Here is a 57,671-nt window from a genome sequence, read left to right on the forward strand (position 1 = left end):
TTTAGTGTCAAATATATCTACTTGCTTTAGCTGAATAACTAATGGCTGCATATACACAGCCAACGGGCTATAATTTTTTAATATTATAGTATCTGCTTTATAATCCGCAGAAGAAAATATCAACTTATCGCCAGGGGAAACATCTATTTTAAACTCGCCTTTAAAATTATTATAAACTGATTTGCCTGTATTAGTGTTCAGAATGTTAACCTTAGCTACCCTGGCCTCACTTTCCTTATTAAATACAATGCCGTCTATCTCTTTTTGCTGTCCAAAAACGGAGAACGAACTAATAAGGAAGAAAACACATAGCCATAATTTCATTATTAAATAAAACTACATTTTTTAAAAGCGGTTTACTTTGGTATTAACAATAATTAACATGCTTATTTTGCTACGATTAGCTTTTGTCCTATCTTAATGATATTATCTTCCATATTATTTAATGCCTTTAATTCATCAACAGTTAAACCAAAACGTTTGGATATATTGTATAGTGTATCGCCTTGGATTACTATGTAAATTTTATCAACAGGTGTATTTTTCACTACCGTGTCTTTATCTTCTTTTCCTATATTCTTATTTATTTCCGATAACACCCTGTCTTCTCTTTTTATTTTTTGTATTTCACCTTCGGCTCTGTCATATTGGGTAAGATCGTATTTATTAATAACACTAATTAACAGCTGTGGATATTTAGGATTAGTTGCATAACCGGCATCTTTTAGTCCGTAAGCCCAGCCTTCGTAGTCATTTTTATCCAACTCAAATAATTTAGCGTATCTTTTTTTCTTTAAAAATTCTGAATGGTCGCGAAAACTGTCTTCCGGATTATTATACACTCTAAAGCAGTCATTAGAATTATCATCATCTTTATAATAGCTTTTGCCGTTCCATCCACTGCCACATTTAATTCCAAAATGATTATTAGCTACTTTAGCTAATTCGCTGTTACCACTACCTGATTCAAACAAACCCTGTGCAAGTGTAATACTTGCAGGAATGCCATACAGGTTCATTTCTTGTATAGCAATATCCTTAAATCGTTCTATATACTGTACAGATGTATAGGAAGTATAATTAGCTATTGCTTTACGATTAGCTTTTTGAATGCTTTTATTATTACGGCGAGCTTTTTTATTACTTATTGTATTTTTATGCGCGGCGCATGAGGAAAAGAAAATAACGGCGATTATTAAAAATAAAAACTTCTGCATTATAATACCTTAATAGCTTGTATCATGATCCAAACTTAAGGTTAAAAAATATAATTTAATTATTTTGAGCTATTTGACTTTCATTAGCAGGGTTTCCGTCTAAATCATGTAGATCGTACTTTTCTATTATACCTAATACCTGAGAAGCCCATTTTTTGCTGCTTGCGTATCCGTTACGCTGTATTCCTAAAGCCCAGGCTTTATAATCATATTGGGTAAATTTATCTGCCAATTTACTGAACTGCTTTCTTTCAGTCATTATACGGGCAAAATCTTCAAATGAATCTAATACAGAATCGTAGCGTTTATATGCTGATCTTACTTTCTTTTTATTTTTATAATAAACTACCGATTTGCTTCCCTTTACTCCAAATTGATTGTTTAAATGTTTAGCAATTGCACTTTTGCCGCTTGCAGACTCATGAATTGCAATGCCTAAAACAATACTTGCCGGTATTCCGGTCTCATGCATTATACGAATGGCATTATCTTTGAACTTATCAATATAGGATTCAGCTGCTGTTTGTCCGAAAGAAGTTTGTGAAGTTGCTGTAAAAGCTATTGCAAGTAGCAAAAACGTAAAGAGTTTCTTCATAATTATTTTTTTCTGATAATCAATAGTCCGTCACGAACGGGTAGAATGAGTTTTTCAACCTGTGTGTCAACAGCTATTTTTTCATTTAGTTTGCGGAAACTTTCAGTATCGGTGTCTTTTTCACTACCGTAAACTTTCCCTTTCCATAAAACATTATCAATTATTATTAACCCTCCGGGTCTTACTTTTTCTAATACTAACTCAAAGTAGGTATAATTATTCTTTTTATCAGCATCAATAAATACTATATCAAAGTTATTTTCCTCAAAATCAGCAATTACAGCCTCAGCAGCACCGAAATGAAGTTTAATTTTATTTTCAACATTTGTTGATTTAAAATGTGAAATAAGCATTTCCTCTAACTCGCGGTTAACTTCTATGGTATGTAATATACCATCATCCGATAAACCTTCAGCTAAACAAATTGCTGAATATCCTGTAAACGTGCCTATTTCCAAAATTAATTTTGGCTGCATCATTTTACTTAGCATACTCAACACCCTACCCTGGTAGTGCCCGGATAACATATTAGGTTTTAAAACCTTCAGATATGTTTCACGATTTATTTTTTGGAGTTGACCAGGTTCAGTATCGCAATGATCATCAAGGTATTTCTGCAAAGCCGGATCAAGAATTTCCATAATGCAAAAATACAAAATAGATATTTAACTCACTTTTTATAAGTACTCAGCTTTTTATCTTATTCATATCCAATCTCTACAGCCCTAATTGAGCAGAAATATCTAACATTCTTTCTATAGGTTTTACAGCTTTTTCTATAACATGAGGTGGAACATAAATTTCAGGCATCTCATTTTTTAAACATAAATATAACTTCTCTAAAGTATTCCTTTTCATGTGGGGGCAATCATTGCAGGCACAAGTATTATTTGGCGGAGCTGGTATAAATTTCTTATCAGGGTTGTCCTTTTCCATTTGATGAATAATACCTGCTTCTGTAGCAACTATGAATTCCTTATCCGGGCTGGAAGTAGCATATTTTAATATCCCTGTAGTTGATCCAATATAATCAGCCATTTTCAATATAACTTCCTCACATTCAGGATGCGCTAATATTTTAGCATCAGGATATCTTTCTTTAAGCTTAGTTATTTTTTCTCTACTAAAAATTTCATGTACCATGCATGCACCATTCCATAAAACCAAATCTCGTCCTGTTTTTTTTGCCACCCAAGCTCCTAAATTTCTATCGGGTCCAAATATTATTTTTTGGTCTTTAGGCAGGCTTTCTACTATTTGTACCGCATTGCTCGATGTACATACAACATCGCTTAATGCCTTTAGTTCCGCTGTACAATTAACATATGTTATAACCAGATGATCGGGATAATTTTCTTTAAATTTTTTAAATAAATGTGGTGGGCAACTATCTGCTAATGAACACCCTGCCTTTAAATCAGGTAATAATACCTTTTTATTCGGTGATAATATTTTAGCTGTTTCTGCCATAAAATGAACGCCGGCAAACACAATAATATCAGCGTCAGTTTTTGCAGCTTGCTGTGAAAGGCCCAAACTATCACCGATATAATCGGCAATATCCTGGATATCTCCTTCCTGATAGTAATGCGCCAATATAACTGCATTCTTTTGCTTCTTTAGTTTTTCAATTTCATCAAAAAGATCAATAGACGGATCTATATATTCGTCTGCAAAACCTTTCACTTTTATTTCTTCGAAGATATCCATTCAACAATTCAATTAATAATAACTTCTTTTTATATATAAATAAAACTATTGTTATTAAGGTGTTAGTTATGTTAAAAAATAGTGTTACGCTTTATATAAAATGTTGTTTTTAATTATTTACTAACAATATATATGGAGTTTTTATTTTTTATTTTATTGATTTTAAGATTAATGTGACAATCAAAATTTATTTTAAAATCCTTTTTGTTAATAAATTGTAGTGTATAAAAATGTTAGTTTCGTCTCCCAATTATCTTATAAATCATTCAAAAGTATTGTTAAAAATCAAGAAATTCGGAGTTCTCCACCTTGTTATTTATTTATAAAAATTTACTTACACAAATTTAACATGTTTTATACCGCTTATTAACATAAAGCATATTTTTACACCATACATATTTAAAACATGTCTAAAACTGTTGATTTCCTGGTTATAGGTTCGGGTATCGCCGGACTAAGTTTTGCATTAAAGGCGGCAAAACATGGTAAGGTGCTGATAGTTACTAAAGCTAATGAGGATGAAAGCAACACTAAGTATGCACAGGGTGGTGTTGCTGTAGTTGTGGATAAAAAAGAAGATTCATTTGAAAAACATATAAATGATACGCTTATTGCCGGAGACGGGCTTTGTGATAAGGAAGTAGTAGAAGCGGTAGTTAAGGAGGGACCGGAACGTATAAGAGAGATTATCGATTACGGAACCAACTTTGACAAAAATAATGAAGGCATTTATGACCTTGCGAAAGAAGGTGGTCATTCAGAATTTAGGGTTTTACATTATAAAGATATAACCGGTTTTGAAATAGAGCGGGCATTACTTGAAGAGATACACAGGGAGAAAAATATTGAAATTTTAACACATTATTTTGCCGTTGATCTGATCACCCAACATCATTTGGGTGAGTTGGTAAAAAAGTCTTCTGATGATATAGCATGTTACGGTATTTATGCACTTAATACCTTAAATAATAAGGTAGAGAAAATACTCTCAAAAATAACAGTAATGGCTTCAGGCGGTGCTGGCCATATTTATTCGGTTACTACTAATCCAACCATTGCGACGGGTGATGGTGTAGCAATGGTTTATCGTGCTAAGGGTAAAGTACGTAACATGGAATTTATACAATTTCATCCTACTGCGCTCTATAATCCGGGAGAATATCCATCATTTTTAATATCAGAGGCCGTAAGGGGTTTTGGTGGCATATTAAAACGGACTAATGGTGAAGAATTTATGCAGGAATACGATGAACGCAGGTCCCTTGCTCCGCGTGATATTGTTGCACGAGCAATTGATGCTGAAATTAAAAAATCAGGTGAGGATTTTGTTTATCTGGATGTCAGGCATAAAAGTAAAAATGATATGCTCGAGCATTTCCCCAATATATATGCTAAGTGTTTAGATATAGGTATAGATATGACCAAGGATATGATACCTGTGGCTCCTGCTTGCCATTATATGTGTGGTGGTGTAATGGTTGATCATTCCGGACGATCTTCTATAACAAGGTTGTACGCTTGCGGTGAATGTTCGTCTACAGGGTTACATGGTGCTAACAGGTTGGCTTCTAACTCGTTGTTAGAAGCACTGGTATTCGCCCATAGAATATATAAAGATGCAATTGTGAACGTGGATAGATTTGTAATTCCTGATCATATACCAGATTGGAATGAACATGGAGTAAAGCTATCAAATGAGGATATTTTAGTTACCCACAATGTGCGTGAAATGCAGAAATTAATGAATGACTATGTGGGTATAGTACGGTCTGATTTTCGTTTAGAAAGGGCTATGCGACGTTTAGGGTTACTTTATGAAGAGACAGAAGAGTTTTATAAAAAAACAAAGTTATCTGTAAAGTTATGTGAACTTAGGAATTTAATACAGGTGTCTTATCTGGTTGTAAAATCGGCTATGAAACGTAAAGAAAGCAGAGGGTTACATTACACCACTGATTATCCTGTACATGCTGATATTTTGGAAGATACTGTTTTTTAGAGAGCGGAAAACGGGATTCGAACCCGCGGCCTTCAGTTTGGGAAACTGATGCTCTACCGGCTGAGCTATTTCCGCTTATATCGTGCTCAAACATAAATAAAATTAAGATAAATTTTTAAAAGCTTTTATCTTTAAGCATTCAACTTTAAGCATCTGCTATGCCTGTTATACTTCCGGTTAAAGATAAAAGCCCGCTATGGGGCGAGGATTGTTTCATTGCTGAAAATGCTACCATTGTGGGCGATGTAGTAATGGGTAATAACTGTTCGGTGTGGTTCAACGCGGTTATACGTGGTGATGTACATTATATTAAAATTGGTGATAATACCAATATTCAGGATAATGCTTGTATACATGCTACTTATTTAAGGTCGCCAACAAATATAGGCAGTAATGTTTCTATAGGTCATAATGCTATTGTACATGGCTGTACACTTCACGATCATGTTTTAATAGGTATGGGTGCTATAGTAATGGATAATGCGGTTGTACAGGCGTACGTTATAATAGGGGCCGGATCTGTAGTTCTGGAGAATACTGTTTGTGAATCAGGTTATCTTTACGCAGGTACACCTGCTAAAAAGATAAAAGCGATAACTATGGAACAAAGGCAGATGCTTGATAAACTTCCGCAAAATTACATAATGTATTCTGGCTGGTTTAAGGATTAGCTTCTTTAGGGATGTCCAAATTTTCTTCGGCATCCCAATTGGGCCTCAAGGAAATAACCTTGTCGCTTATCCAGATATTTTCCGGTTGTGTTTGCGAGGCTACATTTCCACTATCCCAGCGTCCATTTTTATTATCATCATAAATAACTCTTACACGGTATTTATCAGTGAGATAATTACGGTAAATTATATTCCCGCTTTTGGTGATTATATCGCTTCTTAAGGTTTTACCCTGTTCCGTAAGGAACTCAACAATATAGTTTTTTGCAGTATCAGGTACAGTTACTTTTAATGTTAGCACACTATAATTTTCGGGCTTGTCAACAACAAATCTGATACCTGTTTTTTTGTTTTTATCGCCATAAATATCTGTAAATGCTCCTTTATCTAAAACTAATTCATATCGACTATTTGCTCGCCACCGATGTTTTAAAAAGTATCCTCTAACACTACTCGTATCTTTTTGAATATTCAGATCATTTACCGGTACAGAGTCTTGTGTTAAGGAGATTAAGCTGGAATTATAATTTTCAATGGGAATAGTTGCAATTATATTTAGATCCGTATTAGGTTTTAATTTACCATCTCTGCTCAGATTATAGAGAAATTGGAGCGTGCGTTTATATGTTTCATTTTTGCCTTTTAATAAATAGGCGGTATCCAAAGGCTTATTGTTGTCAAAAAAGGCTACACTTAGGGAATCGAAATCCAAGTTTCGCAAATAAACGGAAGCGCTGTCTTTACTTTTAGAGAAATCAACTAATTTATCTTTATCTAAACCTTGGGGATAGAGTATTTTAATAGATGGATTAAAAAGTTGTTTATTAAAAACAAGATTAATTCTTCCTTCCGTATCGAATCTTTTTTCTATTACTCTAAACTTCTCGGGGATCTGTTTAAATAAAGTAAGCCGAATGTTGGATATATCCTTGTCTACAATAATGGTGTCTTTTAAAAATGCTATAAGTTCATTGTCGTTATCAAATATTTTATTTGGACTGGCTTCTTTAAGTGCGTATATTTTATATGATCCCTCATGTAAATTATTTAAAGAGAAATTACCAGAAGTATCCGTTGCTGTATAAATGCTTGGTTTCTTTTTGCCGAATATAGAAGTATCCTGGCTTAATGGCAAAAGCATAACAGTAACATCTTTCTCTTTTTTTTGTGTTAAGGAATTGATAACATTTCCTGATATACTTAAAGAGTCGATATGATTGCCAGTCGAAAAAACATATGTAAAATTTTTTAGTACGTTACTTTCATTTACATCAGCGATAGCTTTTCCAAAGTTGATTACATATGTAGTGTTTTTTGAAAGCGTGTCTGTAAATTTAATATTGAGTGTTTTTTTCTTGATGTTATATTCCGGCAGTTTTTCCTGGGACGGACTGATGCTTATTTCCTGGTAGGCATTAGTTAATTTAAAATATTCGTCAAATTCCAGATTGATCTCTTTTGCCGAGAAATTTCTTGTCATGTTGGGCGGGTCTGCCTTCAATAATTTTGGTGGTGTAAGATCTCTTGGGCCACCTTGCGGTTTTTGCATAGCTGCACAACCAAAAAGCATTAAAGCAATACTAAATAGCAATGTAAAATGAGATAAAAAAGGCGATTTTGAATTTAGCATTGTTTTTATGCGTTCTGAGCTACTTTTGGTTTTTGACGATATGTTTATTGAAAATCGTAAAAAAATCTGTTATAATTAATATTATTATAAACCACTGATTGTTAATACTTTATATGCTATCTTGATACATGAACCATTAAAACGGATACGTCTGACGGAGAAACACCCGAAATTCGAGATGCCTGGCCAAGTGTTCTCGGTTTTATACGCATCAATTTTTCACGAGCCTCTTTTGAAAGGGAAATCAGTTGATGGTAATCAAATTCAGGATTAATTTCTTTATCCTCCATTTTTTTCATGCGCTCAACAATTTCCATTTCTTTTATAAAATAACTCTCATATTTAATTTTTATTTCAGCCTGCTCAATTGTTTCTTTATCATATGCTGCTAATTTATCTTGTAAAGCAGGATCAATTTTTTTAAGATCGTTAAAACCTATTTGAGGTCTGGTTAATAGGTTAAATAATTTAGCACTTTGATTAATAGCACTCGTTCCTAAACCCAGAAGTAGATTATTAACAGCAGATGGGTCTACGCTTTTACTGCGTGTAAAAGCAACTATATGGTCAGAATTTTTAATTTTATTATTTACCTTATCTATACGTTCCTGGCTTATTAAACCCAGCTTATAACCCATTGGGCTTAAACGAATGTCCGCGTTATCCTGTCGTAATAGTAAACGGTGCTCCGCTCTTGAGGTAAACATACGATATGGTTCTTCGGTCCCTTTAGTTACTAAGTCATCTATTAGCACACCTATATATGATTCAGATCGTTTTAAGATCAATTCATGTTTATCATTTATTTTTTGATGCGCATTAATGCCAGCTATAAAACCTTGAGAAGCCGCTTCTTCGTAACCCGTTGTTCCATTTATTTGTCCCGCAAAGTATAAATTGCTTATCCGTTTTGTTTCGAGTGTTAAGCTTAATTGAGTAGGCGGGAAGTAATCATACTCGATAGCATACCCGGGGCGAAACATTTTTGCGCTCTCGAACCCTAGTATTTGGGTAAGGGCTTTGTATTGTACATCTTCAGGCAATGAAGTGGAAAAGCCATTCACATAGATTTCAACAGTATTCCAACCTTCCGGTTCAACAAATATTTGGTGACGATCGCGCTCAGCGAATCTATTGATTTTATCCTCTATGGATGGGCAATACCTTGGACCTAAACCTTTAATTCTTCCGGTGAACATAGGTGATTTCTCAAAACCTTCTTTTAAAGTTTCATGTACGGCGCTATTAGTATAAGTGATCCAACAGCAACGCTGATCTGCAGCTAATTCAACATCTGTATAGGAGAATCGACCTCTTTCTTCGTCGCCCCATTGTTCTTCCATCAGTGCATAGTTCAAGCTGCGTCCATCTACACGTGGAGGGGTGCCGGTTTTCATTCTACCAGAATCAAAACCTAACTCCACTAACTGTTCAGTTAAACCAGTTGCTGCTTTTTCGCCTGTTCTCCCTCCGCCAAATCGTTTCTCGCCTATATGTATGATACCGTTAAGGAATGTCCCATTAGTAAGTACTACTGCATCGGCCTCTATTTCAATCCCTATAGATGTTTTTACTCCAGCTATGGTATTTCCCTTTACCAATAGGGATGTAACTGTATCCTGCCAGAAATCAACATTTGGTGTTTTTTCTAAGGCTATTCGCCATTCTTCAGCGAAGCGCATCCTGTCGCTTTGCGCCCTGGGGCTCCACATGGCAGGCCCCTTTGAGCGGTTAAGCATTCTAAACTGTAAGGATGTTTTATCTGTTATGATGCCTGAATATCCACCAAGCGCATCTATTTCGCGTACTATTTGGCCTTTAGCCACGCCACCCATAGCCGGATTACAGCTCATTTGAGCAATAGTGCCCATATTCATGGTTATTAATAAAACCGATGAGCCTAAATTAGCTGCCGCAGCCGCCGCCTCGCAACCCGCATGGCCGGCGCCAACTACTATTACATTGTATTTTTTAAACATATAATCTCCATGTTCCACGTGGAACATTTCTCTTTGTTATTAAACAGATGTTCCACGTGGAACTTTAAAAAAAGAAAACAGGGCAAATGCTGCCCAAATGCTTTCTAAAACAACAAAAGGGTAAAAACTTATCATAAAGGAAGACAGGCCGCATAAGCCCGCTCCAATAAAATTCATTCCGCTATACCAGCGGCTTTGTGTCGATAATTTCTTATATAAATTCAACAGAAAAGCAATTAGTAGTATAATTACACCAGTTGATGCTATGATGTCTGACAGGCTCATTTATGCTTCTTTTAATTCAATTAATTCTAACCACCGTGTTGATTTAGTATTAATATGGTCGTTTATTTCAGTGATTTTGTTAGTTAAGGAAATTAACAAATCAGGGTTTATATTAACTGTGTCTAGTTTCTTCGTGATGTTTTTTAACTCAGATTCCAGTGCTTCAATTTCTTGTTCAACAGATTCCAACTCCTTTTCTTCTTTATAACTTAAGCCGGCTTTTTTAACTGGTTCTGATACTTTAATTGGAGAGCTTTTCTTTTGCTGTTTACTTTCTTCCAATTCCATACGATAAGATGAATAATTACCATTAAATATTTTAACATGACCGTCCGGCTCCATTATAAATAGTTGATCGGTCATCTTGTCGAGCAGATACCTGTCGTGAGATACCATTATTAATATGCCCGGATAATTTCCTAAAAATTCTTCTAAAACATTTAATGTATCAATATCTAAATCGTTTGTTGGCTCATCCAATATTAAAAAGTTAGGGTTTTTCATCAGGATGCTCATCAAATGAAGTCGCTTTTTTTCGCCACCGCTTAATTTTGAAATCAAACCATATTGCTTATTTGGCGGGAAAAGAAATAATGTAAGCAGGGCTGATGCAGATATAGTTTTTCCGTCCGCCATGGTAATGAATTCCGCCACATTTTTTACGATGTCAATAACGCGCTCGTTTTCCTGAAAGCTGATGCCTGATTGGTTAAAATAACCGATAACGGTTGTTTCTCCTTTTATGATCTCGCCGTTATCTGGCTCTAATTGTCCAGTGATCAGGTTTAAAAGTGTTGATTTTCCGCTTCCGTTTTTGCCGGCTAAGCCAATTCTGTCGCCTTTTTTGAAGATATAACTAAAGTTATTTATATATGTGTTGCCATTAAAGGCTTTACTTATACCGTGCATCTCCATTATTTTATTGCCTTGTCTTGCCGTTTTAACGCTAAGCTCTACATTTTGCTTGGGGCCATTATTTTTGGTCTTGGCTTCCAGATCATAAAAAGCGTCAATGCGCGATTTCGATTTAGTGCCCCTGGCTTTTGGTTGCCTGCGCATCCATTCCAATTCTTTACGCAACAAATTGGTGTTTTTTTGCAATGTTGCTTCTTCAGAAACTTCGCGTTCAGCCTTCTTTTCCAGATAATAGCCATAGTTACCCGCATAAGGGATGATCTTGCCCCGGTCTATTTCTAATATCTCGTTACATACATTGTCAAGAAAATACCTGTCATGGGTAACCATCAATATCGTTTTTGATCCTTCCGTTAAAAGTTTTTCCAACCATTCTATCGTATCAATATCAAGGTGATTGGTTGGTTCATCCAATATATAAAGTTCAGGATCTTCAATTAATAACTTGGCTAATGCTAAGCGTTTTTTTTGTCCTCCGGAGAGTGTGTTAATATTTTGATTAAGGTGATGAATATCCAGACGTCCTAAAATGGTTTTAATTTTATATTCATACTCCCATGCATCAATTTCACTCATCTCCTCCATTATCTGGTTAAGGGCATTCATATTCTCCGGATCGTTTTCCAACAGTTCCTCATAGCGGCGTATTAATTGCTGCTGGATGTTATCGGCATGAAAAATATAATCACTTATAGTAACGGCGTTCTTAAAAAAAGGATCTTGCTCCAGGTATCCTACATTAAGATCACGGCTTTGCGCCACGTTACCTTCCGTTGGCTTTAATGAGCCTGATAAAATTTTTAACAAAGTAGACTTACCCGCTCCGTTTATACCCACCAATGCTACCCTCCTGCCCCGGTTAATACCAATGGACAAGTTTTTAAACAGCCAATTATCATGATACGAATGGCCTAAATTTTCGGCCGATATAAATGTGCTCACTAAATTTTTTTTATTTTATCTGATGTATAAGTAAATATTCCAGGGGTGCTGTCTAATGACTTTTTATACATCGCATTTGCAACTGTAAGTGCAGGAATGCTTCTGTATTTTTTTAAGCCGCCTAAAAGTAAAGGATTAACAAATTTCATAATTGCAGTGGCTATTTTTTCTGTCGCTCTGTATTCTTTCCTGTCTCCTGTTAATAAAGAAGGTTGATATATATGTAAACTTTTAACCCCTGTGGTTTTTATAGCGTTCTCAGTTTCGCCTTTTATTTGGGTATAAAAATTACCCGAGCTTGCATCTGCACCGATGGCAGAAACTAAATGATATTGCTCAACGCCATTTTTTACAGCCAATTTTGCCAACTCCAAAGGGTAAGAATAATCTATCTTTTTGTATTCCTGCAGATTTGGCGTTTTTTTTCGTGTAGTTCCCAGGCAACAAAACAAAGCATGCCCTTTTATTTCTTTCGAGTGTTTAAAAAGATCATTAAAATCCACTACAAGCTGAGTCAATTTTTCATGCTTGATTTCTAACTCACTTCTTACCAAAAGCAATATCTCTACGTATTCTCTACTGGTTAGCAATGTTTCCAGCAAATTGCCACCAATAAGCCCGCTTGCGCCCACTATAATCCCTTTATATGCCATTGATGGTCAGTTTAAAATGCAAAAATACATATAATAAAAAATATAGCTGTAAATAGTATCAGCGTAATGGATAATGTTGCACACAATCAGCTGTAGAGTGTCACTTTTCGTTTATAATATATTGATAATCAACACTATAAAAATAATTGCACTCTCGAACAAAACTAATGAACTAATGTTCATTGTAATATTACAATCAGTTCACAACAGATTAGGCTGATAGTGATAAAATCAATTATATACTGACGCTTATGGCAGAACAGATTGTTACAGGCTATAAAAAATGGCTTGAAAATATTGGTGAACAAGGAGTTTTTTTTACACGCTTTGTAGGGAATGTTTTTAATGGAAGTTTCGAATGGTCAGAGTTTGTGCGACAATGTTACGAAATTGGCTATAGGTCGTTAATGCTCGTGGGTATTACAGCGTTTATTATGGGCATGGTTCTTATTTTGCAACTAAGGCCGTCTTTATTAGAATTAGGTGCAGAAAGCATGCTTCCCCGAACATTGTCTATTTCTCTGATTCGCGAGATAGGACCGGTTATTACAGCAATTATTTGCGCTGGCAAAATAGCTTCAAGCATTGGTGCAGAGTTAGGAAGTATGAAGGTTACCGAACAAATAGATGCTATGGAGGTTTCAGGAGCCAATCCGATACAGTATCTGGTTGTAACCCGTATACTGGCTACCAGCTTTATGGTGCCCCTACTGGCACTTACAGGCGATGCTATAGGCTTATTAGGGGGGTATTTGGCGCTAACTTTTACAGACAGTATTTCATTTTCACTTTACTTCCATAAATGCATAGCTGCGCTCGACTTTACCGATTTTATACCGGCGTTTATTAAGACCATATTTTTTGGATTCGCAATTGGCTTTGTAGGATGTTATAAAGGATATCATTCTGATAAAGGCACCGAAAGCGTAGGGCTTGCCGCAAATTCTGCGGTAGTCACCGCGTCACTATGGATATTTGTTATTGATGCTATTGCCGTTCAGATCACCAGCTTATTATTTTACAGATAGCATGGAAACCTTTATTAATAATAACGGAGAAAATGGCGCAATGGAAGACATTGTAGTTGAGATCAGCCATATTAAAAAAGCGTTCGGAGTTAACGAAGTGCTTAAAGATATTAGTGTTTGTGTTAAAAGAAGTGAGAACGTTGTAGTACTGGGTAAATCAGGACAGGGCAAATCAGTTACTATACAATGTATAGTCGGACTTTTAACGCCAGATGAAGGATCTGTTAAAGTTTTTGGTAAAGAGGTTAGTGAAATGTCTGATGCAGAATTAAAGGATTTGCGTACAAAAGTTGGATTTCTGTTTCAAAGCGGGGCACTATACGACTCCATGACCGTTAGGGAAAACCTGGAATTTCCTTTAACAAGAGTATTAAAAATAAAAGATCAAAAAGAAATAGATAAACGAGTGGAAGAGGTGTTAGACGGAGTTGGCTTGTTAGACGCTGTTGATAAGCTGCCCTGCGATCTCTCGGGCGGAATGCGTAAACGGGTTGGCCTTGCACGCACAATGATCGTAAAGCCTGAAATAATGCTTTATGATGAACCTACCACAGGCCTTGACCCTATTACATCCAGAGAAATTAGTGAACTCATATTGCATATGCAAAAACGATATAAAACCACCTCCATTATCATAACACACGATATGGAGTGCGCAAAAATAACAGCCGACAGGGTGCTCATAATGAATGATGGAATGTATATAGCCGAAGGGTCATTTGATGAGCTAAAAAACTCTGAGGATATTAAAATAAAAGCATTTTTTAACGAAACAACATGAAAACAACATCATCACAGAAAATAAAGATCGGACTTTTTACCTTAGCAGGATTGCTCATCTTACTGTTAGCAATTTTTTTTATAGGTAATCAAAAAAGTCTTTTCAACTCAACCTTTAGGGTATACGGTACATTTAATAATGTAAGTGGTCTTCAAGTTGGCAATAACGTAAGATTTGCAGGAATTAACGTAGGGGTAGTTGATGCCATAAATATTGTTAATGACAGCTCAGTAAGGGTTGATTTGACATTGAATACTTCTGTTCAAAAATTTATTAAGACGGACTCCAAGCTAAGTATAGGCAGCGATGGCCTGATGGGAGATAAACTGGTAATTATTGCACCGGGAGGTATAACCAGTACGCAACAAGTAAAAGAAAATGGAGAGTTGGTAACCATTAATCCGGTTGATGTAGATAAGATAATTGGCAAATTAACCAAGGTAGCAGATAATGCGGAGTCGCTTACTGCGAACCTTTCTGAAATAGTAGCTAAAATAAACAACGGGAAGGGAAGCATTGGCCGTTTACTTAATAACGATAAAATTGCTAAAGATCTGGAAGGGACGGTAAAACAAGCCCAAACAACCATTAAGGGAGTACATAGTACTACGGCTACTTTAAACGAGGACTTAAAGGCAGCTCAACATAATTTTTTACTTCGCGGGTTTTTTAAGAAAAAAGAAAAGGCACGCCGGGATTCGATAAAAAAGGCACACGAAGCCATACAAAAGGCAAAAGCTAAAAATTAAAAAAAGCAGGGATAAGAACGTTATAGTTCCTGTCCCTGCTACATATTATAGATATTATAAATTATCTTTTTTTGTTTCTATAGCGTCCTGAATATTTTGTGGCAGGCTCGAAAGAAAATTATATCCGGTAGCAGTCTCTATATCTCGAACAGTTACCCTGTATTGTTTCCAGTCTGAGTTAATATTATTAACGTTTGGAGTATTTACAGCAATAACCCTTGTTGAAGAAGTTACCCTGTTTAAATCAGCATCTCCTTTATTTTCTATAACAGCTATTTTCCAAACATTGCTTGGTACGGTTACATGGTTATTATTTATTTTATTAGCTGTACCATTAGATCCGGTACCGCCTACACCGTAGCTGCCCATAATAATGTAAACCTCGTTGCCGGCAACAACCTGCTCACGCAAATAGTTCTCCAGATTGGCCCAGGTTTGCTGATTGTTTTGCGGTGCTTGTGGTATCATATTTGTCATCAAAAATGTTGCTGAATTAGCATTAGTTGAGCTTGTTCTGTCAGCAGAAGGGCAATTGTGTCCCCTGTCAAAACCAGAACCAGAATAACTGTTGCTCTGCACTTCGTAAAAACCTGAAGGTAAACCATTAAATCCGGCAAAATTATCAAGTCTTGATGTTGCATTGGTGATGTTGGTTGCATCTAAATGCCAGCTCACCCAGTTCGGGGTTCCTCGGGTACTGCTATATGATTCTACATAATATTTTTGATCAATAAGATAATTATCGCTCATAACAATTGCCGCTTGAGCTCCTGAAGGATTACCCAACAACAAATTGCTATTGTCCCCGGTCTCAGGCGGAGCATCGGCACCTGCAGTAACTCCTCTGTCAGCTGCGGGAGTTCCCGTGGAGCCGCCGGAGTTCCCTGTTGTATCGCTGCCATTATCCGGAGAACCTACAACAATACCAGGATCACCAGTACCCTTAAAGGTTATATCATCAATATTGATACGGGTAGTAGCAGTTTTTTGAATTCGGAAACGAACCTTTTCTGTTGTAGTAACCTTAAATGAATCAATAGTCAGTGTGGTGTTGTTTTCGGTAATGTCCGATCCTATTTGCGTAAAAGTTGTACCACCATCTGTAGACATTAGCAATTGCCAAGTAGAACTGGCGTCATTGCCATATTTAGCGTGTTTAATATTTATTTGTTTTACTCCATTTATATCAAAATTCATGGTAATATCGCCGTTACGTAAGCGAACCGATTTGTTCCCATCCTTAACATCGGCAGCAAGATTACCTAATAAGGCATCGTTAAAACTCCATACGCCTGTATTTAATTGTACATCGGCTTTTGCATAGGCGGTTTTTGAGCCCGACTCAAAATCTTCAGTAATAGCATAGGGTTGCGGTGCAGGAGGCGTAATAACAGTGGTGTCTCCGGTAGGAGGTGTAGGAGTTATAGGATTGTTGTCTTTTTTACAGCTTGCTACAATTAGTACAAGCGACAAATAAATAAGTACTTTTCTTAAATTCATGTATCTGTTTTTTTGAAAGCAAAAATACTGCTTTTGTATTAACTAAATATTAAATAGATATAGTTTAACTAAATTTTTACATCGAATATTAAATAACTTAAATGCTTGCATAACAGAGATATACACAGGCCTATCAAAATACTATGACCTATTTAGTTTTGCTTTCGTATTTTTGCAGGATAATTTAAAAGAATATAATGTTTGAAAACCAGGAGAAAACAGCCATAGAAAAATTAGGAGAGTTTGGTTTAATAAACCACCTTACCAAAAACATTAAACATACCCAAAAAAGCACATTAAAGGGTGTGGGAGATGATGCTGCTGTGCTTGATTATACCAACAAAAAAGTACTGGTATCTACTGATATGCTGTTGGAGGGCATTCATTTTGATTTGGCTTACACCCCTCTTAAACACTTAGGCTATAAAGCGGTACAAGTTAATTTGAGTGATATATATGCCATGAATGGTATTGCCACGCAGGTAACTGTATCGGTAGGTTTGTCGAGCCGTTTTCCTCTGGAGGCTATTGAAGAATTGTATGAAGGAATTTACCTGGCGTGCTCTAATTACAATGTGGATGTTATAGGTGGTGATACCACAGCATCAAAACAAGGGCTTGTTATTAGTGTAACAGCTTTAGGTTATGCTGATGAGCAGGATGTTGTATATCGTAATACAGCCGAAGAAGGGGACTTGATATGTGTATCCGGCGACTTGGGCGGCGCATACACCGGCCTGCAGTTGCTGGAACGTGAGAAACTGGTTTACATGGAAAATCCGAACATTCAACCCGACCTGGAAGGCAAAGATTATATTGTAGAGCGACAATTAAAACCCGAAGCACGTAAAGATATTATTGATTTGCTAAAAGAAATGGATGTAAAGCCCACAGCTATGATAGATGTATCTGATGGGTTGGCATCGGAACTGCTGCACATTTGCAAACAGAGTAACAAAGGCTGTAATTTATACGAAGAGAAAATACCTATTGACCCCATGACGTATGAAACTGCACGTGAGTTTAACCTTGATCCAACGGTTTGCGCGTTAAGCGGTGGAGAAGATTACGAGCTGTTGTTCACTGTTAAACAAGCGGAATATGACAAGATCAAGTTTAAAATGGATTTTACCATTATTGGTTATATTACAGAACCCAATGCCGGGTGTAACCTGATAACTAAATCCGGCAATGTGCATCCGCTTAAAGCACAGGGTTGGAATGCTTTTAAAGCGGAATAAACAGAAATAATAAGTGAGGATTAATATCTTTGGGATTATTCCTCACTTATATACTTATTATCGATCTGTTTATTAGCCTTGGCACCTAATTTCTTTATTTTTTCGGCGGTAATCGTGAGATTCCCTCTGCCATCAGTGAGCTTATTTAGTGCCTTGTCGTAATTATCCTGTGTTTGTTTGATGTTTTTGCCAATGCCTTCCATATCGCCGACAAAACCTACAAACTTATCATACATATCGCCACTTAAACGTGCTATCTCCAATACATTACGATTTTGGCGTTCCTGTTTCCAGATGCTGGCTATAGTGCGTAGCGTAGCTAATAAGGTTGATGGACTTACAATTACCACCCGTTTATCCCAGGCATCACTAAACAGGTCGGCATCAAGTTGTACGGCAAAACTGAATGAGGATTCTATCGGTACAAATAGCAGTACAAAATCAGGGGAATTTATCTCGTGCAGCGCGTGATAATTTTTTGACGATAAACCAAGCACATGGTTACGAATAGATTCAATATGAGCTTTAGAGAATAATTTACGCTCTTCTTCAGTTTCGCAGTTAACCAGCTTTTCGTAAGCTATAAGCGACACCTTTGAATCTATTATCAGGTGTTTATCGTCAGGCAGATCAATAATAACATCAGGCTGTAATCTTCCTCCCTCCAAAGCATTGAAGCTCGCCTGTACCCGGTACTCGCGGTCTCTGATCAAACCCGAGCGTTCTAACACCTTTTCCAGTATCACCTCGCCCCAGTTACCCTGCTTTTTATTGTCGCCCTTAAGTGCTTTAGTCAGGTTTGACGCCTCAGTGCTTATCAGTTTATTCAGGTCCATCAACTGGGTAATTACACCCTTCAGTGTATTTCGTTCGGCTGCTTCCATATTATAAACCTTGTCTACCTTGTCCTCAAAAGCTTTTATATTCTCTTTAAGCGGATTCAGTATCGTATCTATACTCAGTTTATTTACATCGGTAAACTCTCGCGATTTTTCTTTCAGCAATTTCTCTGCAATGTTCTCGAACTCACGCTGGAAATATACGCGGGTTTGTTCGATCTCTGCTTTTTGCTCAATAAGCTTTTCCTGCTGCGCCTTAAAAAATGACCGCGACGATTCTAAGGATTGATTGGCCTGAGCGAGTTGTGAGCGTTCGTAAATTAACTCATCAAGCAGCCGGTTTTTTTCTTGGCTTAAGCTATCGGCCCGTTGCTCTGCTTTGGCCAGGTTTATTTTTAAAGCGTCAGTTTCAATCTTCAATGCTTCAAGTTCGGCCATTGATATGCCTTTTACAGGTTTTTTGAAGATGGTAAATACAAGAGCTAAAACAGCAATAACACCTACAATAACTAAAACAACACTTTCCATAATGATAAAAATATTAGCAAAACTAATATATAAATTATGTTTTGCTCTAATATGAGCTGTGCTTTATAAATGACCGATGGCGCCCATAAAGGAAACATAATGCATGGCACCTATCTGTTTGATAAGAAGTCTTTTAGGAAGTAAAACCGTTTATTTACAAAATTTTTCCAGGTTTTCAGCCGCACTTTGATCTCCTAATTCAGCCCCCTTTTTAAAATCTGCGCAAGATCCGCTATCGTCATGTAGTAAATGTTTGGCAAACCCTCGGTTATTATAAGTATTGCCATCGTTAGGGTCAAGTATTATCGCCTGATCGTAGTCTTTAATAGCACCTACATAATCATCCAATAAACGCTTTGCCACACCTCTGTTATTAAAAGCATTTACATATTTAGCGTCCATATTAATAACGAGCGTATAATCTTCAATGGCATTTTTATAATCCTCTAAACTTAGCTTGGTGTTTCCTCGTTTAAAATAACCATCAGGGTCTTTGGGTTTTAGCTTTATATATTTTTCATAACAATCTAAAGCCTCTATAAAATTATTAAGCTTATCGTATGCCAACCCTTTGTTATAATATGACGGAGTGTATTTCGGATTTATAGCGATATTTTTATTTGCATCTTCAATGGCTCCTTCATAATCCTCAATGTCGTATTTTGCTATTCCCCTGTTATTATAGGCATCCAAAAAATTGGGGTCTAGTTTTATCGCTATGGAATAGTCGGCAATAGCCCCATTATAATCTTGTAAATAACGTTTTGCATCACCACGACTATAATAGCCATCAGCATACGCAGAATCTAAATGAATGGCCTTCGTAAAATCTTCGATAGCTCCTTTATAGTCTTCGATTAAAATTTTAGTAAGCCCTTTATTATAATGAGGCCTGAAATTTTGGGGATTAAGTGCTATGGCTTTGTCATATTCTGCCAATGCTCCGCTGTAATCCATAAGGCGTTTTTTAGTTATTCCTAATTCATTATAAAAATCCTCATCTGTCGGATCAATGGCTACCGCCCTTGTATAATCCTCAATGGCACCCTTATAATCTTCCGTTATGCGTTTTACTAATCCGCGGTTATAGTAAGCCGCAGAACTGTTCGGTTTAAAAACAAGATATTGGGTGTAATCTTTTATGGCTCCGGTATAATCTTCTAATGCCTGTTTAGTGCGGCCTCTTTCTAAATAAGCTCCGTAATATTTGGCATCCAGGATTATTACTTTATTTAAATCTAATAACGCACCCTGGTAATTGTTCAGGCCAAATTTTGCACATGCCCGTTTGTAATAAGCATCTGCATCATTCGGGGTTTTTGCTATTGCCCGGGTATAATACTTAACGGTGCTTACATATTTTACGCTATCAGTATTAAGTTTGTTTGATTGGGCTTTTGCCAGCAATGGCAAAAATAGTGTGATAAGTATTAACTTTTTCATTCCAAGAAAAGAAGTTGGTTTAGAATACCAATATAAATATTTTACCCAAAACAAAAGGGAATGATCTTTTATAAAGATTGATTACTTCATTTTTTCAACCCTTAATCCTATATCGCTCACTTCGTGAAGCGGGTTGTCGCGCATGTTTTGTTCTACCTCGAAATGATAAACCCCTGTAGCTGGAAATTTATGGCCTATAAGTAATGGTAGTTGATAGCTGTATAAGTTACCGCTACCGCTGCCCAACCATTCCCCATCGGGAGATGCAAGCTTAAACTCATGCCGGGTTTTAACGGTAGAGTTATTAACACCCGATTCAAAAAACAACACAAAAATGTTAGAGTATTTATAACCGCCTGTAACTCTCAAGTTAAAATAGATATTATAGGGAATACTCGGATCGTCAATTTTTACATTATACCTAACCCGGTTAACATAAGCCCAGTTATGATTAGGAACAGGTTTGTTTTGGTCAAATACCGATAATGGATCGGTGCAACTTTGTACAAGCACAATTATTACAATGATCCATATAGATTTAAAGCGATACATTATTCCTGGTTATTCTTATTGTTGTTATCGCGATTTTGATTGGTACGGTGAGGCCTGTGACGCCTGTTTCTGTTGTTGCGGGGCTTCGCGTTTTCGTTCTTTACATTCGTATCTGATTCTACTGATGGTTTCGCTTGCTGAGGCTGTGTATGATTATTTGTACCTGAACCTGATTTTTTATTCCGGTTCTTGCTTTTTTTCTTATTACGGTTGCGCTCATCAAGTCGGGTTAAACTATCCTGACCTACTACATTTTCATAATCAAGCACTTTTGCCGGCTTGGTCTCAATTTCCAAAATCTCTCCGAGATCTGGAGGAATAACGCCATCGCGGTTCAATTTTTGAATTTCCTTTACCCTATCAATATGCAGAGGAACCCAGGCATCCTCTCGAGGATAGCTAAACCACATCATTTTCTTGAAGATATCCGTTTTTTGTAAACGCGCGTCACCCTTCTCTGTTCTGAGGGTATTTACATTATCCGGAATATGCTTTAAAGCATCCATATAAGTGTCTAATTCGTAATTAAGACAACATTTTAATTTCCCGCATTGCCCGGCAAGTTTAAGGGTGTTCAATGAAAGGTTTTGATATCGCGCAGCTGAGGTAGAAACGGTTTTAAAATCGGTAAGCCAGGTAGAACAGCAAAGTTCGCGTCCGCAAGAACCAATGCCTCCTAAACGGCTTGCTTCCTGCCGCATCCCTATCTGCCGCATTTCAATGCGGATACGAAATGCTTCAGCCATTTTTTTAATTAGTTCCCTGAAATCCACCCGACCTTCTGCCGTATAATAAAAAGTAGCCTTAGTTTTATCTCCCTGATAATCCACGTCACTTATTTTCATGCTCAGGTTAAGTTCCAGTGCCAGTGTGCGTGATTTGTGCATGGTTTCCCACTCCAGATCTTTTGCCATCTTCCATTTATCTACATCGGCAGGTGTAGCCCGTCGATATATCTTTTTTACAACGTCGGCTTCCTTAACGTGGCGTTTAACCATTTGCATCCTAACTAACTCACCGGTTATAGAAACGTGGCCTATATCATACCCGCCGGTGGTAGTTTCAACCGCTACTAAATCACCTGTTTCTAGATAGATATTATCATTATTATGATAAAACTCCTTACGCGAGCCTTTAAATTTTACCTCTACAATTGAAAAAGGCTTATAATTGTTAGGCATATCCATATGCGATAGCCAATCGTAAACATCTAATTTGCTGCAACCATTTGTAAGGCATGAGCCATTACTTTTGCAGCCTGCGGGCGAACATCCGCCCGTTGAGCAACTTCCGCATCCCATAATTAATTCGGTATATAATGATTCCCCGTGGGGATAGTTTTTAAGTTTAATATTTTAATAATCTGCAAAGATACGTCTAAAAACAAGATTTTAGGGTTAGCATTGCGTTCAATATGATAATGAGCTTTTTCCAACTCTTCAACAATAGCCTGTGCTTTTGGTATATTCATTACCGAGGCCATTTTTTTTGCAGTATCAAGCTCTCGTTCCGGCAGATGTACCATGGTGATTGCGTCGGCAAGTATTAAACAACACTCACGTATAAAATTAGTTCCGTAACGTAAAAAGTTCTTTTGATTCTCACGTCCCATTTTTGCAGTTTGTTCAACAAACGTTAATACATCCAGCCCCTTATTAGCAAAACAAAAACGCAGCCATTGCACAAATAACGCATGGTAGCTTTTGGCATCGTGCTGTAGCATGCGCAATGCATCTGTTAAATTGCCATTGCTTAGATAAGCTATTTCAGCAGCTGCAGTTTCGGTTTGGTGATGGCGGGTTATAAGGTAATCTTTTATATCGTTATAGGCAAGCGTTGGCACTTTTATCAATTGGGTTCGCGATAAGATCGTATTTAATATCTGATCCTGATTTTGAGCTACTAAAATAAAAAGTGTATTAGGCTGGGGTTCCTCAATAACTTTTAAAAGTGCATTCCCCTCTTTATCCAGATATTCCGGCAGCCAAAGAATAAGTACCTTGTATTTTGATTCAAAAGGTTTAAAACTTAGTTTTTTAATAATTTGGTGGCATTCCGCAATGTTTATATTGGCTTGTTTGTTTTCCGCATCCAAATAACCACGCCAAATGTCCAGGTTTATATAAGGGTTGGCTATAAAAGCTTCGCGCCATTGTTCAATAAAAGTTAAGGCGGTATCGTCTTTGTGCTTTGCAAAAAACGGATAAGAGAAATGTAGATCGGGATGCATCAGCTTTTGATATTTACGGCATGATGAACAAACCCCGCAAGAGTCATCGGGTTGCTTATCTTCACAAGATAAATATTGCGCGTAGGCAACAGCAAGCGGCAAACTGCCCGAACCCTCAGGTCCTAACAAAAGCTGGGCATGGCTCACACGATTTTCGTTGACCGCCTTTATCAGCTGGCGCTTTAAGGTATCCTGTCCAATTATTTCCTTAAACTGCATTGGTGCAAAATAAGAAATAGATTTTAGATGTGAGATATTAGATTTGAGCGGTTAATTGGTTTACCTATCTTTGATACATGTTTACATTTATGCCACGGTATTTGATTTTCCTGTTTAAAAACTGCCTGTTATGAGAATAATGGCTTTTGATTATGGTACCAAGCGCATCGGCATTGCGGTAACCGATCCTATGCAAATTATTGCAACCGGACTTGATACGGTACATCCGTTAAAAATCATAGATTATTTAAAAAAATATGTGCTTACAAATCCGGTAGAAAGATTTATAGTAGGCGAACCTAAACAAATGAATAACATGCCATCACAATCTGCAATACATGTAAAAGGGTTTGTAAATTTACTTAAAAAAACTTTTCCGGATATACCAGTCCAAATGTTGGATGAGCGCTTTACCTCTAAAATGGCGTCTGCAACTATTGCGCAAAGCGGTATGAACAGAAAGGCAAGACAAAACAAAGAACTGGTTGATACCATATCTGCCGTTATTTTATTACAAAACTGGATGGAGTATAAATAGGTACATCTTTTTGTAAACATAGATTGATGAAAAATAAAGGCCGCAAGAAATATGACATTTCTTGCGACCTTTATTTTATTATGATACCTTATAAAGCGCTTGTAATACGTGGATCTAAAGGAGTTACCTGTGAACGGTAACGATGTATCAGGTTGCCATTTTCATCTATCAGGAATTTTTCGAAGTTCCATTTAATTTCACCGGTAAAGTCGGGATTTGAAGCTTCGGTAAGATATTTAAATAACGGATCAATATCATCACCTTTAACGCTCACCTTTGAACTTAGCGGGAATGTAACGCCATAGTTTTTTTCGCAAAAAGTTTTAATTTCTGTATTGGCGCCCGGTTCCTGGCTGCCAAAGTTATTGGCAGGGAAACCTATAACCACAACCTTGTCTTTATATTCATCTGCAAGTTTTTGTAATTCGGCATATTGCGGAGTAAAACCACATTTTGATGCAGTGTTTACGATCAGTAATTTTTTTCCCTTGTATTTGGCAAGCGAGAATGGTTTGCCATCTATTGTTTTTAGTTTGAACTGGTATACTGTAGATGGAGCTGATGTAACAAACAGCAACGATAATATTAAAGCTAACGTTTTCATGGTTTTAATAAATTGAATATGAATAATTTGTGAGTAAAATTAGCCAATAAAATTTCTTGTCGCCAAATAAAAATCTTCTTTAAATGTCATTTTTTTCTTGTCCGCGGGAGTTTTGTCTTTATAACCCAACAGATGCAATGTACCATGTATCATTACGCGGTGTAATTCCTGAACTTCAGTGACATTAAATTTTACAGCGTTTTCGCGAATTCGCTCAACGGAGATGAATATGTCGCCGGTAATTTCTTTTCCTTGAGCGGAATTATCAAAGGTGATGATATCTGTATACGTATTGTGATCCAGGTATTGTTGATTTATGGACAATAAATATTCGTCCGAGCAAAAAATGTAATTAAGCTCTTTCAACCTATAACCTTCGGCCAAAATAGTCTCAGTTATCCATTTACGGATAGCCTGTTTGTTTTTCAGCGAATAGTTAACGTCTTCTTCAAAAAAGTTTATAGAGGGCATTATATCTTAAAGTGAAGCTCAACCTCATTGCCTTTTGCATTGAATATGCATTGATCGGCAAGATGTTTTATTATAAATACGCCGCGACCTGTAAGTTTTTCCAGCATATCGGGAGCTGTAGGATCTGGTAAATCTGCATAATTAAAGCCCTCGCCCCCATCAGTAATGGTCCAGACAATACGCTTAGTATCAATTTCGGCATTTACAATAACCAGTTTGTTTTCATCAAATTTATTGCCGTGTACAATGGCATTTATTACGGCTTCATTAAGGCATGTCATCATATTGGCAAAGGTGTCTTCACTTACCTGATATTTATCAGCTATTTCTTCTATTAAATTTTCAAGCAGAGTAATGCTTTCGTGTTTTGATGGAAGCTGTAAGGTATACAATTGTCCTGCCTGAACATTCGCCTGTTCCATATCAATTTGCATTAAGTTGATCAAAATATACTTTAATTTTTTTCCTGTAATACAAATTTAGCGCCGATGGGACTGTTTTTATCTGTTCTGTTTGCTTTGCCTTTATCTGCTCGTAATCCTGCAAAGCTTTTATATAACCGGGTGGTATTTCCGTTCCGGCTTTGCTTTCTCTCTTTGAGTCCTGATCTCGTTGCTGCTCGGCCTTTTCGGCCTCCAACAGCCTTGTTTGAATTTGCTGTTGGCGCTTAAGCGCGTCATCTGTAATTTTCCTGTTTACGAGATCTTTCTCAGTTTGTTCCATTTGTTTTGAAATTTTATCCAAATCTCCCAATCCACCTGTTCCATCTTTGTTTTGTTCACGATTAATCTGCTGTAAAGTTTCCCGTATCAATTGCTGTTCCCTTGCCATTTTGGCCAGTTGTTCGCTCATACCCTGTTCACTTTGCTGCCCGTTTTTACCTGTTGAGGGGTTCCCTTGCAGTTGCATTTGTTCGCGAACTTTTTGCATGTTTTTGTTTAGCTGCTGTTGCATCTGGCTCAATTGCGAAATAGATGGGTTCCCCTTTTTGCCTTTTCCTCCCTTACTTTTATTCATCATTTTTTGCAACTGATCCAGCGCTTCGCTTAACATAAGTGCTAAATTGTTCATTGATGTCATGGCGTATTGCTGATTGCGATTTGCTTCAAATGTTTTACGTTCGCCAAGGCGGTTTAATGCTTCGTCAATATGGTCGTTAATACTTGTTATTTCCTTGTTAACGGTCGATTGTATTTGTGGCAATCTTTTACTCAATGAATATAAGCTATCTTCGGCGGTTTTTAGATTATCTTTTATATCTTTTTGGTTTTGGGCCAAAGTAACATAAGCGGGGTCAGACGGACTGGTATTTTTGAGCGATTGCATTGTTTTTTCCTGATCAAAAGAGCTGTTTACTAACGACTTTAACAATTCACGCAATTGCCGGGCATTAACAGCATTTCCGGTTTCTTCTCCCTCCGTTTCGTTATCCTCCAGCTTTTGTGCGAGTTGTTTCATCTGTTTGGCTGCTTTTTCTTGTGCGGCAGAGGCTTGCTTGCGATTATTTTTTGTAAGTTGTTCAACGCTTTCATTCATTTGCTCATCAATGGCCTTTTTCTCGTTTTCAGGATTTTCAAAATTTTGTTTATTGCCATTTTCCTCATTTGACTTTTGCAGGTTATTCAGCTGGCCCTTAATATCTTGAAAATTCTCGTTTAGCTTTTGTTGTTGTTGCAGGTCGGCGGCGTTATCCCCCTCTTTTTTTGTTTTTTCTGACAGTTTTTGCTGTTCGTCCGCCATTTGGGTTAGCTGATTTACTGTTTGATTTAATTTTTGTTCAAATTCAAGTTTTTTATAAAGTTCCAGCATCCGATCAAGTTCGCGTTTTAATGATTTATTATCCGTTTGCATTTTTGACAGTTCATCACGGGTATCATCTTTTTGATCTTGTTGTAAAAGCTTTTGCAATTTATCAAGCAATTGTTTGGTCCTGTCGTCCAATACATTATTGAAGAGCTTTTCAATTTGCTGCTGCATTTGGGTTAGCTGTTCGTTCTGCTGCTGATTTTCCTGACGGTTATACAAATTCTTTTTGTTATCCTTTTGAATGTCTTTTACCAGATCATTAAGATCGCGTCGTTTTTGAAGTAATTCTTCAATCTGCTTTTTTTCATCAAAACTAAGTGTGTTTTTATCCAGCAATGTTTGATTTAACTTTTGTGCATCACGTTCAACCTGCCCGGCAATTTTAATAGCCGATTGCATTTTTTGTTTTATTGCTTGTGTACCGGCATTCAATTGCTCTGCTAATTGACCGGCGTCGGGCATGGTTAAAGTGCGCTCTGGTGTTCTTGTGCTTTTTGGTCCCGCTATTCCATCATTATCAGTTACTTCAAAATAATAAATAACCTTGTCGCCTGGGGTTATGCCGAGTGCTTTAAGATCCCAAAAGTAAAAGAAAGCCGATGTTGTTGAAGAAAGATCAGCCTTAACCTGTTTTGTAAATTTTTTTTCCTGGTTGCCATTCCCCATTATATAATGAAATGTCAGGGACGTGAATCCGTGATCGTCCTGTATTTTCCCGTTAAAGTAAATAGCCTTAAGACTTACAGAGTCCGGTTTTTCTTCGACGCCTATGTATGGTGAAGCATCAGCAATTATATTTATCCGGTACGATGCGGAATCAGCGGTTTTAACCTCGCCATTTTCAGGGCTTATAGTATAGTTGGTGTTATTTATTATCTTTTCGGCATGTTCAAAAACGTCTTTTTGCGACGGGATGATCTTTTGAACGCTGTGGTTAATATTAAATAAAAGCGTATTAGCGTTTTGGGTGTGAATTTTCCATTTTACAATTGTTCCGGCCGGTAATGTAAGATCGCCCGCATTGCTTATTACCTCGTCAGGCTTATGCAAATATTCTGGATATTTTAAGTCGGCATCGAAATGTAACACCACGGGGCGCAAGTTCACCTTAATTTGATAATCTGCGGAAGTAAACCCATTTCCAGTAAGTTTAAAGATTGTGTTTTGCTGCAGATTTGTAAACAAATACTTAAAACGTGTGATGTTCTCTTTATCTAACTTAAAAGTGTTGTTAGCCGTTATCAGATAAATATTGGCCGGAATTTTGTTTCCGGTTAGTTTGATCTGTAGATTAAGATCATCGCCCTGCACTGCTGACAACGTTTTATTTAGTACTTGAAACTGAAACGGGGCAACCGGAGCAAAATAATCGTTATGGTGGATAAGTCGTTTGGTACTTTCTGTCAACACCGACGGTGCAGCCAAAGCTATAATGCAAATAACAGCAACCGGTGGAATAACATATTTAAGATATTTACTGTTTTCGCGGAGATTAATTGCCGAAGGAAAACTCACCGGTTTAAGTTCATCTATTTTTTGAGTTATACTAGCCTCTATCAATTCACGATGTTCTGCATTCCCCAATGTTTGTTTTTTTAGTTGGAGCGTATTGAGTAATTTATCATTAACATCATTAAAGTGCTTGCCTATTATTTGTGCAGCCTGATCATGAGTAAGCGTTTTACCAAGTCGAAAACGTGCGAGCAATGGTGGTAATACCAACCATGCTACCAATGCCAGATTCAGAATAATAAAGAAATAAAATAATATGCTGCGTAGAAGTGTATTAAAATTCCCAAAGTATTCACTAAGGGTTATCACTACATACGCCGAAAATAATCCTGCGCCCAAAAACAGCAATCCGCGCAGCAAATTGTTGTAATGATATTTGCGAATAAAAGTGTTGATCTTCGCAATCAGCAAGTCGTAGTTTTCAGACGAGGTCATATTAATGCTAAGCTTCCAACATATGGAATTAAACGAAAATAACTATTAATTAATGTGTGCGGAAATTTGTTTGTATATAAAAATAATATTTGGCCACTTATGATTAATGATATAAAAATGATACTTAGAAAAATAAACAATTGTATTTTTGTAAGGCAAACTTATAAGGTTAACTTATTAAAATGAGCGAAATTAAAAATGAACAATTGGCATCTGATTTAAGGACTGTGACCACCCGGCTTATAAAGAAACTACGTAAGAAATCGGCTACAGGAAGCCAGCTGTCGCTTACCGAGCGCTCAACCATGTCTCTGCTTTACAAAGGCGAATATCTGCCAAGCGAACTTGCAGCAATGGAGAAGATTACTAATCAATCGATGTCTCAAATTCTAAGTCATTTATTGGAGTTGGGATATATTACGCGTACAGCATCTATAACCGATAAACGAAAGGTACTGATCTCGTTATCTGCAGAGGGCGAAAAGACGTTGTTAAGAGTTAGAAGCGAAAGGGATGAGTGGATAAAAAAGGCTGTGGCAGAAACCTGTGATGCCGAAGAACAAGAGTTATTAAGGAAAGCAATAATTACATTAACGAAACTTGTTGATTTTGATTGACCCTAAGGTTTTGCAGTTGATAACAGGGTTATTATAAATGAATATAAATACATTTAAGGCTTTAAAAAGTCGCAATTACAGATTATATCTTACCGGCCAGTCTATATCACTTATAGGTACCTGGATGCAGAAAACAGCCGTTAGCTGGGTAATATATGAACTTACCCACTCTACCTTTATGCTGGGGTTAACCTTGTTCGCTACAATGTTTCCGTCATTTTTATTCTCATTGATCGGGGGTGTTGTTTCTGACAGGTATAACAGGTTCAAAGTTTTATTAGGCACGCAAATAGCGTCGATGATACAGGCGGTGCTATTGGCAACGCTTATACTTTTAAAGCACTATGCCGTTTGGGAAATACTTTCGCTTAGTGTGGTTTTAGGGATCATAAACGCATTTGACGTACCGGCGCGTCAATCGTTAGTCGCCGAAATGGTTGATGATAAAGAGCATTTGCCCAATGCGTTGGCCCTAAACTCTTCTATGGTAAATCTTTCGAGACTGATTGGACCGGGAATAGCGGGCTTGGTTTTGGAAACCCTTGGTGATGGTGTTTGCTTTGCATTGAATGCGGCAAGTTTTATTGCAGTTATAGGCTCGTTGCTCATGATGCGGCTGCCTAAGTATGAAGCAAAAATCCACACCAAAAATGTTTTCGAAGAATTAAGGGAAGGAATGGCGTATCTAAAAAGAACCCCGTCAATATCATTTGTATTACTAATGCTGGCGCTTATTAGCTTATTTGTACTGCCCTTCAGTACCCTTATACCATATTATGCCAAAGATGTTTTTAACGGAACAGCATCCACTTTTGGCGTTATTGACAGTTTTATAGGATTAGGCGCTTTTGCAGGTGCCATATTTTTAGCCTCAATTAAAGCGGGGCGTAATTTAAGGCAGATTTTATTTGTAAATACTTTGGTGTTCGGTACGGGGCTTATTCTGTTCTCGCATGAACATAATTATGTGCTGGCATTAGTTTTTGTTACCATAGCTGGCTTTGGTATGATGTCACAGATAACCATTAGCAATACGCTCATTCAAACGTCGGTAACACCTGAGATGCGGGGGCGTGTCATCAGCTATTATGCTATGGCTTTTTTTGGAATGCAGCCTTTGGGGGGGCTGCTGGTTGGGGCTCTTTCTAAATGGATAGGCACAACTAACACGCTTTTATTTGAAGGGTTTGCCGCATTGTTGATAGGATTGATGCATTGGATATTTCTGAGGAAATTAAAGCAAAAAGAAATCCGGAAAAAAGTGATTGACAGGAACGCCATGATACATGCCGTTTAGCTTTTCGGGATATTATCTTTCAAAAGATATTTACAATTTATGTGCTATAATTATATTTGCATTCCGGAAAATTCTTCGGGATGTAGCGTAGCCCGGTATCGCGCCAGCATGGGGTGCTGGAGGTCGTGGGTTCGAATCCCGCCATCCCGACTAACAAAAAGCCCGGTAAAATTTGTTTTACCGGGCTTTAATATATCTGCAATTTAATTATTGTTGTGGCTGGTCTTCAGGTGCCTTTCCTATTAGATCCATAAACTGATCAAGTTTAGGAGTGATGATAATTTGCGTACGCCTGTTTTTTGCCTTACCGGCTTCCGTAGAGTTATCCGCAATAGGGTTATACTGCCCTCTTCCGCCTGCTGTTAAACGCTTAGGATCAACCCCATAGTTGTTTTGTAAAGCCTGCACAACCGAAGACGCTCTTAAAGCACTTAAGTCCCAGTTGTTGCGGATATTTTTTTGAGAGATAGGCACATTGTCGGTATTACCTTCTATTAATACATCGTAAGTGCTGTAATCTTTAATGATCTTGGCAATTTTACCCAGTGTTTCATCTGCTTTTTCAGACACCTCATAGCTGCCCGATTTATATAGCATATTATCTGAAAGCGAAATGTAAACAACGCCTTTTAACACCTGTACATCAACATCCTGCATTTCTTCACGGCTTAAGGAGCGGGTAAGATTATTGGTTAACACCATATTGAGTGAGTCGCTTTTATTTTTGGCGTTCACCAATTGTTGAATATATTTATTAGAACGGTTAATCTCATCAGCCAGTTTAGATATATTTACATTTCCCTGGCTTGTAGAATTCAGACACTTATCCAGCGCATCCTGCAGCGATTTAACGTTTGCTTTTTCAGATGCTATCTGCTCCTCTAAACTTTTAGCGCGGTTATTTACTACTGCTAAATTTCTTTCACTGGTTAAATATTTCCCCCTGAGATCGCGCGTATCTTTATCTAATTGATTATAATTGCTTTGCAGCTCCTCATATTTTTTTTTGCTTACGCAACTTTGGGCCATAATCGCAACAACAAGCAAGCCCGGTATAAATAGTTTGAGTCTCATAACGTATTTTTTTGATAAATAATTATTTATGATTTAACCCCAAATTACCTATAAAGTTTTTACTTACAGTAATTTGTGAGTTTAATTTCCCTGATAAACTGTTTTTTTAATAATAATTTCGGATACGATAAAGAATTAAACTAAATAGAAAAATATCATTGGATAATGCTGAGGCTGGCTTATCTGATGCCAGATTTTAATTAATATTCATGAATGAGCAATTATCATTTCCAGGTTAATTACCATTACCATGATACAAGAGCATATTTGCTAGTCGTTTATAGAGTTGATAAATATCCTTCCTGAAATTTAATGTCAACTCGCGGTCAACCAACGCCGTGAGATAAGCATAAAAAACCGACACTTTACGTTTGAGGGTAACATATTGCTTCCTGCCAGCTCGCATCCCTTCATCAATCTTTATCGTATCCAAGGTCATGATGAGGGCGCGGACAATTCATGATTAAAAATATGTAGCTTATTTTCAGGGAGGTACTTGATTAATTCGATACTATTTTTTAGGTTTAAAATCCTATACCGAATCAACAAGAGCATGTGTGCGCAAAAACAATCACCAGGTGAGTGTCTTTTCGATCTTTTCAGTGCAGGCATCACTGACCAGGCGATCTGTATGGTTGACGAACGTGGAATTGTTAGTGCCTGGAATGCCGGCGCCGCAAATTTCTATGGTTATGCCGCTGATGATATAGTGGGTGTGTCCGCCAATTGCCTGCTTGGAGGTATCGAGGTCCTGCCTTATCTGCAACAGGCATTTGCGGCAGGTAGTTATAACCTCGAATCAAAAACTTACAAGAAAGATGGTTCCTGGTTTCCGGCTTATCTGACCTTTCAGCCACTTTATCAGGAAAAATTGTTAACCGGGTATGGATTTACGGCACAAAGCCTGGCCTATACACAAAAAATTGCCTACCGTTTTGACGAAGCTGAGGAAATAAAAAAGAACCCAGGATTATATCAACGCTTAATTGAGCATAGCTATTCGGGTATCACTTTATTTGATGCGGATCTTAATTTCATTTATCGTAGTCCTTCCGCGGCCAGAATCACGGGCTTTAACGATCAGGGAAGGGCTGATATCACTTTTAATGACATTATTCATCCGGCCGACAGGAACCGTGTCAAAACTTTGCTGGATGATTTGAAGAAAACACCCGGCGCTTCCATAACATGCCGCCTCCGTTCGCGGCATTATGATGGTCATTTTATTGATTTGGAAGGTGTTTTTACTAACTGGCTGCATGCGCCGGACATTGGAGCAATTGTACTCAATTTCAGGGATATTACAGAACACCAACTGACGGAAAATGTGCTGAACCAAACTATAGCGGAACTCTCAGATTATAAATATGCATTGGATGCGGCGGCTATCGTGGCAATCACCGATCAAAAAGGGATTATTCGCTATGCTAACAAAAATTTCAGTACTATATCCGGCTATACGCAACAAGAACTGATAGGTCAGGACCATCGGATCGTCAATTCAGGCTATCATGATAAGGCCTTTATGAGAACCTTGTGGCGTACCATTTCAAAAGGCGATATTTGGGAGGGTGATTTATGCAATCGCCGAAAAGATGGCACTCTATATTGGGTTGCTACCACTATTGTTCCTTTCCTAAATACTCAGGGCAAGCCTTACCAATATCTTGCTATACGGTACGATCGTACCGAAGCCAGGTATTCAAAGGAGGAACTTATGCAAAAGAACCGGCAGATCGGCAACCTGTTGGAGAGCATCAACGATGGTTTTATTGCGCTTGATCGGGAACTACGGTATACCTACGTTAACCGTCGGACTTGTGAAATGGTTGGCATGTCTTCCGCGGCTATGCTTGGCCGTAAAATGTGGGACATTTTTCCGGATGCCGTAGGTTCGGCAACCTGGCGCGCGGTAGAGCAAGCGCTTGCAACCGGCCTGCCAGTCAGTAACGAAGATCACTATCCTCCGCTCGGCCTTTGGCAAGAAAATCATATATATCCGAATGAGCAGGGTCTCTCTATCTTTATTAATGATATTACCTGGCGGAAACAGGAAGAAGCACAAAAAGACCTGTTGGCTGATGTTAGTCAAATTTTTAGACAACCGCTGAAATTGTCAGCATTGATGCAGGAAGTAATGGAAAGGCTGATATCGCTAAACAATGATTTTTGTTTGGTTGAAACATGGCTGCTCAGCAGGGACAGTCAACGATTGGTGCTAAGTGCACAAACTGCTGCAAATAAACTAATGGTAGGTTTTTTTAATGACCATGCAGAACTAAGGCAGCTTAAAGCCGGGCAGGGACTTCCCGGAAACGCTTGGCTGGAAGGTGGTGTGACATTTTGGACTAATCTCGACCATCATCCGAACTTTTTGCGACGGGAAGCGGCGGCGAAAGCCGGGTTACAGTCTGCGTTTGGTGTACCGTTGCGCCATGGTGGACAACTTGTCGGCATATTATTGCTTGGTCAAAGCTGCGTTGAACGTCCGGATTTACTTGATGATAAGCTACTGATCCGTCTCGGCGATCACCTCGGCACGGAGATCAGCCGGCGGCAGTTGGAAAATGATCTGCAAAATATTTTTGAAGCTGCGCCTGATATTATTTGCATTGTGGGCACAGACCGCTATTTTAAAAAGGTGAATCCTGCCATGTGTGCAATGCTTGGCTATAGCGATGCCGAGTTGCGAAAAATGTCCATTGACGCACTTGTGCATCCCGATGATCTGGCTGAAAGCCAGGCGCGGATGCGCCGCTTTATTAACGGGGAATTGCAGACGGTTTATTTTGAGAACCGTTACCAATCGCGCTCGGGCCGGATTATTGACCTCGCCTGGACGGCCGCAAAAAGTAAAGAAGAGGGGATTCTTTTTTGTGTTGCCCGGAATATCTCCGGTCAGAAAGAACTTGAGCGTTTATTGAACAAGGCCAGTGAATTGGCGCGTATTGGTAGTTGGGAGATCAAGTCTTCCGGTGACCCGGTTTTTTGGTCACAGATAACGGCTGACATACTGGAAGTAGAGCCGAACTTCCGGCCTGCACGCGGAAATGCCGCTTTATTTTATACAGGCGACGATTTGGCCAAGTTAAACGAGGCTCTGCAATCGGTAAGCCGGGGTGGCCCACCGTTCGATCTGGAATTGGAATTGGTTACTGCGAGACAAAACCGGCGCTGGGTACGGGTTCTCGGCGAAGCAGAGTTTGAAGGGGAATGTTGCAGTCGGGTTTATGGTTCTATACAAGATATTGATGTACGTAAACGGGCCGAATTGGCAGCGAACCGTTTTCTTTCGGAAAGAAATTCCATATTGGAAAGCATTGGTGATGCATTCTTTTCGGTAGATAGTAACTGGATTGTTCAATATTGGAACCATGTTGCAGAGCAAAACCTGAATACGCCTAAAGAAAGCATCGTGGGTAAAAACCTTTGGTCAGTTTTTGACTCTGCGAAAGACTCGCCTGCTTATACTTACTATATAGAAGCTATGGCTTCCGGTGAGGCGCGACATTTTGAGGATTATTATACCGTTGGTAAAAGATGGTATGATGTGAGCGTTTATCCTTTAGAAGATGGTTTATCTGTGTTTTTCAAAGATATTACCGCTCGCAAGAATACGGAACGTGATTTAGAAATTTCACATCAGCGATATAGCGACCTATTCCAGCTGAGCCCTTTGCCAAAATTCGTATTTGATGCTGATACACTTGCCTACCTTGATGTTAATCGTGCGGCGGTGCAGCATTACGGGTATAGCCGCGAGGAATTTCTGAAGATGACATTACGTGATATACGTCCGGAGAGTGAAGTCGCACGATTAGAAACCGTCGTAAAAAATACCGATCGCGCAGCTTATTTATATCAAGCCGGCGTTTTTACGCACCGTAAAAAGAACGGGGAATTGATCCAGGTGGAAATTACAAGCAGTGCTTTAAATTACGATGGCCGGCCGGCTCGAATTGCACTTGCGGCAGATGTAACTGAACGTGTAAGACATCTTGAAGCAATAGAACAACAAAATAAAAAATTGCGTGAGATCTCCTGGATGCAATCACATGTAATACGCGCCCCCCTATGTCGTATTATGGGCTTAGTTGGGTTGATGCGCAATGTACCAGAGGGGGATGAATTGAGGGAAATCATGCAGTATATTGAACTTTCGGCAAATGAGCTTGATGAGGTGATCCGCGCGATTACACAAAGCGCCACTAACCTTGGGGAGAGTTAAAAGCTTCGCTAATTATAGTATAATTGTTTTATTATATAGACCCATTGAGATTCAACTTTTCGGACGGGGATTATACCTAACGAAAGTTAATTCCGGTTTCTTCAAATGGTTAACGCCATGGGACACTGTAAAAACTGTACATCATTTGAATTATGAACACTGATAATATTTCGGAGTTTTGAATATAAAAAAAGCGCTTAGACCAGTAATCTAAGCGCTTTGATGTGCCTCGCGGCTCTTTTTGCGGAATGGACGGGTCATGAACATCGTTCATAACTGTCTATATATCACATATTTATATTTTCAAATAATCAACTACTTTACGAATCACGCAATGGATAAATGATTCTAAATCGTTGGTATAAATATAGCAAATAAAGTAGAAGAAGAAAAGTAGAAATGTTTTTTATAGTCGAATTGCTGTTAAATATAGTCGATTGGAGTAAAATCCACCGCTGGGATCCTTTTTACACCCCTGCGAATTTATTTATGTGTCATAGGCGGCTTTATGAGGCTAATGAATTTAAGATACAACTGTTCCGCTGCTCACCAGGTTGATATGGGCGAGGAAAGTTTCCAGTCCCTCAAAATCATAGAAATTCTGTTTAAGCAAATATTTCTGGTAGTTCACCGGCAGGTAAATGCCCCATTTGGAATAAGAGATAAGGTCCTGGTTGTCCCTCAACGCGGCATCCAGGAAATCGTCAGCGCACGGTATATTGGCCAGTGTAAGCGCCAGCATTTGCCGGACCCCTGCGATATCCGCCCGGAAAGCGAAACTGCTGCTTTCTTCGTCGTAGATAATTTCGCCCCCGCTTTTGACACGGTTCAGGATAAAATGAAGGCTTTTATTGATCCGGGTTCCCTGGAAAGTATACAGGATGCTCTCGGATTCCTTTTGCAAGACAGGCCGGTCGAAGGCCAGGTCTTCCAGTTGGTACTGGGAGAATTGCCCGCGGGTAACAGCCAAGACCTCTGCCGCGGCAGAATCGAGTTCCGGCCATTGCGTTTCCGTCACCAGCAGTTCGAGCATGCGCTCGCGGATCCGGGGGTGAATTTCCATGCCGGATCCGAAGAATTTTGGTTTCTTGCCGTCCTTAGCCGGTATGACAGCGATCTTCTTAATCTTATCGTCAATATCCACGACCTTCCATATCCTGGCCGCAAGCAGGATATTTTCATCAATATTTATGATCGATAGCAACGGGATCTCGCCGATAGTCTTATCGCCGTGAACTACTTTATAATTGGGGTCTGTTTTAAAAACGCTGTAAAAGTCTCGGGAATTGACGATCCTTTCGCCTTCCAGCCCGATGATCAGGTCATTGCCCACTAGTTCCAGGAAATCCTTTTTGAGCAGTTCCCGAGAAATGGCCACCAGGGCGGTCTCGTCGATTAGCTTAAAGGCATGGTTATGGAGCATCCTTTCTTTGAGTACATCAAAGGTGCAGCCCGATAACTGTTTTACCGTGGAAAGCAGCTGGTGCAGAAAAATATCATAGGCATAGGCGCTGGCATAGACCGGCTCGATAAAACCATCCTGGTAAAGCGAATAACAGGCAAGTGACTGCACCAGGCTCCAGTTGCCAGTTGCGTAAAACAGAAGCGAGCTTGTCATGCCGTCCTTCCTGCCGCTGCGGCCCACGCGCTGGATCAGCGAAGCGATAGAACTGGTGGCATCTACCTGGACCACTTTATCCACCGAGCCGATATCGATTCCGAGTTCCAGGGTCGAGGTACAGGCAATCGCAAATGGATAGCGGCGGTTGGTCTTGACAAATTGTTCGATGTATTCCCGCAGTTCCCGGTCTACGGAAGAATGATGGGAGAAATAATACGGGTGCCCCCCGACGCGGTCGGATATCTTTTTCAGCTTGACCGCGATCTCCTCGGCGCGCCCGCGGCTATTCGGGAAGATCAGCACCTTGTGGTCCTGCACGTTGAGGTAAAGGTCTTTTAAAAGGTTGAGCGGCAGGTCAGCGCCCTCGCCTTCGTAGTATTTAAAGTGGGCTTCCATCTCCTTGGCCGATTTATCCCTGAGGACAACCGTTTCTTCTGGTTCGCCCGTCATGGCTTTCACTGCCTGGAAATCACCGATGGTAGCCGACAAACCGATCACCTGGAAACGGCCCTTGCACTCCAGTTGCAGGCGGTACAAAAGGGATTGCAATTGCACGCCGCGATTCGTACCTATAAACGAATGGATCTCGTCAATAATGACATAGGAAAGGCTGCCGAATAAGTGACGGATATTTTGCGGCTTATTCGCGAACATAGCTTCCAGCGACTCGGGGGTGATCAGCAGAACCCCGGAAGGGCTTTTGATCAGTTTTTCCTTTTTTGTCTTGTTGGCTTCCCCGTGCCACTTGGTCACGGTCACGTCGAGGTATTCGCAAAGCTGTTCGACCCGGTTAAACTGATCGTTGATCAGGGCGATCAAGGGCGAAATATAAACAACCTTTACACCAACCGTATTAAAATCAACGCTGGATAACACCGGTAAAAAGGCCGCTTCTGTTTTTCCGGATGCCGTGCGGGAGGCCAAGATATAATGTTTGGCAGAACCCATCATATGCTTGATCGCAGCATATTGGATGGGGCGCAGGGATTCCCAGCGTTGGTCCCGGATAAATTTCCGAATGGGTTCGGCGAGCAGTTCAAACATCTTATAATTCCTCGATATCTTCCAGCAGGAGGTCATTCGGCCGTTCATCATGGACCACCAGGTTGCCGAATAATTGTTTTTTGTCCAGGGAAGGATTTTGGCGTAGCAGGCTCAGGATGCTCAAAAAATCCCGGATGACCTCGCGTGGTGTCAAAAACTCGCTCGCGCCGGGTTTATTAAATAATTCTTCCATAAAGAACAGGATATCCTCGTCGGTTACGGTCATGCTAACGCTATAGTTGAATTCAAAGATATCCTTCAGCGTTTTAAGCAATACGAATATTTGGTTATGATCGAGCGGTAGTAGGCGGATAACAGGCTGCGCGAAGTCACGAATCTCCCTGGTCTCAAAACGGTTGGTCTCCAGGCGGGATTTTAGCGCCTGGTAGCTGAACAACCCCCGGCGTTCGTTCTCCAGGAAGTCAAGTGTACCGGCGATGTTCAGAAAGAGGTTGCTGACCTTGCCCTGGAAGCAGTCGTTATAGATCGTCAGGATCTTTTCATAGTTCTTTTCCCGCATGGCCGCCGTGCCGATCTTGTACAGATTAACGGCCTCATCAAGGTTGATCATAAAGCCATTATAGCCCATGCTGACAAATAGCTTGCACCAGTTTTTCAGCATATCATAATAATTCAGATCATTGATATATTCCCTGACGCCGAGGTCCTGCCGCGCTTCGATCTTGGTATGGTATTCTCCTTTAAGCCATTTCAGCGCGTTACGTTTCAATTGATCGTCCCCGCCAATAAAGCCTTGATAATACTTCATGATGACTAGCGCGAAGTCAAAGCCGCCTACCTCGGTAATGCCGTTAACGGTGGCCAGGATATTCGCCTCGATCTTGGGCAAATGAACGGCATCACGGATCGCGGTCATCGGTATTTGATGTTCCTGGCATGTTTTTAATAGCATTTGTTCGATCCATTTTTCCAGCAGCACCGGTAAAGCGCCGCCTTCCGGCATGGTTTGAATGGCGATATTATCCATGATGGCGGCATATAGGGCCCGCCCTTTGCCGTCATTCGAGTACAGACGATTGTCAGGCGTGAAATCCGCCTGGGCGACCACAAATTTCTGTTTGAGCGCTACCGTATTAAGCAGGTGCAGGATGAAAGATTTACCGGAGCCGTATTCCCCTATCCAAAACTTCACCATGCTGTGGCCGTTTTTGACATCATTCAAAGCCTGTAAAAAAGCTTCCACTTCGGTAGAGCGCCCGACGGTGATATGTTGCACGCCGATCTTCGGGACGACGCCGCCCACGAGGGAATTAATAATGGCAGTGGCTTCTTTTGGCTTTAGTCCGGGTATCATAATTGTTTTATTTGTTGAAAATATGCAGGGTTGATGGTATAGTTTTCTTCGTCCGTTTCGATCAACAGGTCGTCCAGGATATCATAAAAGCCCTCGTTGAGGCCGTTGATCAGGGTGTTTTTAAACAAGCCTTCGTTTCTGCAGAAATCGTCGACTTCGTCCGCGGATAATTGGAAGCTGCTCATTTCGAAAAGCTCCAGCAGGACGGCTGCCACAGGGCTGATTACCACCTGGAACAAAGGGTTTCCGGGTGCGGCCGGCGCAGGCGGGCGCATAGCTATTACCGATGTGCCGTCAATAGCCGGTACTGCAATTGCAGCAGGGCGCTCCGGTTCGGCCGAGACAGTGCCCGGTTCCTCTTCCTCGGCCAGGTATTCGTTCAGGATCATGACTGTACCGGTAAATTGCTTTTCCGCTTCGGCAACCGCATCGCGGTTGATGGTAATGGATTTGCGCACCGGGGTATAAAATCGGGCTATTTTGTCGGCGATCCCCTCGAAATCCTTGGTACGGATATATTCGTTTAGCAAGGCATCAAATCGCTGCACTTCCGCGGGGCCGGCGAAAAGCTGTTTTTCCATAGCCTTACCCATGGGTTTGTAAACCTTGGTTTGCAGCATACATTGCCGGAAATATTCCGCGAAGTAGCGCAGTGATGTTCCCTTGTCGACCGCCGCATAGAATTTTGAAACTTCTAGATATAAACCTTCAAGGGAAGGGTTTTTCGCGTTCAGGCGGATCAGTTCAGTAAGTTCCTGTTCAAAAGCAGCGCTGCCGGATGCCCGGTAATAAGCGATGTCCAGTTGAAAAAGTTCCCGCCAGCGATTGGTGTTTTGAATATTCAATTCAATTTCGGTCGGTTCGTCCGGCTGGGCGATCGTCTCAAGGTTTTTAGCGATCAACATGGTGACGGGATTCAATAACTTCTCGGTCACCGCTGCCATCAGTTCTGCATTGGCATAGGTGTCCAGGGTTACCTTGCGCTTATGATGGTAACGGTCTCTTACCGCCTGTTCGCAATGTTTGTAGACCAGTTCAAAAAGCATATTACTGCCGGTTTGCATGGTCGACTTATAGTTTGGGCTGTTCAGGTGATATCTGAACAGCTTCCTGGCTAGCAGATCGCATAAAATGACCATTTCGGCATTCAGCGAGGTTCCCTGCTGCCCGCAGTAGACCTCCAGGGAAGTCGTCACTTTAATATATAGCTTCAGGATCTCCATGCAGCAAAATTCGACCCCCGAGAATTTATTGGTGTTCAGCCAAATGTAGTTGAGGAATTTCTCCTCGTTCTTATTGAGCTTTAAAGCTTCGCGGTATTTCTTTCGCCAGTCATAATATTCATCATAGCCGTGTCCCCAGCTCTGGGTGCGCATGAGCCCAGCATAGTCTTCCTTAGCGGTCATGATGTTCCGGATAAAGGACCTGGAGTAATTCAGTGTTTTAGGGCACATTGAGGCCAGGTCGTTCAGTTGCCGCTCCAGCAAGGATAGCTGCTGGTGTTTCTCGAACGCGTTCAGCAGGTCATAGTAAAGGATAAAGGCGTAGTTGGTTTGGTCTTGAATGTCCCAAAGTTCCTGGCGCAGGAACGCTTCCTTGAACAGGTTATAAAATTCCTTTTGCTGTTTATTGGCATTGGATAGCTCCCTGGCGGAATAAATATAGGTCATGGGCCAGTTGGGAATCCCGCTATGGTATTTCTTTAGGGTGACGGTCTGCTCATAATCGATCTGGTGAACCCTGGTGTCAATATCAATGATACTTTCATCCGGGATCGCGGGCGTATAAGGAGGTGTGTTATAAATGGGTGTTCTTTCAATGGTCACGATAGCTTTTGGTCTTTGCACCGGCGGGTCACGCCGGTAAGGTTCATTGATGGTAGCGGTCTTTAAGAACGGATTGTTTTTGACAGGTTTTTGATTGCCGCCCTTGGGTTTCGGGCGGGTAGCATAAATGATCCAGAAAAACAATATGATTATAATCGCTATGAACATGACAAGGTTAAAAATATCTAATATAAAGCATATTTTTGAGTGTGCGCAAATCTATTTCTTAACGGCGCTGTTCTCCGCTATTAAACATTTAGGAATAGTCAGGTTGATAGATATTATTGACAGGGAATTTATTAAATAGCGGTCGATATTAAGCAAATAATAAGTGTACCTTTATTTTCAGCCATAATCCTTAGTCAACCAATGCCAATTAGAATCTTAGCTACTGCCGACCTGCACCTGGGTAAGGCATCCGCCGATGTCAGCGGTCATTTTGCCGCAACAAAGCATACTTGGGAAACCGTAGTTAACTGGGCTATCGCCCATGCTGTGGACGTTGTTGCCCTTTGTGGCGATATCGTTGACCGTGACAACCGTTACTTCGAGGCTGTAGGCCCCCTCCAGGACGGTCTGGAGAAACTCGGGAAACACGGAATAGAGGTTTTCATGGTCTCCGGCAACCATGACCACGATGTGTTACCCGGCATCCTCCGCAGCAGACAGTTGGACAACGTTCATTTGCTGGGTGCTAATGGCACCTGGGAATTATATTCATATACTAAGGCGGGAGAAACGATCCAGTTCGCGGGCTGGTCGTTCCCCCGCCTGATCGTCCAAGAAAGTGCGATGACGGGCTGGCAGCTTCCCGGCCACGATCCGAATTACCCGGTCATCGGCTTGCTGCATGGCGATATAGACAAACCGGATAGCCATTACAATCCATTCCGCCTTGTTGAATTGATAAAACAGGAAGTGGATCTTTGGATACTTGGTCACATCCACAAACCGGATCAATTGCGTACCCATTCGCCGCAAGTATGCTATACAGGTTCACCCCATGCCTTAAGCGCCAAAGAGCCGGGACCGCACGGCCCGGTATTGTTCACGGTTGCAGCAGACAAACCGGTAATTACGGAACGTATATTATTATCCCCTGTACGTTATGAACGCCTCGCGGTCAATGTTTCAGGCTGCGGGGATATGATGGAGCTCCGGGATCTGGTCATGACCAGCCTGCGGGCCGATGTGGAAGCTAAGCTGGCACAATTAGAACAGGTATTGGCCATCGTTTACCAGGTTTCGCTGACCGGCAGGCATGCGCGGATTAAACAAGTAGAACAATGGGCGGCCAATATTACTGACCTGAACCTTCGTTTAGAAACCGGAACCAACCTTTCTGTACGGAAGCTAACCTGTAACTTGGCCGCCGAGATCGGTGATTTGAACGAATTAGCATTGCAAAGCTCCATGATCGGTCAGCTAGCACAAACGATTTTAGCCATCCAAAATAAAACGACCACGCCTTTTTTAGACGCGCTGATGCAGGATTGGTTCAAAAAAGCCCGGCTGCTTACGGATAGCGGGACCTACGAACCGCTAGGCAGGCATAAAAAAACAGATGAGCTCTCGGATGCCGTCGCCAGGGAATATATCCTAACTGAATGTAACCGCCTATTGGGCGAATTAACAGACCAGGTAAAGATCGCGTAATATGGGAAAGAAACCACTGATCATCAGGGAGATCAACATGCGCAAAGTGCCGGGATTTCCTTCCGGCATCATAGCGATCAAGGGGCTGGCCAGGAATATCAACCTGGTAGCCGGCCCGAACGCGTCGGGTAAAAGCACAACCGCTAAGGCGATCCGCCAGGTCTTATGGCCCCAGGATTTCAAAAAGCAGGACATCGAATGCCGGCTTGAGCTGGAGGGCCAGCTCTGGGATATCCGCTTAGACCATGGGGACTACCATAGCCAACGGGGCGGAATCGATGATAAATTACCACATTTGCCAGCAGTTGAGGAATCCAAACGCTATTCCCTGGCGCTTCACGAGTTGGTCAAAGATGATGATACCGATCTGGCCATACAGGTAGGCCGGGAGATGTCAGGTGGTTTCAATCTTCCGCAGGCGGAGCAGAACCTGGGGTTTGATGCTAAGTTTAAACCAAGAACCATTTCAGAACGTAAAGCCTATGGTGAAGCCGAGGAAAAGGTAAGAAAGATAGAAGCCGGACAGGTGCAACTCAAGGACCGTGAACAAAAGTTGGAAAACCTGCAGGCCGAGAAGGCGAAGGCCTTACAGGCTAGGACATGGGAGAAATTATTTACGGCCGCCTCGGCTTGCACGGAGGCCAGAGCGGCATTCGGCGAACTGAGTGACCGGCTCAAATTATACCCGGAACAGCTCGCCATGATGCGCGGAAACGAAGCAGACGAGTTGGACGGCCTGGAAAAGGACATCAATAGTTACACTAAAAAAGTCGAACAGGCGCAGGAGGATGCTGAAAAAAAGAAAACACAACTGCGGTCCTTAGACCTGCCGGACGTTGGGATCGATAAGCAATTACTCGATGAGCTGGACACCAGGGTAATTGCAGTGTTGGATATTGAAAAGGAATTAAACCGCTTAGCAGTGGAGACCAGCACCGCGGAACAGGCGCTAGTTCATGCCCTTAGATCGATATCCAAAGAATTGGAACACAAGGGCGAGATCGATATCCAGCTAAGTGATGTTGCAGTATTGGAAAAATTCCTTTCGGATGCTCACCGGGTTATGAGCGAAAAACAGGTTTTGGAAAGCAACCTCGCTGCCGCAAGGGAACGGGCGAAATCCGTGTCAGTCAGCAACGATCAACTGAATGAAGGTATCCGCTTATTGATCCTTTGGTTTAAAGAGCCGGAGGGCACGGCACAAAATAAGGCACCGTGGCTTTGGGCATTGGTAGCTGCGGGAATATTGACTGCGCTGGCCGTTTATTTCCTTGGCTGGCTAGGACTGGTCGGAGGGATCATCCTTGTGGTATTGGGCGTGCTGGGCGGACGCACTGAAACTGGAAACCAGGCAGACATCCGGAGAAAAGACTATCAGCGCACTGGCTTGGCCCAACCGAAAAATTGGGACAATGAAGAAGTCCTGCGCGTACTTAATGAATTGACCGGCCAGTTACAAGCCGGGAAAAACGCAGAAATGGCACAGCAGGAAATAGCCATTTATGAGGCTGACCTGGAAAAAGTCACCGCTAGGGAATTGGTGGTCAATGAACAGCGCGACAGCTGGCTTGAAAAATTAGCTTTCGTGCCCGAATTACCAAAGGCAGATTTAAAAAACTACGGCGGGCTTTATTGGTGTCTGTTGGCATTAAGGGATTATCAGTTGGCCTACAGTGAGCTGGCTGCTGCTCAATCAGCTTCAACAACGTTGCAGAAACAGCAAGGCGAACAATTTTTAGCTATAAATAGCCTGTTGGATGGCTTACATGCCCCTGTTCACAGCGGGCCTGCTGCAAGGGCCTCGCATAAGAAATTGGTTGAAGACGAAACGGCACGCCAGCGGCTGGCCGAGGCCATCGGGGAAATAGCCGGGCACATAGGCGAATGGCAGGCAGAGAAAAACAGGGCAGCGGCAAAGCTGGCGGCGCTGTTTCAAAGGCTTGAAATACCGGAAGGAAATAATGAGGAGTTATATGACCTGCTCGAGCAGTTGGAGAGCTACCAGGTCGCCGCCAAAAAATGCGAGGAAAAACAGTTCGAGCTGAAGGATAGGACCGCCCAGCTGGAAAGCCATGAGTGGTATGAAAAGATCAGGGAAGAAATAGATGGGCTGACAGTGGAAAACGCCAGGTTGAAAGAACAGCAACATAAAACGGAAGCCGACAAATTAGACCATCTGAATGAGCAGATTACTGGAATCGTCACGCTTATTGCGGAAGCCATGAAGGGCCATGTGTTGGAGGACGCGCTTGCAGACAGGGAATCCGCGTTGGAAAACCTGGAAAATGCTTACGAGAAAAATCTTGCCGCGTTGACCGGCAGCCTTATCGGCAGCAAATTGAAGGAAACCAGCAGGGCGAGTAGGAATTCGGATGTCTTTGACCGCGCAAACCGCCTATTTAACAGGATCACTAATGGGCGGTATGAATTGTTGATCGATGATACCAATGCTGCGGCCTTTAAAGCACTCGATACAGCTAGTAACCAAGGCCAGGACCTTTCAATACTCTCGACAGGTACCAGGATTCAGTTGCTGTTGTCGGTCCGACTGGCTTTTATTGAAAGCCAGGAAAAGGATATTAAATTGCCGGTAATGGCTGACGAGATATTGGCCAATAGCGATGACCAGCGTGCGCAGCAAATTATCGAAGCCTTGGTAGAGATATCTAAAGAGGGGCGGCAGGTCTTTTATTTCACATCACAAGCGGACGAGATCGCTAAATGGCAGGCTTACCGCGATGTTGATCCCGGGCTGGAAATTGCGATGGTTACTCTTGGCGGTACAAGTAATAATTATTTTGATCATATGCTCAATGTGCAGCCGGCCTTAGCGTTGAAGGCATTTAACAGCTACCCGGAACCAGGCACCATGTCCCGGCTGGACTATGGCAATGCGCTCAAGTTTCCTGTGTTCAGGCTATTGACCGACCGGGTCGAGCAATTGCATTTATGGTACCTTATGGAAGACCTACAGTTGTTATATAATTGTTTGCAAAACCGCATCACCACTTACGGCCAATTGGACAGCTTCCAAAAACATGGGGGCACCATCCGCGGCCTTTCCGCCGAAACCTGGCAAAGCCTGAAAGAAACGGCGCGCTTACTGAATTTCTACCAAGAGCTTTACGCACAGGGCCGCCCTAAGCCCATCGATAGGCAGGTTTTGGCCGATTCAGGGGCAGTTTCGGGAAACTTTATTGACGCTGCGGCCGCCAAATTGAAAGAACTAGGTAACGACCCGGAAAAGTTGGTGTCCGCCCTTCGATCAGGTGCGGTGTCGCGTTTCAGCAAGTCCAAAGCGGATGAGCTTGAACAATACCTGTTAAACACTGGTTACCTCGATGATCGGCCACAAATTTCTGATGAAGATATTTTGATTCGCTTGCAGGCGTTCCTGTCTAACTATACCACTAGCCAGGTAGAAGCTGAGGCATTCTTAAAGCAGTTCTGAAGAAATAGTTATCGGGATTAGATTGTTTTAGATGATTTCAAAGGCATAGCGCTAAACTTATATGATCGAACGGATAGTACGTGATATTACACTGCCGCTTTACGAAGCGCCAAAGGATATATTAGAGAAACTGAATTATTTTCGGGAACTAAGTGCAGCAGGTTTGCATAATTTGACGGAAGCAGAAATTGCGCATATTCAGAAGGAATTTAATACATTTTTTAATGTCAACCTGGCAATCGTCACAGATGCTTATCCGACCAAATTATTCCGACTCACCAACAATAAAAATCTTTGTGGCGGTAAAAAGCAAAAATTACAGCAGGTTTCGGACCTTCTAGGACCGCCGGAAGGTTTATCTGGTATTGGGAGATGTAATTTGGCTGGGGAAAGTGTATTTTATTCTGCGCTTGATTTTCGTACCGTCATATGGGAAATGCAGCCCGAGGCTGGTGATTACATCACGGTCAGTGAATGGAAAATAAAGGAAGGACAAAAATTGATGCTCCACTCTATATTTCATCCCAAAGAGACGAGATCTAATAAAGAAAGCCTGAAAGCTTACACTGAGTATATAGAGATCCAAAAGAAATTTGATCCGCAGCTCGTGGGGGTTTTTGATGAGATATTAAAATTTATCTGCGAAGAATTTATGAAACCAGTTCAAGTCGATCAAAAGATAAATTATCTATTTTCGGCGATTATTTCATCCCGATTCCTCCAGGACCTCCCAGATGAAAATGGGTTTCGTATTGATGCGATCAGTTACCCAAGCATTAAGCGAGATTATGGCGTCACCAATGTAGCTATTAACAATTCAGTTGTATTAGAGAAACTGGATCTGGAAGCAATCACAGTTTACACGGTCGGGGATACCAATTACGATGAAAAGAATAAGGATAGTGAAGACCTGATAAAGGTTTCAGCATTACAAGTTAGAGTTTCGGAGTTTGATTTCGAAAAAAACAAGATCGTCTATAATGCAGCGGAAGAACTAAGGATGATGATGGAACTTGTCGATGAAGAATCGAACAACAACAACAAAAGTTTATAAATAGTCATACATATACGACCGATGGTTTAACTAACAGATTATTCATGAACCATAAAGCGTTCACCTTTGAAATTGACTTTGAGGGCCAATAACTCAATCGGGAAAGTTATGAAAACCAGATTTTGGCCAAGGGATCGGTATAAGATAAAATGATCCTGTAGGAAGATGAAAAATTCGCCGATACTCAATGTTTGCAATGACTCGAAAAGGTGGTCAATGACAAGGACACCTCTTAAATTTTTGGTATTGAAAATATCTACTGTAAGATTAGTGAGTATTACGAGGCTAATAATCATCTTGATAAAGCGATTGAATTTTGGGAAAAGGCGGTCGTCCTTAATCCTAAAGTCGGTATCTCGCGTAAGCTGGAAAACCTAAAAAAGAAGGCCGTTTATAAAGATAAATGATAACCAATTCGGTTTGAAGGGCATTATTTTATCAGTATTTCCTGCTCTAAGCCTTTTTTATATTGATGTATAAAACTAATCAATTCATGAATTTTTGGCTCCGTAACGAGCTTCAGGTCAAAATTGATCTTCTGACCGTCGTATAATTTTCGGTTTCCCCATGTCTTGATCGACAATTCAATATGATCAGGTACGAAGAATGTTGATCGTGATCCCAAATGACGCTTATATTCATTTAGATAAATACCAATTCCAGCAAAGTCAAAATCACCGTAGTGCAAATAAGGGTTTTCAATAGCTTGCAGCCATTTTATCAGGTCTTTACTTTGATTTAGGGGATACCGGCAAACAAATAATGGACGGATATTTTCAAATAAATGCCTTTGCTTAGCTATTTGGCTAAAATTTTCAGAATTTTCAACACCCACTATGGTTAAGCCGGGATGTGGCACAAAATGCTTGGTATCATGTATAAATTGAAATGTTCCGGCAGGGGGATTAATTTTGATGTTTTCTCCGTTCAGTGTTGCTCCGACAGGTTCATAACAATTTACAAGAAACCCTGTAAAAGTCCTTACTTTTTTTGCTTTTGAATTAGTAGCAGCCTGAATTAAATCTGCCCTTGTGATAATGTCCTGGCTTAATGTGTTGACATAATGCTCCAGGTTTGTTATTGAAAAACGATTTGATAAAAATGCGTTCAGCGATTCGACCTTCGGAACATAAAGCAGACTTCTTGTACGGCCAGACCTTATGTCAGCAAGGATACCTTCCATCAATAATTCAGCTGCCAGCGAGCCTTTAAATTTGCTTGCAGGTATTTTTTCACCTTTAGACAATTGTAAAAATATATTGGCTAATGATTTGCTTAAAACCATGTTTTAATTGTTAGTGATTAGCTTTTTCACAGTAGTCACATTTTTATTGTTTTTAGCCAATAAATAGGTATGCCTGTAATCGACAGCATTATACGATGTTGGCGAACTGTTAATTAACAAAATATTTCGGTCATTGGCGAATTTCAATATGCCCTTCACATTGTTCGGATGAAGTTTACCAATTTCATCCATCATGCAATGCAGGCGAAAATCTTTAAATCTTTTTGATGCACTTTCTTTGAAAACATTTAAAAGCATAATGTTGATCATTGCCTTGACCAATATATCTGTCCCCTCAGATCCAACGTTTGTCAGCTTTTCAACCCACCCGCTATCATTGTCATTTTCTACGACTTTAAATTGCAATTCAAACGTATCGGACAAATTGATCTCCTTTAGTTTGGATGAGGCAATCTCACTTGCGAAGTTCTTGAGGTACCCTACTGCTTTTTTATTGATTTGTTCTGTTTCGTTTCCGCTGAAAAGGTTTGACTTACCTAAAGACAGCGCGTGTTCATCATTGAACTTTCTGATTTCGCTCAAGAGCATCACAATTTTATTTGCACTTGGCGATAAACGCAGATTAATGCTTTTAATGACTCCGGCAAAATTGCGCTCCTCAAAATCCTTATTGATGTCCGAAATAACTTTTTGTATCGTTGCCTCCTTTGAAACAAGATCCGTGGTTTCTTTGCCAATCTGGAAGATTAAACTGGCAAAACGTTCATTAGTCCGTTTTTCAAATTCCGATATTTTGTCTTCCTCCAGAAACTCCTTTAAATTTTCGGCAAAAAGGAAAAAGTCGTTGGTCTCAATAAGATTGGTTTTAAACCCAAAGATATTTGCCAACGAAAAATGGCTCAAAAATTTTTGTATGGATGTGCGCAAGTCGTCAAGTTTGTCCCTTACTGAAAAGCTCTTGTCATTAATTTCATCGATCAAATCCTTAAGCCGCCTTGTGGTTCTAACGGATTCAGATACAATAAGAGCAGCAGGATCAAGTTTTGAAAAAACTTCCGTTTGGCTGAAATGGTCAAATGCAAGGATATCTTCGTCAATTTTTCTTTGAGAAGCATCCAGGTCTGCGATGATATGGTTCAATTTGATCACCAACTCCTGAAGCTTGCCTTTAGCGATTTCGTGACGTTGCCTTTCTGTGGCCAACTGGTTCTCATAAATCTTTTTATCTGACTTAAATTTGTCAATCAGGTCAAACAACTCACGTTTATCCTTGCCATATTCAGAAACCGTTTGCCTGTTATTTTCGATAAACTGCAGCTCCTCAACTATCGCGACAAATTCTGTGTCAATTGCGTTGAGCCGCATGGTGTCTGCGCCGGCATGTTCCAGGGCTTTACTGGCCTGCAGATGAAGGTCATTAATGCGGGTTTGCACCTGTATATCTTCGGATTTAATGTCTTCAGATAGCTTATTCAAAGTCTCTTGCAAGCTGGTATTCTCTTTGGAAATTTTGTTATCCCGCTCTTTCTTTTTTACTTCCACCTGGTTCCTAACCTGATTTGTTAAAACCCTTAGCTGCTCATCGGCCGCTTGCTTCTCTTCTTTTGCAACCTCAATTTCCAGTTTTATCGATCTTATTGCCGCATTTTTTTCTTCTATGGCTTTACGGTGATTATCATCAAGCTGCACTGTCTTTTGATCCTTTGCGGAAATGGCCTTCTGCGAATCATATTCTTTAAGTGCAATTAAGTCCTTTAACGATTTTATTTGAAACTGGTATTTCTTTTTACACCTATCCTGTTCCTTTACCCTATCTTCTCCTAAAGTTCTAACCGTTGCTTCCGATTTCTTTATCTGGTCCTCATGCTTCCGTACTTCCTTTTCATAATCAGCGATTGTTTTAACAGAGGTGCTTATTTCTTTCAGGTCAATTTCGAGACCATAGAAATTAGTCGATCCGCCCGTTGTATTTTGCGGAGATAAACCAGTATGGAATAACACCTGTTCCTGGTTAATCACCTTTCCTATAGTTTTTTCCCACCCAGGCTTATTTTCATTGAGCCAATCAAAAAGCGAATTTTTTCGGTTATTAATCAGTGTGTTTATTTGCTCAATGCTTTTTTTAGCACTTAAAATCGTTTCCTCAAGTCGTGCGCAGGTATGATTATATTCGTTGTCAAACTTTGCAAGATCAAAATCCCATTGCTTTTGTATCGATTCTAATTGTTTTTTAGATCCTGCTATTTCGATGCCGGCAGCGTGTATCACCCGGTTAGCTTCGCTTATACTATTTTTACACTCTTCTATTTCCCTTTCATACCAGCGTTCTAATTCAACTTCACGTTTCCTGATTTCCAACTTATGGAGATTTGATGTCTTGATTGAAATAAGCTCCTGCGCGTTTGCTTTCGTTTCTGTGTTTTCCTTTTCAATCTCCGCGATCAATTCGTCACACTGGAGACCAATCACTTCTTTACTTTTATAAAAAACTTCCCTGCTGTTATTTTTTTCAGCATTTTTTAAATTAATAAAGTCGTTCAAATGATTTTTATTTTGACCAATTAAGGCATCAAACTTGGCCGTTATCTCTGTAAAACGGGCGGTTAGCAGCGCCTGCTCTTTTTGTAATTTCTCTTTCCTGCTTTCCCATTCTGATCGCTTACTGACCCGTTCTATTAGTTGATGGATATTTATACGTTCATATCCTTCGGATTTTTGCTTTGCCTCATTCAATTTTCCAGTCAGTAGGGTAATTTCTTTTACGATTTTTTCCTTTTTGTCTTCAAACCGCTGATTTGCTTCTGACACCTTTTTATTGGCTGCGCTTAACTTTTCATTTTCGTTTTCAAGTTGCTTTATTATTCCTGGCAATGCCTTTTCGAAGAAAGCGTGGTTGGTGATCAGTTGTGTTGCAACAATTGACTTTTCTTTTTCCAAAAAGCAAATTTCCGTGTACGATTTGGAGATAGCATCTGCGATCAGCCGAACTACGACTTCGCCAGAGCGATTCTTATTGCTCCATTTGCTTATATCATCCAGTTGGACTTCAAAGTCTTTAAGGTGAAGTTCATATTGGTCCAGGTCAATTTTTACGTCCTCCTCATTCAGGGACATGATGATTGTCTGTTTAATAAATTCTGCTTCCAGCTTTGAATTCAAAAATACATTCTGGATAGTTCTGGGCAGGTTTTGATACTGCCTGCTTTCAATCAAAGCATACTTACGAAATTCCGCATTAAGGCCTTTGTTATTGCCGTATAGAATGTCCCGGTATTCTTCATACCGTTCAATTTTCCGTGTGTAGATATTTGTCCCGGAAAAAGTCCCCCTGATTTGCTCCCAGGACATTGCTTTGTTCTCGGGATTGATATAATTTTCTTTCTTGTATGGACCCTCTATAAAACGAAAAGCAACGCGGCCCTGGGACTTAAATGCCAGGACACAAAAGGGGCCGGATTCTCTTGCGACTTCATAAACGATGAAAGAGTTTCCGTAGGGGAAGTAATACTCGTCGAACGTACGCTTGCCTTTTTCAATTCCCAATTTAAGTTTATCGGCATTATAGAAAAATAGTATCGCCCGAAGTGTAGTGCTTTTGCCCACCCCCTGGGTTCCAATAAAATGAACGTTGCCATCTATGCTTATATCGGCATAAGAGATACCCGCACTGTTTATAAAAACGATCTTATTCAGGTATCTCATGCTGTATATCTTCAGGTATGTCTATGTTCAGTATCAACTTTTCTAGGTACGTAAATGAAGCCAGGGTTTTATATTCATGTACGATAATATTTTCTAATTCGATAAAGTTATCCTTCTCCAAAATATCTAACACCTTGTCGATAATTTCCGAATGCTTTTCCTTTCCAGGCGCGTACTTTTTTAGACCTTCTAACTTATTTTTCAAATCTGCGTCAACGCTTAACCTTACCAACAAGTCAGAAGGCTTGAATCGAAACCCTGACCCGAAACTATTTTCAAACGTTTTTAGAAAATCAACAATATCAATCCATTTCATGGCAATTTCCAGTTTACGTTCCATTTCCGCGCGGCTTTCGGACCGCGCAAAGTAGTAGTATTCATCACCTTCTTCCAGGATCAGGTTAATACCCATGAAATAATCACAATAAGAATCATAATCCTGGCTGATTGCCGAGTAAAGTTTGCGCACGGATTCTCTACTGCTGTTGGAACAAATAAATTGGCCCTTATTCAGTATTTCAAAAACCTCTGCTGACTGTTTGGGTATTTCCTGCATGTTATAACGGATAAATCAATAAATATTCTGTGTTCTGCCGGGTTTGATAGTCCCCGGTCAACCTGAACTGCAGGTCATATTGCGAAATAAGCTGGCAATAAATGGTAAGGCATTCCTCAAAGGATACCGGTTTGCCAAAATCGTAGGTCTGTAGAAAATCGAACAGGTTGTTACTTCCGGCAAGGAAACTATTTTTAACCGCCTCAAGATTTATTTGTTCCACCTCTTCAATATCAAGTTGCAAATAGTCTGATAAATTATTATCAGAAAGCTGAATGACAGAACGGTTGCCGGTCTTGTTTCTGCTCACAACTTTTTTAATGGCATCGAGTGCTTCATCATCGCTTTGCAACTGGTCTAAAGAAAGCTTCAGGGAGTAGGCTGGATTAGGCTCATAAACCAGTGCATGGTCTGTCAACAAAAGTTTGACGATGTTCGTCTTGCTTTTTAATTCGAATTGGTCTTTTAAATATTTTAATTGTCTGATTTTTTCCAGCAATCCGCTTTGATATTTTAAGCGGTTCAAAAACTCTATAATTTGCTTTTGTATGTCAATTAAATTATGGCGGCAAAAATTAAGCTGCCCCCGCAACGCATTAATGATCCTTTGCAATTCTTCATCTGAAGCGGTTTTGAAAAAAGTTTGCTCCTCATCACCAGCCACCAGGTTATCAGTTAATGTAACGAGGGTTGCAATGTCATTTCGCTTAATGTCAAGGTGCTCCAGTTTGGCCTTCTTTATTTTATAATTCGGTTCATTCTTAAAAGTATTGTCGATATTACGTTTCAGGTCAACGACATTTCTTATGGCAATGATCCCTGTTTTTCTTAAGGCACTTTTAACCTGCCTTAGATAATTATACTTCCGGCTTTCACTATTTTCCTTCAGGTAATAAATGATGTTTTGCTTTATCGTTTGAAGATTCTCCGTGATGTAGGAAACATTTATTTCTTCATTTACTTCTAATATCTGTTCAAAAAACTGAAGGAACTGATCATCAAGCTCCAAATAAGCTCCATTTTCTCTAAGCACCGCGAATTCAAGCAATAGCCGAAGTTTATCCTCATTGTAATCCAACACTTCTAAGGCATCGTCATATTTATAGGACAAGACTTTGCGCTTCTCAAATATTTCCGTGATGAGCTTTTGTTCCCGGCTTAGCACCAATAGTAATTCACGTATAGATGAAAATGTCTTCAAATTGCTATTTCCTTATATTACAATTGATTACTTTATAGAGGTTTTAAAAGAAGGCTAATTTATTTAGTTTTCGGTTCCTTTTATAATATTTTATCTGTTAGTGTTAAGTCTTTTTCATTTTAGCGTAAACTACTTATCCGAGTAAGGAAAATAAATTTATGAAAATAGTTGTTTACAAAAAACAGTTTTTGTATATTTGTCTACACCGAAACAGAAAGAAAACCAATGGAACAAACATTTGCCACCAACCTCACGCGCGCAAGACTGCTAAGAGGTCTATCAATGGAAGAACTGGCATCTATGGCAAATTGCTCTAAGCAGGCGATCAGTCACTACGAAAGTGGATTGAGGAGGCCCGACAGCAGTATGCAATTATCCATAGCCGATGCCTTAGAAAAAGACATTGACTATTTTTACAATGATGCGAACGTAGCATTTAACCTGCACAATGTTAATTACAGGGAGGGTATGCTGTTAAGCCCTGCTCAAAGAAGTAAAGTTGAAGAACTTGCCAGCGCCCGATTGAATGATTATCTGGAATTGGAACGTATCGCCAAAGAACTGGTTGCGTTTCAAAATCCGCTGGAAGACATCATTATCAACAATACGTTTGAAGCGGAAAAAGCCGCGAAGCAGCTACGGAAAAAATGGAAACTTGGAGAGGAACCGATCTATAATATTTCCGGCTTTCTGGAGAAAAAAGGAATCAGGATCTTAAAAATTGATTTTGGTTTCCACTACAGCCATGAGGGCTTGTCCGGGTGGGCAGAAGAAAAAAGAGTGCCTGTTATTATTCTTAATGCCAGGCAGCAAGATTTGGCAAGGGTTAGATTTACGATCCTGCATGAACTCGGGCATTTACTGTTAGAAATTCAAGAGAGCCTGGATATGGATGATATTGAACGTATTTGCGATGCTTTTGCTGGTGCTGTATTATTACCTGCTGAAATATTGGAACAGGAGTTTGGCAAAAATAGGACGGCTATCTCCATGCCGGAATTACGACGGATAAAGGAAATCTATGGTATTTCTATTAAAGCGATAATGGTCAGAGCCAGGGTAACAAAATTAATTACTTACGAATCCTATCAAAAATGGCTTACCGCGGATTATCCTGACGCTGCATATGGGCAGTATAATGGTACGGAAGAACCTCAGAAATTCCTGCAAATGCTTTACCGTTGCCTAAGTGAAAAGAAAATAGGATTTGATAAGGCCGCTAAACTTTCAGGCTGGGATGAAGCTGAATTTAGGCAAATTTATAAACAACAAGTAGAGTTTTAAGATGAACAATATCGTTATAACAGAGATTCAACTGGCCGCAACTTTTTACAGGTCAGGGCTACTTAAATATTTTAACAGTGATGAATTAGCATTTCACATTACGGACATCTGTTATAAGCATAAGATATTAGCAATCAATAACGATAAGTTGACGGCGCAAAAGATGGTTGACGCCGGCTTGCTTAAAGTTGTGACCCTGGATGAAAGCCAGATGGGCGAAGTAGACCGGCTTCATCATTTTTACAAACCGCAGTTTATTGTTAAAACAGTAACTGCACTTGTATTAGCGCAGCAAACTGGCTACAAGCTGTTAAGCCAGGATGATCTGCTCAGGGAGACGGCAGCACACGATTTTAAAATCAGGGCTATTAATAAAGGATGGCTTATTGAAATTTTAGTAAACGAAATCAGAATGATGGGAGAAACGATAGATGTAGACTTAGTAAAGCAAATTATATAAAAAAAAGCCACGGCAGAAATTACCATGACTTTGTTAATTCGATTAAGACCAAAGCTTTACAGGCTCTTGACTTAAGGTAAGAATGTTCTTGCACTTCAAACTTACCTTCTTTTTCGCAATTCTGCAAATCCTCTGAGTGTTTTCAACCGAATAAGGCATAAAAATGCCTATTTGAGCGTGTATGGTTGAATTTAAAATTAAAAAAAAGTAAAAAAGCAATTTTCATTTCCTGGTAATACCAGCCTGCGCTACAAAAATGATATGTAGGGCCTTATTCACTTTTTAAATTTTAATAATATTATCATGTCAAATGAAAATAAAGGGGGAGCGCTTACCCCAAAATTAGCGCAAGCTTTGCAATTTTTTATAGAGGGTAAAGAGTTTGAAACCTTCCATCAGTACCTGACGGGGGCTCAGTTAAAAGAACTGGCCAGTATCCCACTGGCAGTTAATTTGTACTTAGCAGTGCAAGCGGGTTATGAGCCTGAATTGATCGGTAATGAAAAAGAAGTTGATCTTGCCCGTAAGGATATAGAGCAATTCTTTGTCAAAGACAAGCTTAAATTTACCATCAATAGCGAACCCTTTACCTGGTACGAACAATATATTTCCGGCAAGCAAATTCGCGTCTTGGGTAAAATTGCAGCGGCGGATGAGATATTTTTGCAAGTTCCGCCGCCTTATCATAATGAACTCATCACTGACGATAGGGAGGTCGATTTGGCGTTGCCGGGCAAAGAGAGTTTTATATCAAAAGCGCAACCGTTCGAGGTTACGCTGATTGTTAATGGGCAACCTAAAAAATGGAAAGAGAAAACCATCTCTTATGACCAGGTGGTGATTTTGGCTAAGCAGGATGACCCCTCCACCGGGGAAAAGGCCTATACTATTACGTACTTTGATGGGCCACCGCAAAACCCTAAAGGGGAATTAGCTAAGAGTCAGATTGTTTTTGTAATTAATGAAA

Annotated in this window: 45 protein-coding genes and 2 tRNA genes (2 of these 47 only partly in view); 17 read left to right on the forward strand and 30 right to left on the reverse strand. The window is 40.1% G+C overall.

All coding sequences use genetic code 11. The features are described from left to right. The 5 genes from I5M19_RS11710 to nadA form a co-directional block, all read right to left on the reverse strand. Positions 1 to 324 carry the 5' portion of a hypothetical protein gene (locus I5M19_RS11710; RefSeq protein ID WP_200066516.1) on the reverse strand. It extends 426 nt beyond the left edge of the window, so only the first 324 of its 750 coding nucleotides appear in the window; the start codon lies at positions 322 to 324; its stop codon lies beyond the left edge, outside the window. A gap of 62 nt (positions 325 to 386) precedes the next feature. Further along, positions 387 to 1,217, reverse strand: coding sequence for a glucosaminidase domain-containing protein (locus I5M19_RS11715; protein WP_200066517.1), 831 nt, complete (start codon positions 1,215 to 1,217; stop codon positions 387 to 389). A 55-nt stretch (positions 1,218 to 1,272) separates the two neighbouring features. Then, entirely contained in the window at positions 1,273 to 1,812 is a 540-nt protein-coding gene (locus tag I5M19_RS11720) for a glucosaminidase domain-containing protein (protein WP_200066518.1), read from the reverse strand. 2 nt (positions 1,813 to 1,814) lie between these two features. Further along, a complete protein-coding gene (locus tag I5M19_RS11725) occupies positions 1,815 to 2,453 on the reverse strand; it encodes an O-methyltransferase (protein ID WP_200066519.1) in 639 nt (212 codons plus the stop codon). 76 nt (positions 2,454 to 2,529) lie between these two features. Next, positions 2,530 to 3,522: a quinolinate synthase NadA gene (gene nadA / locus I5M19_RS11730; RefSeq protein ID WP_200066520.1), complete on the reverse strand. Its 993-nt coding sequence runs from the start codon at positions 3,520 to 3,522 to the stop codon at positions 2,530 to 2,532. A 406-nt stretch (positions 3,523 to 3,928) separates the two neighbouring features. Between nadA and nadB the strand changes: the two genes are divergently transcribed. Next, positions 3,929 to 5,521: an L-aspartate oxidase gene (gene nadB, locus I5M19_RS11735; protein WP_200066521.1), complete on the forward strand. Its 1,593-nt coding sequence runs from the start codon at positions 3,929 to 3,931 to the stop codon at positions 5,519 to 5,521. A 2-nt stretch (positions 5,522 to 5,523) separates the two neighbouring features. Here the strand turns inward: nadB and I5M19_RS11740 are convergent. Beyond that, positions 5,524 to 5,596, reverse strand: a tRNA-Gly gene (locus I5M19_RS11740). Positions 5,597 to 5,679: 83 nt separating this feature from the next. On the opposite strand from I5M19_RS11740, the gene I5M19_RS11745 reads away from it, so the two are divergent. Next, positions 5,680 to 6,192: a gamma carbonic anhydrase family protein gene (locus I5M19_RS11745; RefSeq protein ID WP_200066522.1), complete on the forward strand. Its 513-nt coding sequence runs from the start codon at positions 5,680 to 5,682 to the stop codon at positions 6,190 to 6,192. Here I5M19_RS11745 and I5M19_RS11750 read toward each other — a convergent pair. From I5M19_RS11750 to I5M19_RS11770, 5 genes are all read right to left on the reverse strand, one after another. Further along, complete coding sequence (locus I5M19_RS11750) at positions 6,182 to 7,741, reverse strand: Ig-like domain-containing protein (RefSeq protein WP_200066523.1); 1,560 nt, start codon at positions 7,739 to 7,741, stop codon at positions 6,182 to 6,184. The genes I5M19_RS11745 and I5M19_RS11750 overlap by 11 nt on opposite strands. Positions 7,742 to 7,938: 197 nt before the next feature. Next, complete coding sequence (gene mnmG / locus I5M19_RS11755) at positions 7,939 to 9,801, reverse strand: tRNA uridine-5-carboxymethylaminomethyl(34) synthesis enzyme MnmG (RefSeq protein WP_200066928.1); 1,863 nt, start codon at positions 9,799 to 9,801, stop codon at positions 7,939 to 7,941. A gap of 39 nt (positions 9,802 to 9,840) precedes the next feature. Continuing rightward, on the reverse strand, positions 9,841 to 10,086 hold the full coding sequence (locus I5M19_RS11760; RefSeq protein ID WP_200066524.1) for a CBU_0592 family membrane protein: 246 nt from the start codon (positions 10,084 to 10,086) through the stop codon (positions 9,841 to 9,843). Continuing rightward, a complete protein-coding gene (locus I5M19_RS11765; RefSeq protein WP_200066525.1) occupies positions 10,087 to 11,943 on the reverse strand; it encodes an ABC-F family ATP-binding cassette domain-containing protein in 1,857 nt (618 codons plus the stop codon). It abuts the gene before it with no gap. Then, complete coding sequence (locus I5M19_RS11770) at positions 11,943 to 12,596, reverse strand: NAD(P)H-binding protein (RefSeq protein ID WP_200066526.1); 654 nt, start codon at positions 12,594 to 12,596, stop codon at positions 11,943 to 11,945. The genes I5M19_RS11765 and I5M19_RS11770 overlap by 1 nt, the downstream gene beginning before the upstream one ends. A gap of 251 nt (positions 12,597 to 12,847) precedes the next feature. Between I5M19_RS11770 and I5M19_RS11775 the strand changes: the two genes are divergently transcribed. The 3 genes from I5M19_RS11775 to I5M19_RS11785 are packed head-to-tail and all read left to right on the forward strand — an operon-like array spanning position 12,848 to position 15,154. Beyond that, positions 12,848 to 13,624, forward strand: coding sequence for an MlaE family ABC transporter permease (locus I5M19_RS11775; RefSeq protein WP_200066527.1), 777 nt, complete (start codon positions 12,848 to 12,850; stop codon positions 13,622 to 13,624). 1 nt (position 13,625) lies between these two features. Then, complete coding sequence (locus I5M19_RS11780; RefSeq protein WP_200066528.1) at positions 13,626 to 14,405, forward strand: ABC transporter ATP-binding protein; 780 nt, start codon at positions 13,626 to 13,628, stop codon at positions 14,403 to 14,405. Further along, the gene (locus I5M19_RS11785; RefSeq protein ID WP_200066529.1) at positions 14,402 to 15,154 is read left to right on the forward strand and encodes an MlaD family protein; all 753 of its coding nucleotides are present in this window, start codon (positions 14,402 to 14,404) and stop codon (positions 15,152 to 15,154) included. Before I5M19_RS11780 ends, I5M19_RS11785 begins: the two co-directional genes overlap by 4 nt. A gap of 54 nt (positions 15,155 to 15,208) precedes the next feature. Here I5M19_RS11785 and I5M19_RS11790 read toward each other — a convergent pair whose 3' ends face one another. Next, on the reverse strand, positions 15,209 to 16,654 hold the full coding sequence (locus I5M19_RS11790; protein ID WP_200066530.1) for a DNA/RNA non-specific endonuclease: 1,446 nt from the start codon (positions 16,652 to 16,654) through the stop codon (positions 15,209 to 15,211). Between the two features lie 197 nt (positions 16,655 to 16,851). Here I5M19_RS11790 and thiL point away from each other — a divergent pair, with 197 nt between their 5' ends. Beyond that, positions 16,852 to 17,895, forward strand: a complete 1,044-nt coding sequence (gene thiL, locus I5M19_RS11795; protein ID WP_200066531.1) for a thiamine-phosphate kinase — start codon at positions 16,852 to 16,854, stop codon at positions 17,893 to 17,895. A gap of 35 nt (positions 17,896 to 17,930) precedes the next feature. Here the strand turns inward: thiL and rmuC are convergent, their stop codons facing one another. The 5 genes from rmuC to I5M19_RS11820 all read right to left on the reverse strand — a co-directional run bounded on the left by rmuC (position 17,931) and on the right by I5M19_RS11820 (position 23,706). Continuing rightward, positions 17,931 to 19,262 (reverse strand): DNA recombination protein RmuC, encoded by a 1,332-nt coding sequence (gene rmuC, locus I5M19_RS11800; protein ID WP_200066532.1) that lies wholly within the window; start codon positions 19,260 to 19,262, stop codon positions 17,931 to 17,933. Positions 19,263 to 19,412: 150 nt separating this feature from the next. Further along, positions 19,413 to 20,705, reverse strand: a complete 1,293-nt coding sequence (locus I5M19_RS11805) for a tetratricopeptide repeat protein (protein WP_200066533.1) — start codon at positions 20,703 to 20,705, stop codon at positions 19,413 to 19,415. 81 nt (positions 20,706 to 20,786) lie between these two features. Beyond that, positions 20,787 to 21,257, reverse strand: a complete 471-nt coding sequence (locus tag I5M19_RS11810; protein WP_200066534.1) for a gliding motility lipoprotein GldH — start codon at positions 21,255 to 21,257, stop codon at positions 20,787 to 20,789. Further along, a complete protein-coding gene (locus tag I5M19_RS11815; RefSeq protein WP_200066535.1) occupies positions 21,257 to 22,558 on the reverse strand; it encodes a PSP1 domain-containing protein in 1,302 nt (433 codons plus the stop codon). Before I5M19_RS11815 ends, I5M19_RS11810 begins: the two co-directional genes overlap by 1 nt. A gap of 2 nt (positions 22,559 to 22,560) precedes the next feature. Next, positions 22,561 to 23,706 carry a DNA polymerase III subunit gene (locus I5M19_RS11820; RefSeq protein WP_200066536.1) on the reverse strand — a complete coding sequence of 382 codons (1,146 nt, stop codon included), beginning with the start codon at positions 23,704 to 23,706 and terminating at the stop codon, positions 22,561 to 22,563. A 130-nt stretch (positions 23,707 to 23,836) separates the two neighbouring features. On the opposite strand from I5M19_RS11820, the gene ruvX reads away from it, so the two are divergent. After that, positions 23,837 to 24,244, forward strand: a complete 408-nt coding sequence (ruvX, locus tag I5M19_RS11825; protein ID WP_200066537.1) for a Holliday junction resolvase RuvX — start codon at positions 23,837 to 23,839, stop codon at positions 24,242 to 24,244. 88 nt (positions 24,245 to 24,332) lie between these two features. Here the strand turns inward: ruvX and I5M19_RS11830 are convergent, their stop codons facing one another. The 4 genes from I5M19_RS11830 to I5M19_RS11845 are packed head-to-tail and all read right to left on the reverse strand — an operon-like array spanning position 24,333 to position 29,072. Next, positions 24,333 to 24,848: a glutathione peroxidase gene (locus I5M19_RS11830; protein WP_200066538.1), complete on the reverse strand. Its 516-nt coding sequence runs from the start codon at positions 24,846 to 24,848 to the stop codon at positions 24,333 to 24,335. A 39-nt stretch (positions 24,849 to 24,887) separates the two neighbouring features. Then, positions 24,888 to 25,319 carry an rRNA maturation RNase YbeY gene (gene ybeY, locus I5M19_RS11835; RefSeq protein WP_200066539.1) on the reverse strand — a complete coding sequence of 144 codons (432 nt, stop codon included), beginning with the start codon at positions 25,317 to 25,319 and terminating at the stop codon, positions 24,888 to 24,890. Beyond that, a complete protein-coding gene (locus I5M19_RS11840; protein WP_200066929.1) occupies positions 25,319 to 25,741 on the reverse strand; it encodes an ATP-binding protein in 423 nt (140 codons plus the stop codon). The genes ybeY and I5M19_RS11840 overlap by 1 nt, the downstream gene beginning before the upstream one ends. A gap of 1 nt (position 25,742) precedes the next feature. After that, positions 25,743 to 29,072, reverse strand: a complete 3,330-nt coding sequence (locus I5M19_RS11845) for a DUF4175 family protein (protein ID WP_200066540.1) — start codon at positions 29,070 to 29,072, stop codon at positions 25,743 to 25,745. A gap of 182 nt (positions 29,073 to 29,254) precedes the next feature. On the opposite strand from I5M19_RS11845, the gene I5M19_RS11850 reads away from it, so the two are divergent. The 3 genes from I5M19_RS11850 (at position 29,255) to I5M19_RS11860 (ending at position 31,136) form a co-directional block, all read left to right on the forward strand. Continuing rightward, positions 29,255 to 29,689, forward strand: a complete 435-nt coding sequence (locus tag I5M19_RS11850) for a MarR family winged helix-turn-helix transcriptional regulator (protein ID WP_200066541.1) — start codon at positions 29,255 to 29,257, stop codon at positions 29,687 to 29,689. Positions 29,690 to 29,726: 37 nt separating this feature from the next. Continuing rightward, positions 29,727 to 30,986: an MFS transporter gene (locus tag I5M19_RS11855; protein ID WP_200066542.1), complete on the forward strand. Its 1,260-nt coding sequence runs from the start codon at positions 29,727 to 29,729 to the stop codon at positions 30,984 to 30,986. A 76-nt stretch (positions 30,987 to 31,062) separates the two neighbouring features. After that, positions 31,063 to 31,136: transfer RNA gene (locus I5M19_RS11860), tRNA-Pro, on the forward strand. A gap of 57 nt (positions 31,137 to 31,193) precedes the next feature. On the opposite strand, the gene I5M19_RS11865 is transcribed toward I5M19_RS11860, so the two are convergent. Together I5M19_RS11865 and I5M19_RS11870 are read right to left on the reverse strand one after the other, a co-directional pair. Then, positions 31,194 to 32,060: an OmpA/MotB family protein gene (locus I5M19_RS11865; protein WP_200066543.1), complete on the reverse strand. Its 867-nt coding sequence runs from the start codon at positions 32,058 to 32,060 to the stop codon at positions 31,194 to 31,196. Between the two features lie 235 nt (positions 32,061 to 32,295). Beyond that, positions 32,296 to 32,499, reverse strand: a complete 204-nt coding sequence (locus I5M19_RS11870; protein ID WP_200066544.1) for a hypothetical protein — start codon at positions 32,497 to 32,499, stop codon at positions 32,296 to 32,298. A gap of 114 nt (positions 32,500 to 32,613) precedes the next feature. On the opposite strand from I5M19_RS11870, the gene I5M19_RS11875 reads away from it, so the two are divergent. Beyond that, the gene (locus I5M19_RS11875) at positions 32,614 to 36,288 is read left to right on the forward strand and encodes a PAS domain S-box protein (RefSeq protein ID WP_200066545.1); all 3,675 of its coding nucleotides are present in this window, start codon (positions 32,614 to 32,616) and stop codon (positions 36,286 to 36,288) included. Between the two features lie 523 nt (positions 36,289 to 36,811). Here the strand turns inward: I5M19_RS11875 and I5M19_RS11880 are convergent. From I5M19_RS11880 to I5M19_RS11890, 3 genes are read right to left on the reverse strand one after another with little or no spacing between them, the layout of a single operon-like run. Further along, positions 36,812 to 38,953 carry a DEAD/DEAH box helicase gene (locus I5M19_RS11880; protein ID WP_200066546.1) on the reverse strand — a complete coding sequence of 714 codons (2,142 nt, stop codon included), beginning with the start codon at positions 38,951 to 38,953 and terminating at the stop codon, positions 36,812 to 36,814. A 1-nt stretch (position 38,954) separates the two neighbouring features. Further along, a complete protein-coding gene (locus tag I5M19_RS11885; RefSeq protein ID WP_200066547.1) occupies positions 38,955 to 40,268 on the reverse strand; it encodes an ATP-binding protein in 1,314 nt (437 codons plus the stop codon). Next, entirely contained in the window at positions 40,265 to 42,262 is a 1,998-nt protein-coding gene (locus tag I5M19_RS11890; protein WP_200066548.1) for a tellurite resistance TerB C-terminal domain-containing protein, read from the reverse strand. The genes I5M19_RS11885 and I5M19_RS11890 overlap by 4 nt, the downstream gene beginning before the upstream one ends. 201 nt (positions 42,263 to 42,463) lie before the next feature. Here I5M19_RS11890 and I5M19_RS11895 point away from each other — a divergent pair, with 201 nt between their 5' ends. The 3 genes from I5M19_RS11895 to I5M19_RS11905 all read left to right on the forward strand — a co-directional run bounded on the left by I5M19_RS11895 (position 42,464) and on the right by I5M19_RS11905 (position 48,255). Next, positions 42,464 to 43,750, forward strand: coding sequence for a metallophosphoesterase family protein (locus I5M19_RS11895; RefSeq protein WP_200066549.1), 1,287 nt, complete (start codon positions 42,464 to 42,466; stop codon positions 43,748 to 43,750). 1 nt (position 43,751) lies between these two features. Further along, the gene (locus I5M19_RS11900; RefSeq protein WP_200066550.1) at positions 43,752 to 47,201 is read left to right on the forward strand and encodes an ATP-binding protein; all 3,450 of its coding nucleotides are present in this window, start codon (positions 43,752 to 43,754) and stop codon (positions 47,199 to 47,201) included. A 61-nt stretch (positions 47,202 to 47,262) separates the two neighbouring features. Then, positions 47,263 to 48,255: an RES domain-containing protein gene (locus I5M19_RS11905; protein ID WP_200066551.1), complete on the forward strand. Its 993-nt coding sequence runs from the start codon at positions 47,263 to 47,265 to the stop codon at positions 48,253 to 48,255. A gap of 430 nt (positions 48,256 to 48,685) precedes the next feature. On the opposite strand, the gene I5M19_RS11910 is transcribed toward I5M19_RS11905, so the two are convergent. Genes I5M19_RS11910 through I5M19_RS11925 form a run of 4 tightly spaced genes read right to left on the reverse strand, consistent with a single transcriptional unit; the run spans position 48,686 to position 54,960 of the window. Then, complete coding sequence (locus I5M19_RS11910) at positions 48,686 to 49,540, reverse strand: hypothetical protein (protein ID WP_200066552.1); 855 nt, start codon at positions 49,538 to 49,540, stop codon at positions 48,686 to 48,688. A gap of 3 nt (positions 49,541 to 49,543) precedes the next feature. After that, positions 49,544 to 53,203, reverse strand: a complete 3,660-nt coding sequence (locus I5M19_RS11915) for an ATP-binding protein (protein WP_200066553.1) — start codon at positions 53,201 to 53,203, stop codon at positions 49,544 to 49,546. Continuing rightward, the gene (locus tag I5M19_RS11920) at positions 53,187 to 53,759 is read right to left on the reverse strand and encodes a condensin complex protein MksE (RefSeq protein ID WP_200066554.1); all 573 of its coding nucleotides are present in this window, start codon (positions 53,757 to 53,759) and stop codon (positions 53,187 to 53,189) included. The genes I5M19_RS11915 and I5M19_RS11920 overlap by 17 nt, the downstream gene beginning before the upstream one ends. 1 nt (position 53,760) lies before the next feature. Continuing rightward, positions 53,761 to 54,960 (reverse strand): hypothetical protein, encoded by a 1,200-nt coding sequence (locus tag I5M19_RS11925; protein ID WP_235985832.1) that lies wholly within the window; start codon positions 54,958 to 54,960, stop codon positions 53,761 to 53,763. Between the two features lie 225 nt (positions 54,961 to 55,185). Between I5M19_RS11925 and I5M19_RS11930 the strand changes: the two genes are divergently transcribed. The 3 genes from I5M19_RS11930 to I5M19_RS11940 form a co-directional block, all read left to right on the forward strand. Next, positions 55,186 to 56,244, forward strand: a complete 1,059-nt coding sequence (locus I5M19_RS11930; protein ID WP_200066555.1) for an ImmA/IrrE family metallo-endopeptidase — start codon at positions 55,186 to 55,188, stop codon at positions 56,242 to 56,244. 1 nt (position 56,245) lies between these two features. Further along, on the forward strand, positions 56,246 to 56,704 hold the full coding sequence (locus tag I5M19_RS11935) for a hypothetical protein (protein ID WP_200066556.1): 459 nt from the start codon (positions 56,246 to 56,248) through the stop codon (positions 56,702 to 56,704). 303 nt (positions 56,705 to 57,007) lie between these two features. Further along, positions 57,008 to 57,671: the 5' portion of a multiubiquitin domain-containing protein gene (locus I5M19_RS11940; RefSeq protein ID WP_200066557.1), read on the forward strand. 35 nt of this gene lie beyond the right edge of the window; only the first 664 of its 699 coding nucleotides appear in the window; its start codon is at positions 57,008 to 57,010; its stop codon lies beyond the right edge, outside the window.

This window comes from Mucilaginibacter segetis (assembly GCF_016522075.1).
Lineage (GTDB): Bacteria > Bacteroidota > Bacteroidia > Sphingobacteriales > Sphingobacteriaceae > Mucilaginibacter > Mucilaginibacter segetis.

What these genes read in the sequence shown, in the direction of transcription:
- ruvX (WP_200066537.1), top strand. Translation starts at nt 23,837, where the DNA reads ATGAGAATAATGGCTTTTGATTATGGTACCAAGCGCATCGGCATTGCG.
- I5M19_RS11880 (WP_200066546.1), bottom strand. Translation starts at nt 38,953, where the DNA reads ATGTTTGAACTGCTCGCCGAACCCATTCGGAAATTTATCCGGGACCAA.
- I5M19_RS11720 (WP_200066518.1), bottom strand. Translation starts at nt 1,812, where the DNA reads ATGAAGAAACTCTTTACGTTTTTGCTACTTGCAATAGCTTTTACAGCA.
- I5M19_RS11715 (WP_200066517.1), bottom strand. Translation starts at nt 1,217, where the DNA reads ATGCAGAAGTTTTTATTTTTAATAATCGCCGTTATTTTCTTTTCCTCA.
- I5M19_RS11830 (WP_200066538.1), bottom strand. Translation starts at nt 24,848, where the DNA reads ATGAAAACGTTAGCTTTAATATTATCGTTGCTGTTTGTTACATCAGCT.
- I5M19_RS11760 (WP_200066524.1), bottom strand. Translation starts at nt 10,086, where the DNA reads ATGAGCCTGTCAGACATCATAGCATCAACTGGTGTAATTATACTACTA.
- thiL (WP_200066531.1), top strand. Translation starts at nt 16,852, where the DNA reads ATGTTTGAAAACCAGGAGAAAACAGCCATAGAAAAATTAGGAGAGTTT.
- rmuC (WP_200066532.1), bottom strand. Translation starts at nt 19,262, where the DNA reads ATGGAAAGTGTTGTTTTAGTTATTGTAGGTGTTATTGCTGTTTTAGCT.
- I5M19_RS11750 (WP_200066523.1), bottom strand. Translation starts at nt 7,741, where the DNA reads ATGCAAAAACCGCAAGGTGGCCCAAGAGATCTTACACCACCAAAATTA.
- I5M19_RS11850 (WP_200066541.1), top strand. Translation starts at nt 29,255, where the DNA reads ATGAGCGAAATTAAAAATGAACAATTGGCATCTGATTTAAGGACTGTG.
- I5M19_RS11890 (WP_200066548.1), bottom strand. Translation starts at nt 42,262, where the DNA reads ATGTTCATAGCGATTATAATCATATTGTTTTTCTGGATCATTTATGCT.
- I5M19_RS11770 (WP_200066526.1), bottom strand. Translation starts at nt 12,596, where the DNA reads ATGGCATATAAAGGGATTATAGTGGGCGCAAGCGGGCTTATTGGTGGC.
- I5M19_RS11855 (WP_200066542.1), top strand. Translation starts at nt 29,727, where the DNA reads ATGAATATAAATACATTTAAGGCTTTAAAAAGTCGCAATTACAGATTA.
- I5M19_RS11810 (WP_200066534.1), bottom strand. Translation starts at nt 21,257, where the DNA reads ATGTATCGCTTTAAATCTATATGGATCATTGTAATAATTGTGCTTGTA.
- mnmG (WP_200066928.1), bottom strand. Translation starts at nt 9,801, where the DNA reads ATGTTTAAAAAATACAATGTAATAGTAGTTGGCGCCGGCCATGCGGGT.
- I5M19_RS11815 (WP_200066535.1), bottom strand. Translation starts at nt 22,558, where the DNA reads ATGGGATGCGGAAGTTGCTCAACGGGCGGATGTTCGCCCGCAGGCTGC.
- I5M19_RS11775 (WP_200066527.1), top strand. Translation starts at nt 12,848, where the DNA reads ATGGCAGAACAGATTGTTACAGGCTATAAAAAATGGCTTGAAAATATT.
- I5M19_RS11805 (WP_200066533.1), bottom strand. Translation starts at nt 20,705, where the DNA reads ATGAAAAAGTTAATACTTATCACACTATTTTTGCCATTGCTGGCAAAA.
- I5M19_RS11905 (WP_200066551.1), top strand. Translation starts at nt 47,263, where the DNA reads ATGATCGAACGGATAGTACGTGATATTACACTGCCGCTTTACGAAGCG.
- I5M19_RS11745 (WP_200066522.1), top strand. Translation starts at nt 5,680, where the DNA reads ATGCCTGTTATACTTCCGGTTAAAGATAAAAGCCCGCTATGGGGCGAG.
- I5M19_RS11785 (WP_200066529.1), top strand. Translation starts at nt 14,402, where the DNA reads ATGAAAACAACATCATCACAGAAAATAAAGATCGGACTTTTTACCTTA.
- I5M19_RS11935 (WP_200066556.1), top strand. Translation starts at nt 56,246, where the DNA reads ATGAACAATATCGTTATAACAGAGATTCAACTGGCCGCAACTTTTTAC.
- I5M19_RS11895 (WP_200066549.1), top strand. Translation starts at nt 42,464, where the DNA reads ATGCCAATTAGAATCTTAGCTACTGCCGACCTGCACCTGGGTAAGGCA.
- I5M19_RS11870 (WP_200066544.1), bottom strand. Translation starts at nt 32,499, where the DNA reads ATGACCTTGGATACGATAAAGATTGATGAAGGGATGCGAGCTGGCAGG.
- I5M19_RS11910 (WP_200066552.1), bottom strand. Translation starts at nt 49,540, where the DNA reads ATGGTTTTAAGCAAATCATTAGCCAATATATTTTTACAATTGTCTAAA.
- I5M19_RS11865 (WP_200066543.1), bottom strand. Translation starts at nt 32,060, where the DNA reads ATGAGACTCAAACTATTTATACCGGGCTTGCTTGTTGTTGCGATTATG.
- I5M19_RS11875 (WP_200066545.1), top strand. Translation starts at nt 32,614, where the DNA reads ATGTGTGCGCAAAAACAATCACCAGGTGAGTGTCTTTTCGATCTTTTC.
- I5M19_RS11915 (WP_200066553.1), bottom strand. Translation starts at nt 53,203, where the DNA reads ATGAGATACCTGAATAAGATCGTTTTTATAAACAGTGCGGGTATCTCT.
- I5M19_RS11930 (WP_200066555.1), top strand. Translation starts at nt 55,186, where the DNA reads ATGGAACAAACATTTGCCACCAACCTCACGCGCGCAAGACTGCTAAGA.
- I5M19_RS11840 (WP_200066929.1), bottom strand. Translation starts at nt 25,741, where the DNA reads ATGGAACAGGCGAATGTTCAGGCAGGACAATTGTATACCTTACAGCTT.
- ybeY (WP_200066539.1), bottom strand. Translation starts at nt 25,319, where the DNA reads ATGCCCTCTATAAACTTTTTTGAAGAAGACGTTAACTATTCGCTGAAA.
- I5M19_RS11885 (WP_200066547.1), bottom strand. Translation starts at nt 40,268, where the DNA reads ATGATACCCGGACTAAAGCCAAAAGAAGCCACTGCCATTATTAATTCC.
- I5M19_RS11820 (WP_200066536.1), bottom strand. Translation starts at nt 23,706, where the DNA reads ATGCAGTTTAAGGAAATAATTGGACAGGATACCTTAAAGCGCCAGCTG.
- I5M19_RS11920 (WP_200066554.1), bottom strand. Translation starts at nt 53,759, where the DNA reads ATGCAGGAAATACCCAAACAGTCAGCAGAGGTTTTTGAAATACTGAAT.
- I5M19_RS11790 (WP_200066530.1), bottom strand. Translation starts at nt 16,654, where the DNA reads ATGAATTTAAGAAAAGTACTTATTTATTTGTCGCTTGTACTAATTGTA.
- I5M19_RS11845 (WP_200066540.1), bottom strand. Translation starts at nt 29,072, where the DNA reads ATGACCTCGTCTGAAAACTACGACTTGCTGATTGCGAAGATCAACACT.
- nadA (WP_200066520.1), bottom strand. Translation starts at nt 3,522, where the DNA reads ATGGATATCTTCGAAGAAATAAAAGTGAAAGGTTTTGCAGACGAATAT.
- I5M19_RS11780 (WP_200066528.1), top strand. Translation starts at nt 13,626, where the DNA reads ATGGAAACCTTTATTAATAATAACGGAGAAAATGGCGCAATGGAAGAC.
- I5M19_RS11725 (WP_200066519.1), bottom strand. Translation starts at nt 2,453, where the DNA reads ATGGAAATTCTTGATCCGGCTTTGCAGAAATACCTTGATGATCATTGC.
- nadB (WP_200066521.1), top strand. Translation starts at nt 3,929, where the DNA reads ATGTCTAAAACTGTTGATTTCCTGGTTATAGGTTCGGGTATCGCCGGA.
- I5M19_RS11900 (WP_200066550.1), top strand. Translation starts at nt 43,752, where the DNA reads ATGGGAAAGAAACCACTGATCATCAGGGAGATCAACATGCGCAAAGTG.